This is a genomic window from Paraburkholderia sp. BR14320, assembly GCF_040948665.1.
Taxonomy (GTDB): domain Bacteria; phylum Pseudomonadota; class Gammaproteobacteria; order Burkholderiales; family Burkholderiaceae; genus Paraburkholderia; species Paraburkholderia youngii.
Genome location: NZ_JBFPKG010000050.1, coordinates 1 through 53,051, shown reverse-complemented (window position 1 = coordinate 53,051; position 53,051 = coordinate 1). Strand labels below are relative to the sequence as shown.

Genomic DNA, 53,051 nt, shown 5'->3' with positions numbered 1-53,051 from the left:
TCGGGTCGTCGTGCAGCACCGGGCCGCAATTATTTTCGCCGGGGATGTCGTCGGCGCTCAGCACCGCGATCACGCCGGGCGCGTTTCTGACCGCGTCGAGATCTATCGACACGATCCGCGCATGCGCATGGCGCGACAGGCCGAGCGCCGCGTGCAGCGTGCCGTGCAGCTCGGCGATATCGTCGGTGTAAGTCGCTTCGCCGCTCACGTGCAGCGCGGCGGATTCGTGCGGTAGCGGCACGCCGATCGACGCGTCGTCGCGATGCTCGGCACGCTCACCCGCGCGTTCGATAAAGGCATCGGTGCGGTTCATCACGGCGACTCCTTCGCGACGGTTGCGTCGGGCTCGAACGCGAACGCGTTGACGTCGCACAGCGCGAGCGGCGCGTCGTCGCGCGTTTCGAGGTAGAAGCGCCACAGCAGATTGCGCGCGACCTTCAGCCGATACGCGCTCGACGCGCGCATGTCGGTGAGCGGCTGGTAATCGGCGGCGAGCGCGTCCATCGCGCGGCGGGCCGTCTCATCGTTCCACGCCGCGCCGTCGAGCACGGCTTCGGCATGCGCGGCGCGCTTCGGTGTCGCCGCCATGCCGCCGAACGCGACGCGGGCCGCGCGGATCGTGCCGTCTTGCGCGACGTGCAACGCAAACGCCGCGCACACCGCCGAGATGTCCTGGTCGTAACGCTTCGCCACCTTATAGGTGCGAAACCGCAGTGCGCCGGCCGGACGCGGCACGCGCAGCGCGCTGACGAATTCACCGGCCGCGAGCGCGGTCTTCTGATAGCCGAGGTAGAACGCATCGAGCGGCAGCGTGCGGGTCGTGCGATCGCGGCGCAGCTCGACCTCGGCGCCGAGCGCGAGCAGTGCCGGCATCGAATCGCCGATCGGCGAGCCGTTCGCGACGTTGCCACCGAGCGTGCCCGCATTGCGGATCGGCAGCGATGCGAAGCGGGTCCATAGTTCGGCGAGCTCGGGATAGTCGGCGGTGAGCGCCGCGTACGCGTCTTCGAGCGAGACCGCCGCGCCGATGGTCAGCGTTTGCGCGTCGCGCGCGATCGTTTTCAACTCGGCGACGTTGCCGATGTACAGCAGGTCGCCGAGATCGCGAAACTGCTTGGTGACCCACAAGCCGACGTCGGTGCTGCCCGCGACGATGCGCGCGTCCGGATGCTGCGCGCGCAGCGTCGCGAACGCGTCGGGCGTGAGCGGGGCGTGGAAGGTGGGTGAGCCGAATGTGGCGCCACGGCTGTCGGGCGCGCTGTATTCGAACGTGTCTTTGCGTTGCAGCGTGCGCAGCGTGGCGGCGATCGCATCGCGATCGAGCGAGACGCGCGGATGCTGCGCGTAGTCGAACATCTTCTGCGCGGCATCGATGATCGGCCGGTAGCCGGTGCAGCGGCACAGATTGCCGGACAGCGCGGCGTCGATTTCGTCGCGGGTCGGCAGGCCGGCGCTGGCGGGCTGGTTTTCGTAGAGCGCCCACATCGACATCACGAAGCCGGGCGTGCAGAAGCCGCATTGCGAACCGTGACAGTCGACTAGCGCCTGCTGCACCGGATGCAGCGCGCCGTTCGCGGCGCGCAGGTCTTCGACGGTGAAGAGGGCGCGGCCGTCGAGCGTCGGCAGGAACTGGATGCAGGCGTTGATCGCCTTCAGCGCGAGTTCGCCGCGCGCGTCGAGTTCGCCGATCACGACCGTGCACGCGCCGCAGTCGCCTTCCGCGCAGCCTTCCTTGGTGCCGGTGCAGCGTAAGTCCTCGCGCAGGTGCTGCAGCACGGTGCGCGTCGCCGGAACGCCCGCGACCTCGCGGACGGACCCCTGGTGATAGAAGCGGATGGTTTGCGTTGTCATGGCGAATCGGAAGACAGTGCGGACCGGGCGCGCGTTACGCATGGGGTCGCAAAAGCCGGCCTCGCGCACGTAGATCGCCATCCATACCCGAAGATAGCACTACGCCGGCCCGAAAATATTTCCCGCGTCGCATGAAGCTCATGCGGCGGCGATCATGATCCTGGTACGATTCGCGCGGCAGCGAGAAGTTGCGCGCGCGGGGCGGCGGGCGACCACAATGGTGCGCGATCGGTGAACATCACGCAGAAAAAAACGCCGGACTTCGGTGGCCCGAGCATGGGCGACACGAAGTCCGGCGTCATTGGCAATGCGGATCGGTCGTCAGGACACCCGATGGCGATTGCGCACCAGGCTCAGCATCAGCGCGGCGAACGCGACGATAAACGCGACCCCCGACCACATCGGCAGCGTGAGCCCGAGAATCGGCGGATACGCGGTTTCGCACAGGCCCGCCACCTTGAACACGCTCGGCAGCCAGTGGGCGGGCGGCAGGCTGTCGACGATCGGCTGCAGCGCGTCGAAGCCGCAGCTGAAGCCAGGATTCGCCTGGATATACACGTGGCGCGCGGCGGTGGCGATGCCGGCGAGCGCCGACAGCGCAGCCATCACTTCGAGCAGGCGCACGCCGCGCCAGTTCTTGAAGCGCGCGCCGAGGAACGCGAAGATCGCGATCAGCAGAAAGAAATAGCGCTGGATGATGCACAGCGGGCACGGGTCTTCGCGCAGGCCGAACTGCAGGTACAGCGCACCGCCTACGAGGGCGAGACAGATCAGGCCGAGCAGATTCAGCAGGGTGCGCTCGCGGCGCAGCATCGCGGAGTCGTTAGTCATGGATCTTCGATTGGTCTGGAGACGATAGAGCGGGTGCCGGCGATTCTAGCGCGAACGCCTTTCGCGCCGCTTATCGCCTGACGTTTGCCGCGCTTTAACGGATCGCGTTCAACACCGCCTCGGCCGCGCGGCCGATTGCGAGCAGCGCGTCGTCGGCGTGCGGCGCGCCCGCCAGCATCAGGCCGACCGGCGCGTCGCCGCGCAGATGGCACGGCAGCGACAGCGCGCAGCTATCGAGGAAGTTGAACGCGCTCGGGTTGCGCAGGATCAGCGCGTTAGTGTGGCCGAACGTGTCGTCGTCGTGCAGCAGGTCGGCGAGGCGTGGCGGCACGACCGGCACTGCGGGCGCGACGACCGCATCGAAACGCTGCCACAGCGTGCGCGCGGCTTCGTCGAGCATCGCGGCGCGCTCGGCGAGCAGGTCCAGATAGTCGACCGCGGTGGCCGGCTGTCCTTTCATGATGCGCACGAGCACGCGCGGGTCGTACTGCTCGCGATGCTTGTCGAGCAGCGTGCGATGCCACGCATACGCCTCGATCGGCGAAAAGCCGAAGCGGTTGATTTCCGGCAGGCGGTCGAGCGGGGCGAAGCGTACCTCGCTGACGATCGCGCCAGCCGCCTCCAGATGCTTGAGCGCGGTATCGATCGCGCGCGCGACTTCGGGCTCGACGCCGTCGGTCACGAAATTGGTCAGCACGCCGAGGCGCACGCCTTCGAGCGACCGCGCGGCCGGGATGCGCGGCTCGAGCCCGGCGAGCATCCGGTCGACCAGCGCGCAGCAGGCGACCGATACGCCGATCGGTCCGAACGAATCGAGCGTCGACGACAGCGGCACGCCGCCTTGCTTCGGGATGCGCGCGGCGGTCGGCTTGAAGCCGGTCAGCCCGCACAGCGCGGCCGGAATGCGGATCGAGCCGCCGGTGTCGGTGCCGAGCGCGACCGCGGCCATCCCGTCGGCGACCGACGCCGCCGCGCCCGACGACGAGCCGCCCGAAACCCGCTCGTCGCCCTTCACCCCGCGCCGGTACGGCGACAACGGATGGCCGTAGTGCGGATTCAGTCCGAGCCCGGAAAACGCGAACTCGCTCATGTTGGTGCGCCCGACGATCACCGCGCCGGCCCGCTTCAGCCGCGCAACCGCGACCGCGTCGGCTTTCGCGGGTGGCGCATCGGCGAGCACGACCGAACCCGCGCGGGTCCGCTGGCCTTCGATGTCGAACAGGTCCTTGACCGATACCGGAATCCCGGCGAGCGGCGACAGCACGGTGCCGGCCGCGCGCAGGCGGTCGTGCGCGTCGGCGGCGGCGCGCGCGGCATCGGCGTCGACGTGCATGAAGACGGCGGCGCCCTGGCCGGCAGGATCGGCGATTCGCTCGAGCGCGGTTTCGACGAGCGCACGGCTGGTGGTGCGGCCGGCGGCGAGATCGGCGGCGAGCTGGGCAAGCGGCGGGAACGGGGGGAAGTCAGTGGCCATGATGTCGGTAGAGATCCGGTTGAGCGCGGCTCGGGCGCGTGAGCGGGGCGGTGTCGAGCCAACGGAAAGGTCCGTCCGCATTGTAGAGCAAGGTTTTGCGGCCGAGCGGCCTGCTAGGGCCGGCGCGGCGCGCGAATTCGCCAAAAACATCGCCGGCCCGTTTGTTACACTGCGCCTTCCGAGATTACCGTTTGTAAGGAAAGCGCTCATGCACCATGGCATTGGCTTCATCCAGGATCTGGCCGTCGTGATGGCGCTGGCGGGCGTCGTCACCGTGCTGTTCCATCGCCTGAAGCAGCCGGTGGTGCTCGGCTATATCGTGGCCGGCGTGATCATCGGACCGTACACGCCGCCGTTCCAGCTGATCCATGACGAACAGACGATTCAGACGCTCGGCGAGCTGGGCGTCGTGTTCCTGATGTTTTCGCTGGGCCTCGAATTCAGCCTGCGCAAGCTGTTCAAGGTCGGCGCGACCGCGATCGTCGCCGCGCTGTCCGAGATCGTGCTGATGCTGTGGATCGGCTACGCGATCGGCAATGCATTCGGCTGGAGCCCGATGGATTCGCTGTTCCTCGGCGCAATCCTCGCGATCTCGTCGACGACGATCATCGTGAAGGCACTGTCCGACCTCGGACTTAAACGCGAAAGCTTCGCCCAACTCGTGTTCGGCATTCTGATCGTCGAGGACATTCTCGGCATCGCGATGCTCGTGCTGCTGACCGGCATCGCGCAGACCGGGCAGTTGTCGGCCGGGCTCGCGGCCGTCACGCTCGGCAAGCTGCTGCTGTTCATGACGGTGTCGCTGCTGGTCGGCGTGCTGCTCGTGCCGCGCGCGCTGAACTACGTCGCGCGCACCGGCAGCAGCGAGATGATGCTGGTGTCCGTGCTCGGCTTCTGCTTCGGCTTCTGTCTGCTGGTCGTCAAGCTCGATTACAGCATCGCGCTCGGCGCGTTTCTGATCGGCGCGATCATGGCGGAGTCGCGCCATCTGCATCGGATCGAGCATCTGATCGCGCCGCTGCGCGACGCGTTTTCCGCGATCTTCTTCGTGACGATCGGACTGATGCTGAACCCGGCCGTGATACTCGACTATGGATGGCCGATCGCCGTGATCACGCTCGCGGTGATCGTCGGCAAGATCGTGTCGTGCGGGCTCGGCGCGTTTCTGTCGGGGCAGGACGGGCGCACGTCGATGCGCGTCGGCATGACCGTGTCGCAGATCGGCGAGTTCTCGTTCATCATCGCGACGCTCGGCTTGACGTTGAAGGTGACGAGCGGGTTTCTGTATCCGATCGCGGTCGCCGTGTCGGCGTTGACCACGCTGACGACACCCTATCTGATCCGCGTCGCCGATCCGCTGACGCGTCGCATCGCCAACGCGATGCCCGCCACCTTATCCAACGCGTTCGGCATGTACGGGCAATGGCTGCGCAGTTTGATCGCGGCGCGCGGCGAGCCGACGCTGATCAGCATGACGCGGCGCATCGTATTGCAGATCGCGGTGAATCTCGCGCTCGTCGCGGCGATTTTCCTCGTCGTGTCGTATAGCGCGCCGCATAGCGGCCGGCTGCTCGCGCACTGGCTCGACGAGGAGCCCTTGCAACGCGTCGTGCAGTGGAGTGTCGCGCTGCTGGTGTCGCTGCCGTTCCTCGTGGCCGTGTATCGCAAGACCAAGTCGCTCGCGCTGCTGCTCGCCGAAGTCAGCGTGCAGCAGACTACCGCAGGGCGCTTCACCAGCGCGTTGCGTCACGCGATCGCCGATCTCGTGCCGATTGTGTCGATGATCGGCGTGTTTCTGCTGGTGGCGGCGTTGTCTGGCAGCATCCTGCCGCCGACGGGCCTGCTCGTCGCGGTGCTCGTGTGCGCCGCGCTGCTGCTCACGCTCGTGTGGCGATGGTGCGTGAAGATTCACGCGTCGATGCAGATCGCGTTGCGGGAGACTTTCGACGAGCGGCCAGACCCTTGATTCAGAGGGTTTGTGTAAGGCCTCGCAACAATGTGAGTAATTGTTTGCGGGTTTGCCGGGCCTGCTGCACTGACGGATAATCAGGGCATATTCATTCGTTCGCGCGGAAGGCGCCCGTCCGACAGTCATGAGCGACAAACCCGAAAACGCCGGCACGACCGGCAGTCCACAGCCGAGCTCGCCCGCGCCGAGCGGCACGCCGGCGGCACCGGCCCCCTCGCTTCCTCCGTCGCATGAAGATGCCACCCAGTCGGCCGCCAAAGATACGAGCCCGGCCGCCGAGGAGGCGACCGCGCGGTCGTCGACCGACGATCCGATCAGCGCATCGTCAGTCACTCGCGAAGATCCGCGCACGGCGCGGCTGCGCGACGCGGTGGAGGCACGCAGCGCCGCCGCCGAATCGACCGCGCGCCAGGAAGCCGCGGTGCACGAGCGCGAAGCGCGGCGCGCCGGTAAGCATGCCGGCGGCGCGACCCCGGTGAAACCCGAGCCAGCCGTCAAACCGACGCCAGCCGCCGGCGCGCCCCGAGTGGGTGGCGGCCTCAGCGCCGCGGACGTCGCCACCGACGGCGAAATCGCCACCGAGGAAGCCGCCGCGCCCGCGGCGCGGGCGCCCGGCTCGCCGCCGCCCGGATTCGGCGCGGCACCCGATTTCAGCGCCACCAATCCGCCGCCGCCCAATGCGCTTCCGCCGTCGCCGCCGCGTTATCTGAAGCAGAGCGATTCGGCGTGGAGTGTGTTCGGCCGTATCATCGCGGCGCGCGCGCGGCAGCTGTTCGATCGCGCGGGACAGCGGATCACGCAGCGCACGCTGCGCATCGGCGTGTCGGCGCGCATCTTCCACCCGGAACCGGGCGCGAAGGGCTTGCGCGGCAAGACGCTGCAGTATCTGGAGGAGTCGATCGCGCACTGGGTGATGTCGCGCGACGTGCTGGTGTTCATGATCCCGACCGTCGGTCATCAGGGCATGCTGCACCCGAGCAACATCCGTCTGCGCGACTACGCGAAGCATCTCGACGGCCTGCTGCTGCAAGGCGGCGCCGACGTGTCGCCGCAGACCTATGCGGAAACTGCGACGAGCCACGAATGGCCCGGTGACCGCGTGCGCGACATGTACGAGCTCGAACTGCTGCACGAGTTCGTCGAATCGGGCAAGCCGGTGCTCGGCGTGTGCCGCGGTTGCCAACTGATCAACGTCGCGTTCGGCGGCACGCTGTATCAGGACATCGCGACCGATGTGCCTACCGCGAACGCCCACGTCAACGAGAACTACGATCAGCACCGGCACGGCGTGCATTTTCCCGATGGCTCGACGCTGCTGAACATGTTCCCCGGCCGCCGCGACGCGATCGTCAACTCGATCCACCATCAGGCGGTGAAGACGCTGGGCCGCGATCTGAATATCGAGGCGGTGTCGGCGTCGGACGGCATCATCGAGGCCGTGCGCTATCGGCGCGCGCCGTTCGTGATGGGTGTGCAGTGGCATCCGGAGTTTCATCGCGCGGGCGGGCCGGAGCTGCTCGATTGCACGCCGCTGCTCGATACGTTCCTGCGGGTCGCGCGGGAGACGCGGTTTTAAGCAGGGCGGGTTCGCGTTGGCCCGACGGGGCCATCCCATCCATCTGACGCACTGCCACGCTATGTGGCAGGCGGCGATCATTGCGCGAATTGTTCCGGGATTTCGGTGACGCGTCTCTGCGATATGTGATTCATCCACTCGGTGCTGTCCGCCGGCCGATTGTTCGACACGGTGGAGCGCGGCAGCGTCGCGGCGTCGCGTGAAGACATCATCGCCAAGGTCGTCACATCAGCGTATTCGTCCTCGCCGAACCGGGTTCGAACGCGCGCTTCATGCGATGACTCATTCGCGGCATGGCGATTTACCGAAAGCGGATGCGTTTGTGCGTGAAGCGCACGACGTGCACGATGCGCAGGTGACGAGTGAATCGCATCACGCGGCGTGCGCACATGTCGCGTGGTGGTGCGCTCAGGCAATGCCGCTATGCGCGCGGGGGCGGCGGCCACGTCGACAGGTAATGGTGGAAGCAAAGGCGCCGCTGTGACGGCCTCGGCAATCACCGGCGCATCACGACGCGGCATCAAAGCTTGCGCCGACTTCAGCATGCCAGATGCGATGTGCTGCGGCGGCAGAGGCTGATCGACGATCCACCACACTAGCGCCGCGACACAGCCGATTACCCCGGCACTCGCCGCGACCGTACGTCGATTCCACACTGAGCGCCGCTGCGCGATTCGCGGCGAGCGGGCCTTGAGCGCAATACGCATTGGACCCTGAGGCACCTTCCGTTGCATAGCGGGACGCGCCACCGTCGCCGTATGCGCCGCTTCCGCGGCGTGCTGCGTGGCGTCCGCGACAGGCGCCTCGGCCGGACGTTTCACGCCGCTCAGCGCGCCGTCGATCGACACCCTCTGCCCATACGACAGCAACGGCTGATCCCTGATGCAGACGGTGCGCAGCAGCGCGGCATACAGCGAATCGAATCCGGCTCGCCAGCACTGAGTGTCCGGCAGCAACGCCCAATCGCGGCCGAACGATTCGGACAGTTGATTGAGCGGACGGAGAGGGGGAAGGGCGAATGCGCCTTCGATCGAGGTGAGCGGCGTGCTGGTCATCGGTTTCTTCCGGTGCCTCGTGACAAGGACGACCGGTGAGGCAGTGACGGAATCTGTATGGGACCGATGAAGCCATCGGCGACAGAAAATCGTGCCTCGAAACTACCTTGTCCAACCTTCAGATGACTCCGAAAACGGGGACATCACTGGCTGCACGCACACTCGACTTCGATGCTCAGGGCTTCAACCGGTACACGTAGCGCAGCGCCGTGATATCGACGCCGCCCATATGGTCGGGCTCTGCGCCGACCAACTGCCAGCCGTGCCGCTCGTAAAAGCCGATCGCCGCCGTATTGCCCTCGAGCACGTACAGATATAGCTGGGCCTCGCCTTGCGCGCGGGTCCAGTCAACGGCTGCGTGCATCAGCGTTTTGCCGACGCCAATGCCCTGATAACCGGGCAGTGCATGCAGGTTGTCGAGCAGCACGCCCCATGCGGACTCGGGCTGTCGCTCGACACACACGAAGCCGATCGGCTCGCCGGCCAACTCGGCGATCAGCACGATGCGGCGCTCGCTGCCCGGCGCGCCGAGACGCGCTTCCCAATAGGCGGCGCGCTCGCGCGTGACTTCGCCATCGAGGAACGCGTCGGGCAACAGACCGCGATAGGTCGCCTGCCAGCTGGCGCTGTGGATCGACGCGATCAGCGCGGCGTCCTCGAGCGTGGCGGGGCGCAGGGAAAGAGCAGGGGTGGTTTGCATCGGAGTAGTCAACTGAATGGCCTCGCGCGGACAGTCTACCGCCGCCCGCCGGAGTCGCGCGTAAGCAAACTGTATGCGTTTCGCGTCGACCTTATCAGCAGTAACATTACGTGGCATCGGCCCCGCATCAAGCTCAGCGTTTACCCTCATCCCGGATGAACGCCGTGGGCAGCAGAATGCGGCGCCCCCGGGCGCGCTTCGCAAATCGATAACCGCGTGTCCGCCTGCGGGATCCGCTTGCCAATCGCAGTGGATCGTTCCAACTGCCCGCTCGTCACCGTCCGCGTCGATCCGTGCGACTGGGCGGCGGGCCTCTCCGAGACCGTCATGTCTACCGCGACCCACGCCGCTTCCAAAACCGAAGAATCCAAGGTCAAGACAGTGTTCCGCGTCGTCAGCGGCAACTTTCTTGAGATGTACGACTTCATGGTCTACGGCTATTACGCTTCCGCGATCGCCAAGACCTACTTCCCGAGCGGCAGCGATTTCGCGTCGCTGATGCTGTCGCTGTCCGTGTTCGGCGCGGGCTTCCTGATGCGTCCACTCGGTGCGATCGTGCTCGGCGCCTACATCGACCATCACGGCCGTCGCAAAGGCCTGATCCTCACGCTGAGCCTGATGGCGCTCGGCACGCTGACGGTCGCGACGATACCGGGCTACGCGACCATCGGGCTCGTGGCGCCCGTGCTCGTGCTGTTCGGGCGACTGCTGCAAGGTTTCTCGGCTGGCGCCGAGCTCGGCGGCGTGTCGGTGTATCTGTCGGAGATCGCGACGAAGGGCAACAAGGGCTTTTATTGCTCGTGGCAGTCGGGCAGCCAGCAGGTCGCGGTGGTATTCGCCGCGCTGATCGGCGTGATGCTCAACAAGATTCTGCCCGCCGACCAGATGTTCGCGTGGGGCTGGCGCGTGCCGTTCCTGATCGGCTGTCTGATCGTGCCGTTCCTGTTCATCATCCGCCGCTCGCTGCAGGAGACCGAGGAGTTCGCGGCGCGCAAGCATCGTCCGGGCATGGGCGAGATCCTGAAGTCGATGGCCGCGAACTATTCCGTAGTGCTGGGCGGCATGGGCATGGTCGTCATGACGACCGTGTCGTTTTACATGATCACGGCTTATACGCCGACTTTTGGCAAGGAGGTGCTGAAGCTGACGGCGATCGACGCACTGGTCGTCACCGTCTGCGTCGGTATCTCGAATCTGATCTGGCTGCCGGTGTCCGGCGCGTTGTCGGATCGCATCGGCCGCCGTCCGGTGCTGCTTGCGTTCACGATCCTGACGATCCTCACCGCGTATCCGGCGCTGCAATGGCTCGTCGCCGAACCGTCGTTCGCGCGTCTGTTGGTCGTGCAGCTGTGGCTGTCGTTCCTGTACGGCAGCTACAACGGCGCGATGGTCGTCGCGCTGACCGAAGTGATGCCGGTCGAAGTGCGGACCGCCGGCTTCTCGCTCGCGTACAGTCTCGCGACGACGATCGGCGGCTTCACGCCGGCCATCGCCACGCTGCTGATCCACGTGACCAACAACAAGGCGGCGCCGGGCCTGGTTCTAGGCGTGGCGGCGATCTGCGGTCTGCTCGCGACGCTGTTCCTGTATCGCACGCCGGAGTCGCGCAATCAGTATCGGGCGGCCTGACGGGTTCGCTTCGTGTTCTGAGAACAGAAAACCCCGCGAAAGCGGGGTTTTCTGTTTTTGCTGGCGGCGCGTGGTCCGTCGCTAGCCGTGCCGCAATTCCTTGGCGACCGCCTCGACGACTTGATCCCACGCGCCCGGCCGCGGCTGACGCACCAGCGTCGCGCCCGGATACCACGGGCTGCGCGTGTCGCCGTCGAACCAGCGCCAGTCGGCGGCGAACGGCAGCATCAGCCACAGCGGCTTGCGCAGCGCGCCGGCGAGGTGCGCGATCGACGTGTCGATCGACACCACCGCGTCGAGCCGCTCGACGATCGCCGCGGTATCCGCAAAGTCGCCGATGCGTTGGTCGAAGCGATGGATCGCGGCCGCGCGCGGATGCGCATCGAGCGCGGAGCGTTCGTCGTCGGACAGGTCGGGCTGCAGCACGATCCAGTCGATGCCGTGGAGCGCGAACAGCGGCTCCAGCGCGGCGAGCGGCATCGTGCGGGTTTCGTTGCGCTGGATGCGCCCAGACCAGGCGAGCCCGATCTTGCGCTTCGCCTGACCGCCGAGCGAGCCGCGCCATTTGCGGCGATAGGCCGGCGGCACGCTCAGATAGGGCGTGCGTGCTTCGATCGTGTCGTAGCGCGTGCCGAGCGCGAGCGGCAGGCTCAGCAGCGGAATTTGCAGATCGGCGGCGGGACGCGGCTGGCCCTGCGCGATCAGCGAGACGCGCCATGCCTGCGCGACGGGCGCGAGCAGCGGCACCAGCTGCGGCTGCACTTCGAGCACGACGCGCGCGGCGCGTTGCGTGGCGAGCGGCACGAAGCGCACGAACTGCAGCGTGTCGCCGAAACCCTGTTCGGCATGGATCAGCAGCGTGCACTCGTCGATCGGCTCGCCGTGCCAGCGCGGCAGCGTCTGGATCGCCGGTTGCGCGACGGTTTGCAGCCGCCATTCGTATTCGGGCAGACCGCGCTCGAAGTCGCGCATCGCGAGCCACGCGAGCGCACGGTTCATATGCGCGGACGCGAGGTCGGGGCGCAGCCGCAACGCCTGATCGAGCGCGCGCACCGCGGCAGCGTGCGCGCCGAGCGCCTGGTGCGCGGTGCCGAGCGCGAGCCACGCGAGCGCGAATTGCGGATCGAGCCCGACCGCGCGCTCCAGATACGGCAACGCCTGTTCGGCCCGGCCGAGCGCCGCGAGTGCGTTGCCCATGCCGTAGATCGCGGGCGGCAGGTTCGGCTGCAGCCGCAGCGCCGCTTCGAATGACGCGACTGCCTGCGCATGTCGGCCGGTCGCATCGAACGTGTTCGCGAGGTTGAAGTGCGCGGCGACGAAGCGCGGCTCGGCAGCGAGCGCGGCCTCGAAGCAGGGCACCGCCTCGTGCGGCCGATCGAGCGCGTTCAGCGACATGCCCATGTTGTTCAGCGCGCCCGCGTGACCGGGGCGCAGTTCGAGCGCGCGCCGGAACGACGCGATCGCGTCCGCGTGACGCCCGAGCGCGTGCAGCGCATTGCCGAGATTGTTGTGCGACGACGCGTCGTCCGGCTGCAGGCGCAGCGAGCGTTCGAACGCATCGGCGGCGTCTTCGTGACGGCCCAGCGACGCGTAGGCGTTGCCGAGGTTGTAGTGCGCCATCGGGAACGTCGGTGCGAGCGTCAGCGCGTTGCGGAACTGCTCGATCGCGGCGTCGATCTGGCCGAGCGCCTTCAGCGCATTGCCGAGGTTCAGCTGCAGCGCCGCGTCTTCGGGGCGCAGGTCGACCGCGCGCCTCACGAGCGCCGCGGCTTCGGCGTGCTGGCCCTGCTGGTGGCGCAGCACGCCGAGCAGATGCAGCGCATCGACATGGCTGGGGTCGTGGTCGAGCGTGGCGCGGTAGCCGCGTTCGGCGTCGTCGAGGCGGCCGTCACGATGCGCCGCGAACGCGCGGTCAAATACAGGTTGCATGACGGGGAGGGCATTCGGATCAATCAGACTGGGCCGCATTTTCCCATACTTGCGCAAGGGGCCCCGATTTGCGCGGCTCGCGGGCGCCTCTGGAGCGACGGGGCGTCCCCTCCGCGATTGATGCAGCGCACCGCTGTGCGCGAGAGCGGCGGCGTACACTAGAACGCAATGTTGCCTCCGGAGTTCCGCATGGACGCTGCCGCCTACGACGCGTCGCCGGTGCTGATCGTCGGGGCCGGTCCCACCGGACTTGCCGCAGCGATGAGTCTCGCGCGTGCTCACATCCCCGTGCGTCTGATCGACAAGGCGCCGCAGCCGAACCCTTATTCGCGCGCGATCGGCATTCAGGCACGCACGCTCGAGCTGCTCGAGCAGCATCGGCTGATCGAGCCGTTTCTCGAACTCGGCCATCGCGCGCGCGTCGCGAATCTGTTTTCGAACGGCATGCGGCTTGCGCAGCTGGATTTTGACGCGCTGCACACGCGCTATCCCTATCTGCTGTTTCTCGACCAGTCGGTGACCGAGCGGCTTCTGACCGAGCATCTTGCGACGCTCGGCGTGAAGGTCGAGCGCGGCGTCGAACTGATGGCGTTCATGCAGGGCTCAGCGAGCATTCAGGCGACCTTGCGCCGCGCGGACGGCCGGACGGAAGGCATGCGCCCGTCATATATGATCGCGGCCGACGGCGCGCATAGTTCGATTCGCCATCGCCTCGGGCTGAATTTCGAGGGCAAGACCTTCGAGCAGACCTTCCTGCTCGCCGACCTGCACGCGGAAACCGACTGGCCCGACGACGAATTCCATATCTTCGCGTCGGGCGACGGTCTCGTCGCGCTGTTCCCGATGGGCCACGGCCGTCATCGACTGATCGCCGATCACGCGGTCGAGCCGTCCGGCAGCGCCGCGCCGCCGGCCACACCCGCAGCGCCGTCGCTAGAACAATGCAAGGCGCTGATCGCGCGGCGCGTGCGCGAGCGCGTCGACGTGTCGGATCTCGCGTGGTCGGCGTATTTCCACGTGAACAGCCGGATGGTCGATCGGCTGCGCGTAGGCCGCATCTTCCTCGCCGGCGATGCCGCGCATGTACACAGCCCCGCGGCCGCGCAAGGCATGAATACCGGCATCCAGGAAGCGCTCAATCTCGGCTGGAAGCTCGCGCGCGTGGTCGGCGGCGCGGCGCCGGATCGCCTGCTCGACACGTACCACGCCGAACGGCACCCGATCGAGCGCGAGGTGCTGCGCCAGACCGGGTTCATCACGCAGATGGCCGAGGCCGATCACGGTCCGCTGAAGCTGCTGCGCGAGCGCGTGATGCCGGTACTGGCCGCGCTCGGCCCGCTGCGCGATGCCGCGCGCGCGACGATCAGCGAGCTGTCGATCCAGTACCGGCGCAGTCCGCTCACGCTCGAACGCGTGCTCGACGGCGGCCCGCGCGCGGGCGAGCGCGCGCCGGATGCGCTTGTGCATGTTGTCGACGGTCCGCTCGGGCGCGCGCCGGGCGTCGGCTGCATTTTCGATCTGCACGATCCGGCGTTCTTCTCGCTGTTTCTGCTGGTGCCGCCGCTGCCCGTCGACGGCACGCCGCTCGATCCGGCTGCGAAGCATGCGGCGCCGCCGGACCCGGAGCTGGAAAAGCTCGCCGCCGAGGTCGAGCGGCTGCTGCCGAACGCGGTGCGGATCTGGCGCGTCACCGATACGACCGGCGACGGCGGCCCGGCGCTGTCCGAATCGTATGGGCGCACGCGGCCGTCGTTTTATCTGGTGCGGCCCGACGGCTATATCAGCGCGCGCGGACGCACCGGCTCGGACCTGCACGGTCTCGTACGGCACTGCGAGGCGTGGTTTGCGGTGGGGGGAGAGATCCACGAGCAGGCGACGCTGTGATCAGGGTCGCCTGTTGCGCGGCGCGGGCGCGGCAGCGGATCGCGCCGCCGCGCCACGGTGGGGTAGTTGAGGAAATGGCCTGAGCCTAAGCCGCCGACGCCTGGGCCGGCGTCAACTTCTCGCGATACCTGACGATCGCCTCGCGCGTGAAGTTCGTTAGCGCGATGTCATAGGTGTCCGGCGCTTCGTCGAGCGTTGCGAGCAGCGCGCGCCGCATGCGCGGCTCCCAGAAGCGGCGGATGTGTTCGGCGACGCCGCTCAGCGCTTCCTCGTGGTCGGGCATCGACTCGAAGAAGTCGCCGATCCGGTTCGCCATGTCGATCAGATTCCGATTGTCCATCGCTCGCCTCACTTGCCCGCGGTAACGGCCGCGGCCGAATCGGCCTGCTCGCGCCGCTTGAGCAGTTCGAGCTGTTCGCTACTGAAGCGCGAATAGTCCTTCTGCCATTGCGACGGCTGCTCGACCGGCATCACCTGCACCGCGGTCACCTTGTATTCGGGGCAGTTGGTCGCCCAGTCGGAGCTGTCGGTCGTGATCACGTTCGCGCCCGATTCGGGGAAGTGGAACGTCGTATAGACGACGCCCGGCTGCATCCGCTCCGTCACCTTCGCGCGCAACACGGTCTGCCCCGCGCGCGATTCGATGCCGACCCAGTCGCCGGTCTTGATCCCGCGTTCCTCCGCATCGTCCGGATGCAGTTCGAGCCGGTCTTCGTCATGCCAGAGCGAGTTGTCGGTGCGGCGCGTCTGCGCGCCGACGTTGTACTGCGTCAGGATGCGCCCGGTCGTCAGCAGCAGCGGATACTTGCGCGTGACCTTCTCCGGCGATGCGATGAACTTCGTGATCACGAACCTGCCCTTGCCGCGCACGAAGGTACCGACGTGCATCGTCGGCGTGCCGTCGGGCGCGTCCTCGTTGCACGGCCACTGGATGCTGCCCATTTCGTCGATCTTCTGGAACGACACGCCGTGGAAGGTCGGCGTGAGCCGTGCGATTTCGTCCATGATCTCGGACGGATGCGTGTAGTCCATCTCATAGCCGAGCGCGCGCGACAGCAGCTGCGTGACTTCCCAGTCCGCGTAACCGCCGAGCGGCGGCATCACCTTGCGCACGCGCGAGATGCGGCGCTCGGCGTTGGTGAACGTGCCGTCCTTTTCGAGGAACGACGAGCCCGGCAGCAGCACGTGGGCGTACTTGGCGGTCTCGTTCAGGAAGATGTCCTGCACCACGATGCATTCCATCGACGACAGCGCCGCCGCCACATGATGCGTGTTCGGGTCCGACTGCACGATGTCCTCGCCCTGGCAGTACAGGCCCTTGAAGGTGCCGTGCAGCGCGGCGTCGAACATGTTCGGAATGCGCAGGCCCGGTTCCGGTTGCAGCGTGACGTTCCAGGCGTTTTCGAACTGCGTGCGCACGAGCGGATCGCCGATGTGCCGATAGCCGGGCAGCTCGTGCGGGAACGAGCCCATGTCGCAAGAGCCCTGCACGTTGTTCTGGCCGCGCAGCGGATTCACGCCGACACCTTCGCGGCCGATGTTGCCGGTCGCCATCGCGAGGTTCGCGATGCCGATCACCATCGTCGAGCCTTGCGCGTGTTCGGTGACGCCCAGGCCGTAGTAGATCGCGGCGTTGCCGCCGGTCGCGTAAATGCGGGCGGCTTCGCGTACTTGTTGTGCGGGCACGCCGGTTGCCGCTTCGGTCGCTTCGGGCGAGTTCTCAGGCAGCGCGACGAAATCGCGCCACTGCTCGAACGCGCGCGTTTCGCAGCGCTCGGCGATGAACGCTTCGTCGAGCAGGCCTTCGGTGACGATCACATGCGCGAGCGCGTTGACGATCGCGACGTTGGTGCCGGGCCGCAATTGCAGATGGTGCGACGCCTTCACGTGCGGCGTATCGACGATGTCGATGCGGCGCGGATCGACGACGATCAGCTTCGCGCCCTCGCGCACGCGGCGCTTCAGCCGCGAGCCGAACACCGGGTGGCCGTCGGTCGGATTTGCGCCGATCACCATGATCACGTCGGCCTTATCGACCGATGCGAACGTCTGCGTGCCGGCCGATTCGCCGATCGTCGTCTTCAGGCCGTAGCCGGTCGGCGAATGGCAGACGCGCGCGCAGGTGTCGACGTTGTTGTTGCCGAATGCGGCGCGCACGAGCTTCTGCACGAGGTACGTTTCTTCGTTCGTGCAGCGCGACGACGTGATGCCGCCGATCGAATCGCGCCCATGCTTCGCCTGGATACGGCGGAACTCCGATGCCGCGTAGGAGATTGCTTCGTCCCAGCTGACTTCGCGCCACGGGTCGGTGATCTTCGCGCGGATCATCGGCTTGGTGATGCGGTCCTTGTGCGTCGCGTAGCCCCACGCGAAGCGGCCCTTCACGCACGCATGGCCTTCGTTGGCCTGGCCGTTCTTGTGCGGCACCATCCGCACGACCTGGTTGCCTTTCATCTCGGCCTTGAACGAGCAGCCGACGCCGCAATACGCGCAGGTGGTGACGACCGAGTGCTCAGGCTGGCCGAGCATCACGACGGTCTTTTCCTGAAGGGTCGCGGTCGGGCACGCGGCCACGCACGCGCCGCACGACACGCACTCCGATTCCATGAACGGCTGGTTCTCGCTCGCCGCGACGCGCGATTCGAAGCCGCGTCCGGTGATCGTCAGCGCGAACGTGCCCTGGGTTTCCTCGCACGCGCGCACGCAGCGATTGCAGACGATGCACTTCGACGGGTCGTACGTGAAGTACGGATTCGATTCGTCCTTCTTGTCCTTCAGGTGATTCTCGCCGTCGAAGCCGTAGCGCACTTCGCGCAGGCCGGTCACGCCCGCCATGTCCTGCAGTTCGCAGTCGCCGTTGGCGGGGCAGGTCAGGCAATCGAGCGGATGGTCGGAGATGTACAGTTCCATCACGTTGCGACGCAGCGTCTGCAGACGGTCGGTCTGCGTGCGCACCTTCATGCCGGCTTCGACCGGCGTCGTGCACGAGGCCGGATAGCCGCGCCGTCCTTCGATTTCGACCAGACACAGACGGCATGAGCCGAACGGCTCGAGCGAATCGGTCGCGCACAGCTTCGGCACGTTGACGCCGGCTTCGGCCGCCGCGCGCATCACCGACGTGCCGGCGGGTACGGTCACCGCCTGGCCGTCGATTTCGAGCGTCACGTCGACGTCCGAGTGACGGGCGGGGGTGCCGTAGTCGGTGTCGTCGGCGAATGGGTTGGCGGCGCGTGCCATGGCTTGCGACTTGCACGCGCAGTTGCCTGAGCCGCAGCCGCCCCCCTCGGGGAGTTCCTTCAGGGAGCGGGAGTTGAACTGATCGGACATAGTGAACTCCTGGTGTCAGGCCGCGGCCGCTTTGGTGGCGTGGTCGGCAGTGGGATCGGCGGCGAGACCGAAGTCTTCTGGGAAATGATCGAGCGCGGACAGCACCGGGAACGGCGTCATGCCGCCCATCGCGCACAGCGAACCGGACACCATCGTGTCGCACAGATCGCGCAGCAATTGCACCTGACGCGTCGACGTATCGCCGTTACGGATCCGCGCGATCACCTCGACGCCGCGCGTCGAGCCGATGCGGCACGGTGTGCATTTGCCGCACGATTCGAGCGCGCAGAAGTGCATCGCGTATTGCGCGAGCTCGGCAAGGTTCGACGTGTCGTCATGCACGACGAGACCGCCGTGGCCGATCACCGCGCCGACTGCCGCGTACGCTTCGTAGTCCATCGGGATGTCCCACTGGCTTTCCGGCAAATAGGTGCCGAGCGGACCGCCGACCTGCACCGCGCGCGCCGGCCGGCCACTCGCGGTGCCGCCGCCGAAGTCGTCGAGCAGTTGGCGCAATGTCACGCCGAACGCGAGTTCGACGAGGCCGCCTCGCTTGATGTTGCCGGCCAGTTGGAACGGCAGTGTGCCGCGCGAGCGGCCCATGCCGAAGTCCTTATAGAACGCCGCGCCGCGCGCGAAGATGATCGGCACCGTGGCGAGCGTGATCACGTTGTTGATCACGGTGGGCTGGCCGTAGAGACCCACGAGGGCGGGCACCGGTGGCTTCGCGCGGACGATGCCGCGCTTGCCTTCGAGCGATTCCAGCATCGCGGTTTCTTCGCCGCACACATACGAGCCCGCGCCTTTCGCAACGAACAGCTCGAAGCGCTGCCCGCTCGAAAGCACGCTGTCGCCGAGCCAGCCGGCTGTGCGCGCGCGGGCGATGGCCGCTTCGAGCGTCGCGATCGAGTGCGGGTATTCGCTGCGCACGTAGATATAGCCGACGGTCGCGCCAGTCACGACACCCGCGATGATCATGCCTTCGATCAGCACGTACGGATCGCTTTCCATCACCAGACGATCGGAGAAGGTGCCCGAGTCGCCTTCGTCGGCATTGCAGACGACGTACTTCTGCGCAGCCTTTGCGCCGCGCACCGTGCGCCACTTGATGCCGGCCGGGAAGGCCGCGCCGCCGCGGCCGCGCAGGCCGGATTGGATCAACTCTTCGCAGGCGGCATCGCCGTCGGTTTGCAGCGCGTTGCGTAGGCCTTCGAGGCCGCCGTGCGCGACGTAGTCGTCGATGGACAGCGGGTCGGTGATGCCGATCCGCGCGAAGGTCAGGCGCTGCTGCTTCTTCAGATACGGGATCTCGTCGACCACGCCGACGCGTCGCGCATGCTCGCCGCCATCGACGAAGCCCGCGTCGAACAACGCAGCGACGTCTTCCACGTCGACATTCGCATAGCCGATGCGGCCTTCGGGCGTCGCGACTTCGACCAGCGGTTCGAGCCACAGCAACCCGCGCGAACCGTTGCGGATCAGTTCGATCGCGATGCCGCGGCGCGCGGCTTCGCTGGCGATGGCTTCGGCCAGCGCATCAGCGCCGAGCGCGAGCGCCGACGAATCTCGCGGAACATAGATGCGCGTCATGCCGGCACCTCCACGCGTTTGCTGGCTGCGGCGAGCAGCGCGTCGAATTTCTGTGGCGTAACGCGTGCGTGCAGCGTGCCGTTGAGCATCATCGCCGGCGACAGCGCGCATTGGCCGAGGCAGTACACCGATTCGAGCTCTACCGTTGCGCCATCATGGTGACCGGCGTCGAAGCGGCAACCCGTGTGCGCCTCGATGTGCTGGGCGAGCGCCTCGGTGCCCATGCTGCGGCATGCTTCGGCGCGGCACAGCTGTACCGTGACGGGCGCGGCCGGCGTGGTGCGAAAGTGATGGTAGTAGGTGATGACGCCGTGCACTTCCGCGCGCGACAGGTTCAACGCGCGGGCGAGCGGTCCGACTGCGGCGGGTGGCACAAAGCCGAGTTCGTCCTGGATCGCATGCAGGATCGTCATCAGTGTGCGGCCCGGTTGCGCGTGTCGTTGCACGAGCTGATCCGGCGCCGTGGCGAGAGAATCGTCCAAAGTGGGGGCTCCTCCAAAGCGATATATGCACTTGTTATTCATAATACGTGCACGTATGCTTCGCTTATTCGATGTGGTATAGCCGAAAGATAGGCGGGCCAACCGGCGCGCGCAATAGGAAACAGTCAAACATATATGGTCAGGATCGAATGTCAGGTCGAGCTGGTCGTGAAGGGTGCGGACGGCCGCGAGGCCAGCCTGTCTGACGTGGTGCCGTTACTCGCGCTTGTCGATGAATCTGGCAGCATTGCCCAGGCCGCGGCGCTTAAGGGTTTGTCCTACCGGCACGCGTGGGGTTTGCTGCGCAGCATCGAGGAGCGGCTTGGCGGTCCGCTGATCGCAAAAGAGCGTGGGCGCGGCTCGGTTTTGTCCGACCTCGGACACGCGGTGCTGCGTGGACAACGGCTCTGCGGTGAGCGGCTCGACGGCAATCTGCAGGCGCTCGCGAGCGAAGTGGCGAGCGATCTGAACCGCTGGCTCGCGCCCCCCACCGATAACGTGCGCATCCACGCGTCGCACGGTTATGCGGTGGCCGCGCTCGTGACGGCACTGGTCGCCAACGATCTGCCGGTCGAGATCAAGTACCGCGACGGCGCCGACGCGGTCAGCGCGCTCGCGCGCGGCGAGTGCGATCTGGCGGGCTTTCACCTGCCGCTCGGCGAGTTTCGCGCGGTGTGCGCCGATACCTACCGGCGCTGGCTCGATCCGCAACGCCACGTGCTCGTGCATCTGACCCGGCGCAAGCAAGGACTCTTCATCGGCAAGGGCAACCCCAAGGGAATCGGCGGGCTCGGCGATCTGGCGCGCGACGACATCCGTTTCGTCAACCGCCAGCCGGGCTCGGGTACGCGGATGCTGCTCGATCTTTCGTTGCGACAGATCGGGGTGGACCCGGACCGCGTGAACGGCTATGCGTCGACCGAGCTGACGCACTCCGCGATCGCGGCGTTCGTCGCGAGCGGCATGGCCGACATAGGCTTCGGCGTGCAGCCCGCCGCGCATCATTTCGGGCTCGACTTCATTCCGATCGTCGACGAGGACTATTACTTCGCATGCGACCGCGCGCACCTGTCACGCGCACCGCTCGCGACGGTGATCAATCTGTTGCGCGGCAGCGCGTTTCACCATCGTGTCGAGCAGCTCGCCGGCTACGATCCGTGCGACTGCGGCAGGCTCGTCGATCTGGACGAGGGACTCGGCGGCGCGCTAGCTTAATGGTGGGCGTAAGAGCCCGTAATCAGAAACGCGATGGCGCTCGGCGCCCGCTGCTGCGCGGCAAGCCGGTTTCGGCTACTCTCTTGGCTTCGTATCCGCTCTAACCCCGCGGCAAGCCGCGCCGAACCAACATGAAAGCTCTTTTCCACGCATGTGCCGCCGCTGTCGCGGCTGGTGTGCTCTGTGCCACCGTCTCCGTCGCTTACGCGCAAAACTCGCCTGGCGTGCCGGGCGGCATCCTGAACGATGAATTCCGCCTCAACGAGCATCCGCAGATGCCGTTCGCCGCGTCCGCGCCGTCGGACAAGTATCAGCACGGCAAACGATCGGCAGCGCGCAAGCGCGGTGACATGGGCGATCCAAATGGCTGCAATCTGCAGTGCCCGAAGGACGAATGAGGATCGGCTCGGGCTTCGCTCGAGCTTCGAGGTTTGACACAGCGCCGGCCCTTGGGCCGGCGTTGTGCTTTGTGGCGGATGCGATGGTCGCGCAGTTGCCGGGCGGACCGGATTGTTATGGCCTGGCGATGTGCCAGATGTCCTTGAAACCGTCCCCCTTTACATCGCCTGCCTGCTTGTCAGCCGAGTAGTGATACAGCGGATGGCCCTTGTACGCCCATTGCTGCTTGCCGTCCGCGCTCGGGATTAGTAACCAGTCGCCCGACGGCTTGTCGGTCGGCGTCGCGGTGGCCGCCGGCCAGTTGCTCATGCAGCCGCCGGTGCAGGCGCTGACGCCATGGGTGGTGTCCTTGTCGAACGTGTAGAGCGTCATGCCGTCGGCAGTGACGAAGCGGCCGTCGGACAGTTTTGGCGGGTCGGCGAGGGCGCTGGCGTGCAGCACGGCGAGTCCGAGCGGGGCAAGCAATGCGATGGTCTTGCACATGACGCGGGCTCCTGTTCTGGCGACGCGGTTGACGGGCGACGACGCGCCTCGCGCTACGAGTATAGGCAGCGGCTGTGGATCTGCCGGGTCCTGTTGTGGGTCGCGCACGGTGCCTAAAATAAAAAACCCCGGCAGCGTCAAGCTACCGGGGTTTTTCGGGGCCGTTCGTTGCGAACGTGCCCTTGTGTTTGGTGGAGGCGGCGGGAATCGAACCCGCGTCCAGAAGTCCTCTACGACCAGTTCTACATGTTTAGTTCTGTCTTTTGATTTAACCGCAGCGACGCGGACGAACACGCTGCGCTACGGCGATTCACTAGATTTTCGACCCGAACGTCGTGACGCCGCCAAGGCTTAACTGACGTATATGACCTCTGTCGGTATTGCTACCGGTCTTGCGACACTAGCCCGTCAGTGAACTAGGCAGAGGACGGCGGCCCTTAGGCTGCCAGTGCGAACGTATCGTCGTTTGCAGTTACGTTTTTCCCATTGATTAACGAGGTGACGGGTCCTCGACATGCCCTAGCCGCTTCGCAACCCCTGTCGAAACCAGGTCGCCCCCGCGGTTCGTTGCTCACATATATGAGCCAAACGGGATTTTACAATAGATCGACGGCACGCGTCGCACGCATTGGGTGGCAGGACTTTCTCAGCCAATGTCGCGCAGCAGCGTCTGCAACTCGGCCGTCGACTCCACCACGTGTTGCGCATGCCACCGTGTCGGCGGAATGTCATTGCCGCAATAGCCGTAAGCCGCGGCGACGGTCTTCATGCCGGCGGCAAAACCGGCCTGCACGTCGCGCAGATCGTCGCCGATATAGACGACGCGCTCCGGCGCGATGTCCAGCTCACGCGCCGCGTGCAGCAGCGGCGCGGGGTGCGGTTTCGAATGCGGAGTCGTGTCGCCGCTCACCACGCAGCCGGCGCGCTCCTCGAGCCCGAGTTGCGCGACGAGGGGCTCGGTGAGCCGCGCGACCTTGTTCGTGACGATGCCCCAGCGCACGCCGCGCGCGTCGAGTTCATCGAGCACTTCCGCGATGCCCGGAAAGAGCGTCGTCTCGATGCACAGGTCCGCTTCGTAGTTCGCGAGAAACTCCTCGCGCATCGATGCGAATTCGTGATGATCGGGCCCGATGCCAAACGCGCCGCAGATCAGTCCGCGCGCCCCGGCCGAAGCGAGCGGGCGCAGCTTCTCGAGCGGCACCATCTCGAGTCCCCGGTCGTGGCGCATCTTGTTGACGGCGGCCGCGAGGTCGGGCGCCGTGTCGGCAAGCGTGCCGTCGAGGTCGAAAAGCACGGCGAGGCAAAAGCCGAGCGTGTCGTCGTTGTCTTCGCGTTGCGGCAGGGGAGTCGGGTCGCTCATTGTTCGTTTCGGATACGGCGGATCGGGGCGGTTCTGGCAGGTCAGGCGTCGCGGCGACAGGCGAGCATATAGTTGACGCTCGTGTCGGACGACAGCGCGAAGTGCTTGCTGAGCGGGTTGTACACGATGCCCTTGATGTCGGCCGTACGCAGATCGGCGGCGCGCACGAAGCCGGCGAGTTCCGACGGGCGGATGAAGCGCGCGTAGTCGTGCGTGCCCTTCGGCAGCATGCGCGCGATGTATTCGGCGCCGATCACCGCGAACAGGTACGACTTCACGTTGCGGTTCAGTGTGGAGAAAAACACCCAGCCGCCCGGCTTCACGAGATTCTTGCAGGCCTCGACGATCGCGGCCGGCTTGGGGACGTGCTCGAGCATTTCCATGCAGGTGACCACGTCATAGGTGCCCGGTTCGCGCGCGGCCAGTGCCTCGGCGGCGATTTCTTCGTAATCGACGGTTACACCGCTTTCAAGACTGTGAAGATCGGCGACGCCGAGCGCCTGAGTCGACAGGTCGATGCCCTTCACATGCGCGCCCAAGCCTGCCATCGATTCCGACAGGATGCCGCCGCCGCAACCGATATCGAGCACCTTTTTGCCGGCGAGATGCGCGTGCGCGTCGATCCAGCGCAGGCGAATCGGATTCAGTTCGTGCAGTGGTTTGAATTCGGCGTTCGGGTCCCACCAACGATGCGCGAGGTCGCTGAATTTCTGTAGTTCGTGGGGATCGGCGTTGGTCATGGCGAAGGCTGCCTCGATGAAAGCGGTGAGCGGACGCTCGAGGATAAACTCTGAGTATATAGGGCAAGAGAAAGAGCGGCAAAAGCGCACCAGCGAGCGGCTGCCAATTCGAGCTTCGAGCCGCTCGTAGCGGAGCGGGGTGTTCCTCCGTCGCGCATCAGACCACGTCGCGGCACCCGCACATAAAAAAAGCCCCGCCGAAGCGGGGCTTTCGATACTGCGGTAATTTCCAGCTTACTGCTTCGGCGTACCGACAACTTCGACTTCCACGCGGCGGTCCGGTGCGAGGCAGGCGATGAGTTGCTTGCGGTTCTTCTGGTTGCAACCGGTGGTAACCGGGTTGCGGCGGCCCTTGCCTTCCGTGTAGATACGGTTGGCTTCGACGCCCTTGCTGACCAGGAAGGCCTTCACAGCTTGAGCACGACGCAGCGACAGACGGTCGTTGTAAGCGTCCGAACCGATGCGGTCGGTGTGGCCCGTAGCGACGACGACTTCGAGGTTGATGCCCTGGATCTTCGATGCGAGTTCGCTCAGACGTTCCTTGCCAGCCGGCTTCAGGATTGCCTTGTCGAAGTCGAACAGCGCATCAGCTTGATACGTAATCTTTTCGCTGGAGATAGCCGGGGCCGGAGCGACCGGTGCCGGTGGGGTCGGAGCCTGAGCAACCAGAGCGCCGTCGCACTTGGCGTTAGCCGTTGCGGGCGTCCAGAATGCATCGCGCCAGCAAAGCTCGTTCGTGCCGTTCATCCACACGTATTCGCCAGTACCATTCACCCAGTTGTCGTTGGTAGCTTGTCGCGACGCCGGCACCGACTGCGCCATGGCGGATGCAGCCATAACTGCGGTAGCTGCAATGAACGCGAGCTTTGAAAGTTTATTCATATTTCTCCTCTCGAAATTGAGATTACCGCAGGTTTACTGCGAGCCTGTTGACGGATGACCAGTCATACATTGCTCGAAGTATAACATTGGTGCGGAACAAAAACCGGCTGTGTAGACTTCGAGCAGTGTCTGACTCTTTGTGCGTTGGCATTTTGCCATATCGTTCCCTTCCGACGAAAAAAAAATCTGCCCCCATTCAAATCCCCCTCCAATTGTGGTGCATGAGCAACAAATGTTTTCGTCTGAGCGGTCCGCGGGCTCTGGCTAAGCGGCGAATTGGCCCCACGCAGGAATCGAGCCTGGTGAGCTCGAAATTGTGCGATCGGCGAGGTGTTGGCGGGTGCCCCTCTAATATGTATACGTACCTGCGTCGGGCGCGGATGCGTGGCATGTTAGAATCGCGTGATGCGTTGCGCCTGCAATGCTTACGCGAAGTTGCGGCGAACCCCCGCTTTCGCACGTAAAAGATACGGATAATGGATCAATTCGCCAAAGAGACTCTGCCAATCTCCCTTGAGGAGGAAATGCGCCGTTCGTATCTCGATTACGCGATGAGCGTGATCGTAGGGCGAGCGCTTCCCGATGTCCGCGATGGCCTGAAGCCGGTGCACCGGCGCGTGCTGTACGCGATGCACGAACTGAACAACGACTGGAACCGCGCCTATAAGAAGTCGGCGCGTATCGTCGGCGACGTCATCGGTAAATACCATCCGCACGGCGACACTGCCGTCTACGACACGATCGTACGGATGGCGCAAGACTTCTCGCTGCGCTACATGCTCGTCGACGGCCAGGGGAACTTCGGTTCGGTCGACGGCGACAACGCCGCGGCGATGCGTTACACCGAAATCCGCATGGCGAAGATCGGCCACGAGCTGCTGGCCGACATCGACAAGGAAACGGTCGACTTCGTGCCGAACTACGACGGCAGCGAAAACGAGCCGGCCATCCTGCCTGCGCGCATCCCTAATCTGCTGATCAATGGCTCGTCCGGCATCGCGGTCGGCATGGCGACCAACATCCCGCCGCACAACCTCAACGAAGTCGTCGACGCGTGTCAGCATCTGCTGAAAAACCCGGAAGCGACGATCGACGAGCTGATCGAGATCATCCCCGCACCCGACTTCCCGACCGCCGGCATCATCTACGGCGTGGCCGGCGTGCGCGACGGCTATCGCACCGGTCGCGGCCGCGTCGTGATGCGCGCGCTGACGCACTTCGAGGAAATCGACCGCGGGCAGCGCATGGCGATCATCGTCGACGAATTGCCGTATCAGGTGAACAAGCGCTCGCTGCTCGAGCGTATCGCCGAACTCGTCAACGAGAAGAAGCTCGAAGGCATCTCCGACATCCGCGACGAATCCGACAAGAGCGGCATGCGTGTCGTGATCGAGCTCAAGCGCGGCGAAGTGCCCGAGGTCGTGCTGAACAATCTGTACAAGGCGACCCAGCTTCAGGACACGTTCGGCATGAACATGGTCGCGCTCGTCGACGGTCAGCCGAAGCTCCTGAACCTGAAGGAAATGCTGACGTGCTTCCTGTCGCATCGCCGGGAAGTGCTGACGCGGCGCACCGTCTACGAACTGCGCAAGGCGCGCGAACGTGGCCACGTGCTCGAAGGTCTTGCGGTTGCGCTCGCGAACATCGACGAATTCATCGCGCTCATCAAGGCCGCGCCGACGCCGCCTATCGCCAAGCAGGAACTGATGTCGCGCTCGTGGGATTCGTCGCTCGTGCGCGAAATGCTGTCGCGCGCCGAGGCGGATAACGCGTCGGCGGGCGGTCGCGAAGCATATCGTCCGGAGGGGCTGAACCCTTCGTTCGGCATGCAGGCCGACGGCCTCTACCGCTTGTCCGATACCCAGGCGCAGGAAATCCTGCAGATGCGTCTGCAGCGCCTGACCGGTCTCGAGCAGGACAAGATCATTGGCGAATACCGCGATGTGATGGCGCAGATCGCTGACCTGCTGGACATTCTGGCTCGCCCGGAACGCATTTCGGCGATCATCGTCGACGAACTCACGTCGATCAAGGCCGAATTCGGCGATGCGCGTCGCTCGAAGATCGAGTTGAACGCGACCGAACTGAACACCGAAGACCTGATCACGCCGCAGGAAATGGTCGTGACGATGTCGCACGCGGGCTACGTGAAATCGCAGCCGCTGTCCGAATATCGGGCGCAGAAGCGCGGTGGTCGTGGCAAGCAGGCCACTTCCATGAAGGAAGACGATTGGATCGACACGCTGTTCATCGCCAATACGCACGACCACATCCTGTGCTTCTCGAATCGCGGCCGTGTGTACTGGGTCAAGGTCTACGAGGTGCCGCAGGGCTCGCGCAATTCGCGCGGCCGGCCGATCGTCAATATGTTCCCGCTGCAGGAAGGCGAAAAGATTACGGTCGTGCTGCCGGTCAAGGAGTTCTCGGCCGACAAGTTCGTATTCATGGCGACCGCGCTAGGAACGGTAAAGAAGACGCCGCTCGAGGCATTCAGCCGGCCGCTGCGCAAAGGTATTATTGCGGTCGGTCTCGATGAGGGTGATTACCTGATCGGCGCCGCGATCACCGATGGCCAGCACGACGTAATGCTGTTCTCTGATTCGGGCAAGGCAGTCCGCTTCGACGAAAACGACGTGCGTCCGATGGGTCGCGAGGCGCGCGGCGTGCGCGGCATGCAGCTCGAGGACGGCCAGAACGTGATCGCGTTGCTGGTGGCCGGCGACGAGCAGCAGTCGGTGCTCACCGCAACCGAGAACGGCTTCGGCAAGCGCACCCCGATCACCGAGTACACGCGTCACGGCCGCGGCACGAAGGGCATGATCGCGATCCAGACGTCTGAGCGCAATGGCAGGGTCGTTGCCGCGACGCTCGTGGACTCGGAAGCGCAGATCATGCTCATTACCACGACGGGCGTGCTGATCCGCACGCGCGTGTCGGAAATTCGTGAAATGGGACGCGCAACGCAAGGTGTTACACTCATCAGCCTTGACGAAGGGACCAAGCTGTCCGGTCTGCAACAGGTAGCTGAGGCCGAGGGCGAGTCGGAAAGCGATTCCGACGGCTCCGCTGAAGGTGATAACGGCGGTGAGGGCGGCGGCGCGGCTTGATCCTTGCCAGCGGCTTTCAGTCTCAGTTAATACGTTGAAGCTACGCTCCGGGTCAACGCGTATCGGGCCGGTACGCTTTCCCGTGCGGCGTGCGGTTCAAGTTAATTTCTCTTAGGGAGTAATGATGCAAAAACGATTCAAACAACTGATGTTGCTGGCTGCCATCGTGCCGACCTTCGCCATGGCTCAAGCGCTGCAGAACCAGGCGCCCGCAGCTCCGGCTGCCGCAGCAGCACCGGTTGATCCGGCCAAGCAAGCTGCCATCAAGGACCTGCTCGACGCCATCGACGCGCAGAAGCTGGTTGGCGCAATCGGCAACAGCGCGCAGATGCAGGCCAAGCAGCTCGTTCCGGCAATCCTGTCGGACGCGCTGACCGAGAACAAGACGATGACGGACAAGCAGAAGCAGGCCGCCGTGCCGACGCTGCAGAAGAACGCGGTGCCGAAGCTGGTGGACGCGGCAGGTCAGGTCTTCGCAACCGACGGTTTCCGTCAGGACGCGATGCAAGCTCAGTACGATGCGTACGCGAAGTACTACAGCGTGTCGGAAATCAAGGACCTGACCACGTTCTACAAGAGCCCGACCGGCCGCAAATTCATCCAGGTGCAAGACCAGGTTGGCCGCGACGTCGTGAACGGTCTGATGCAGAAGTACATGCCGGAATCGATCAAGGCAACGCGTGACCAGGCCGACAAGGAAGTCGCATCGGTCAAGCCGGCGGCCAAGTAAGTTCCGCTCGCAGGCCGCGCTAATCAGCCGGCCTGTCGCCGCGCCCGCTGGGCCACCCGGCGTGGCGGGTTGGCGGCGACAATGCGATAATGGTCGTTTGCGCACTGGCGCAGACGGCCATTTTCTTTTTCGGCGAGCCATTTCGCAGTTCTTTTCGCCGATTCCCGCGCGACTTCGTTACTTCGCGCGCGCTTCCAGGACCTCACATGCGCGTTTTTAATTTCTCCGCCGGCCCGGCGGCCATGCCCGAAGAAGTGCTGCGCCAGGCAGCCGACGAGATGCTGAACTGGCAAGGCAGTGGTATGAGCGTGATGGAAATGAGCCATCGCGGCAAGGAATTCATGTCGATCCACGAAGCAGCGCTGACCGATCTGCGCGACTTGCTTCACGTGCCGGCAAGCCACCGGATCCTGTTCCTGCAGGGCGGCGGGCTCGGCGAGAACGCGATCGTGCCGATGAACCTGCTCGGCTCGAAACCGCGGGCGGATTTCGTCGTCACCGGCTCGTGGTCGCAGAAGTCGTTCAAGGAAGCGGAAAAATACGGCAGCGTGCATCTGGCCGCAACCGGCAAGACGGCCGAGGGCTATACCCGCGCGCCGGCGCGTGAGGAATGGCAACTGTCGGACGATCCGGCCTACGTGCACCTGTGCACGAACGAGACCATTCATGGAGTCGAAACCTTCGAGATTCCCGACCTCGGCGATATTCCGCTCGTGGCGGACGCGTCGTCGCATATCCTGTCGCGCCCAATGGACATCGCCAAATACGGCGTGCTGTTCGGCGGCGCGCAGAAGAACATCGGCATGGCGGGCGTGACGGTCGTGATCGTGCGTGAGGACATGCTCGATCGCGCGATGCCGATTTGCCCATCGGCGTTCGAATGGAAGACCGTCGCCGAGAACAACTCGATGTACAACACGCCGCCCACCTATGCGATCTATATCGCCGGGCTCGTGTTCAAGTGGTTGAAGAAGCAGGGCGGCCTCCAGGCGATGGAGGCGCGCAACCTCGAAAAATCGAAGCTGCTATACGACACGATCGACTCGAGCAGCTTCTATCTGAACAAGGTCGAACGTGGCTCGCGCTCGCGGATGAACGTACCGTTCTTCCTCGCCGACGAGTCGCGCAACGAAGATTTCCTGTCCGGCGCGAAAGCGCGGGGATTGGTGCAGCTAAAGGGCCACAAGTCCGTCGGCGGCATGCGGGCGTCGATTTATAACGCCGTCCCGCTCGAAGGCGTCAAAGCGCTTGTCGAATACATGAAGGAATTCGAACAGCGCAGCGCCTGAGTCACACTGACTGGCAGGCGTGCGCATCTTTTCCAGCAGTCACCCGGCAGAGCCGTTTTACGCATGGACGACGAACTGAATACACGACTCAAACCTCTGCGCGATCGCATCGACGCGCTCGACGCGCAGCTGATCGCGCTCCTGAACCAGCGCGCGGCGGTCGCGCTCGAAGTGGGCGAGGTCAAGAAGCATTTCAACGCTCCGGTGTTCCGGCCCGAGCGCGAGATGCAGGTGATCGCGCGCCTGCAGGAAATGAGCGCCGGGCCGCTCGCCGACGAGCACATCAGCGCGATCTGGCGCGAGATCATGGCCGCGAGCCGCGCGCTAGAAAAGAGCATCAAGGCCGCGTACCTCGGGCCGGTCGGCACCTATAGCGAACAGGCGATGCACGAGTACTTCGGTCAGTCGATCGAAGGGTTGCCGTGCCCCTCGATCGATGAAGTATTCCGCTCGGTCGAGGCGGGCGCCGCCGACTACGGCGTCGTGCCGGTCGAGAACTCGACCGAAGGCGCGGTGTCGCGCACGCTGGATCTGCTGCTGCAAACCCAGCTGACCATCGGCGGCGAACTCGCATTGCCGATCCATCACAACCTGCTCACGCAAAACGGGCTCGCTGGCGTCACGCGCGTATGCGCGCATGCGCAGGCGCTCGCGCAGTGCCAGCGCTGGCTGTCCACCAATGCGCCGCATCTCGAGCGCCAGGCGGTGTCGAGTAATGCGGAAGCTGCACGGATGGCGGCCGAAGATCCGGCTGTCGCGGCCATCGCCGGCGATCGCGCCGCGATCCACTACGGCCTGCAGGTCACCAACGCGCTGATCCAGGATGATCCGCACAACCGCACGCGCTTCGTAATGATTGGCAAGGAGCCGACCGGTCCGAGCGGCTACGACCAGACCTCGCTGATCGTGTCGGTCGCGAACGAACCGGGCGCGATGGTCAAGCTGCTCGAGCCGCTCGCTCGCCACGGCGTGTCGATGACGCGTTTCGAATCGCGTCCGGCGCGCGTCGGAACGTGGGAGTACTACTTCTATATCGATGTCGAAGGCCATCGCGACGATCCGGCTGTGGCTGCCGCGCTCGCCGGTCTCGGCGAGAAGGCCGCGTTCCTGAAAATACTCGGCTCGTATCCGCGCGCCCGCTAAGGGCTGGCAGCGCAGTCCGGGCGGCGCCGCGTGCGTTGCCCGAAAGCAGGTTTCACTATCCATCGTCGTTCGGAGATTTTCATGACAGCGTCTTTCGGCCCTTCCTATGTGCGCGCGATCGCGCCGTACATCGCCGGCAAGCCGATTTCGGAAGTGGCCCGCGAGTTCGGTCTCGACGAGGCGAGCATCGTGAAGCTGGCATCGAACGAGAATCCGCTCGGCATGCCGGAATCCGCGCAGCACGCGATGGCGCAGGCGATCGCCGATCTCGGCCGCTATCCGGACTCGAACGGTTTCGAGCTGAAGGCGGCGCTCGCCGCGCGCTACGGCGTGCCGGCTGAGTGGATCACCCTCGGCAACGGCAGCAACGACATCCTCGAACTGGCCGCGCACGCGTTCGTCGAAAAGGGCCAGGCGGTCGTGTTCTCGCAGTATTCGTTCGCGGTCTATGCGCTCGCGACGCAAGGCGTCGGCGCGCGCGCGATCGTCGTGCCGGCGCTGCACTATGGTCACGACCTCGACGCGATGCTCGCCGCAATCGACGACGACACGCGTCTCGTGTTCGTCGCGAATCCGAACAATCCGACCGGCACGTTCGTCGACGGCCCGACGCTTGAGGCGTTTCTCGACAAGGTACCGCGCCACGTGGTCGTCGTGCTCGACGAGGCGTACACCGAGTATCTGTCGGCGGACAAGCGCTACGACTCCATCGACTGGGTGCGCCGCTATCCGAACCTGCTGGTTTCGCGTACGTTCTCGAAGGCGTTCGGGCTTGCGGGCTTGCGCATCGGCTTCGCGATCGCGCAGCCCGGGTTGACCGATTTGCTGAATCGACTGCGTCAACCGTTTAACGTCAATACGCTCGCGCAAGCCGCGGCGATTGCGGCACTGAACGACAGCGCGTTCCTGCAGAAAAGCGCGGCGCTGAACGCCCAGGGCTATACGCTTCTGACGGAGGCGTTCGACAAGCTCGGCCTCGAATACGTGCCGTCCGAAGGCAATTTCGTGCTCGTGCGCGTTGGCAGCGACGACAAAGCCGGTGCCCGGGTGAACCTTGCGCTGCTGAAGCAGGCCGTGATCGTGCGACCGGTCGACAACTACGGCTTGCCGCAGTGGCTGCGCATCACGATCGGCTTGCCGGAGGAAAACGCAGCGTTCCTCGCGGCGCTCGAGAAGACGCTTGCCGAGGCTGACGCAGCGTAAGCCTTGATTCTTGATCCCGCGCGTCGACCGTCAGGAGCGGCGCGCTTAATGTCCGTATTGTGTGAGCGACGTGGCCGCGTTTTCTTTTAACAAGCTGGTGATTTTCGGTGTCGGCCTGATCGGCGGATCGCTCGCGCGCGCGTTGCGTGAACGCGGCGAGGCTGGCGGGGCGCGCACGGTGGTTGGGGTCGGACGGTCGTCGGCTTCGAGCGAAAAGGCGTTGGCGCTCGGGGTGATCGACGGTGCCGCGGCACTCACCGACGACGCCGCGCTGCGCGACGCCCTCGCGGGCGCGGACTTCGTGCTGCTCGCGGCGCCGGTCGCGCAGACCCAGCCGCTGCTCGAGCGCATCGCGCCGCATCTCGACGCCAACACGATCGTCACCGATGCGGGCAGCACCAAATCCGACGTGGTCGCCGCCGCCCGCGCGGCGCTCGGCGCGCGGATAGGCCAGTTCGTGCCGGGCCATCCGATCGCCGGTCGCGAGTCGAGCGGCGTCGATGCGGCGTTGCCCGATCTGTACGTGAACCGCAACGTCGTGCTGTGCCCGCTGCCGGAGAACACGCCGGACACGGTCGAGCGCGTCGCGGCGATGTGGCGCGCCACTGGCGCCTTGGTGCGGGACATGACGCCGCAGCAGCACGATCGCGTGTTCGCGTCGGTCAGTCATTTACCGCACGTGCTGTCGTTCGCGCTCGTCGAGCAGATCCTCAATTCGCCCGACGCTGCGTTGAAGTTCTCGTTCGCGGCGGGCGGTTTTCGCGACTTCACGCGCATCGCTGCGTCGAGTCCGGAGATGTGGCGCGACGTCTGCGTCGCCAATCGCGTAGCGCTGCTCGATGAGCTCGACGCGTACACCGCGGTGCTCGCGCGCCTGCGCACGGCGATCGAAGCCGGCGACGGCGCCGCGCTCGAAGCCGTGTTCGCGCGCTCGCGCGTCGCACGCAGTCAGTGGCAGGAGCAGCGCGCGGCTGGCGTGGCCAGCGGCGACGCGTCGAAATAACCGGAAACTGGACACATCATGGAATTCCTCGATCTCGGACCTTTTTCCCGTGCGTCCGGCACGGTTCGTCTGCCCGGCTCGAAGAGCATCTCGAACCGCGTGCTGCTGCTCGCTGCGCTCGCCGAAGGCGAGACGACGATCACGAACCTGCTCGACTCCGACGACACCCGCGTGATGCTCGACGCGCTCGAAAAGCTCGGCGTACGTTTGAAGCGCGACGGCGACACCTGCGTCGTGACCGGCACGCGCGGCGCGTTCACCGCGCGTACGGCCGACCTGTTCCTCGGCAACGCGGGCACGGCAGTGCGCCCGCTGACCGCGGCGCTCGCCGTGAACGGCGGCGACTACCGGATTCACGGCGTGCCACGCATGCACGAACGGCCGATCGGCGATCTCGTCGACGGCCTGCGCCAGATCGGCGCGAAGGTCGACTACGAGCAGAACGAAGGCTATCCGCCGCTGCGCATCCGTCCCGCCCAGATCACGGCCGACGCGCCGATCCGCGTGCGCGGCGACGTGTCGAGCCAGTTCCTGACCTCGCTGCTGATGACGCTGCCGCTGCTGCGCACCGCGAGCGGCGTCACCACCGTGCAGGTCGACGGCGAACTGATCTCGAAGCCGTACATCGAGATCACGATCAAGCTGATGGCGCGCTTCGGCATCGAGGTCGAGCGCCACGGCTGGCACCAGTTCATGGTGCCGGCGGGGCAGCGGTATCAGTCGCCCGGCACGATCATGGTGGAAGGGGATGCGTCGTCGGCGTCGTATTTCCTCGCCGCGGGCGCGCTCGGCGGTGGGCCGCTAAGAGTGGAAGGCGTGGGCCGCGCGAGCATCCAGGGCGACGTCGGATTTGCCGATGCGCTGATCAAGATGGGCGCGAACCTGCAGATGGGCGACGACTGGATCGAAGTGCGTGGCGTCGGCAACGACCACGGCAAGCTCGATCCGATCGACATGGACTTTAACCTGATCCCCGATGCCGCGATGACGATCGCGGTCGCCGCGCTGTTCGCGGACGGCACGAGCACGCTGCGCAACATCGCGAGCTGGCGCGTGAAGGAAACCGACCGCATCGCCGCAATGGCGACCGAGCTGCGCAAAGTCGGTGCGAAGGTGCAGGAAGGCGAAGATTTCCTCGTCGTCACGCCGCCCAAAAAGCTGATCCCGAATGCCGCGATCGACACCTACGACGACCACCGCATGGCGATGTGCTTCTCGCTCGTGAGCCTGGGCGGCGTGCCGATCCGCATCAACGACCCGAAGTGCGTCGGCAAAACATTCCCCGATTATTTCCAGCGCTTCACCGCGCTCACACAACCCTGATGCAACCCGGATTTGCGTGCAATCCCCGATGTGCGACATTTTTAGATGAAACCGACCCGTCCCTTTCACCAGACGCCCGTCATTGCGATCGACGGCCCTAGCGCCTCCGGCAAAGGCACAGTGGCCGCGATGGTGGCCGCCAACCTCGGCTTTCACCTGCTCGACAGCGGCGCGCTGTATCGGCTCGCTGCGCTCGCGAGCCTGCGCTATGGCATTGCAGCGGACGACGTCGACGCACTTGTCAAACTGATCGACGACCTCCACATCACGTTTCGCGAGGGGCTCGCGCAGCTGGACGGGGTCGATGTATCGACGGAAATCCGCGCCGAGGATGTGGGCAGCCGCGCCTCGGCAATCGCCGTGCACGCGCCGGTGCGAACCGCGCTGGTGGCGCGCCAGCGGGCGTTTCGCAAGGAACCGGGGCTGGTCGCCGACGGCCGCGACATGGGCACTGTGATCTTCCAGGACGCCGCGCTGAAGGTGTTCATGACCGCGAGCGTCGAGGCCCGCGCGATGCGCCGGCATAAGCAATTGATCCAAAAAGGATTTTCTGCTAATATAGATGACTTGCTCCGGGATTTGCGTGAGCGCGACGAGCGTGACAGTCAGCGCGCAGCCGCGCCGCTCAAGCCCGCGGCGGATGCAAAGCTGCTTGATACCTCCGCATTGTCGGTCGACCAGGCGGTCGAGCAGGTGGTGCAATGGTATGAAGCGCTGGTCCCACATGCGTAACTGAAAACGGTCGCGCAAAAGTGGCCAGCAGCGGCAGTCCCGTTGTTGGTAGGTGCCTCGCGATGGTCGCGAAGCGTTGTTTTTAACCCTTTAACCCCGCGTGGCGTTCGCGTATTTGCCGCAGTTGCTGACCGATCCGGTGAGCCAGGCGTTGCGAAGACCATGCAAACTCTGATTTTTATGTCCGACCTGCAAACCTCTACCCCGAATACCGAATCTTTTGCGGCTCTGTTCGAAGAGTCGCTGACCAAGCAGGACATGCGCGCTGGCGAAGTGATCTCCGCCGAAGTCGTGCGTGTCGACCACAACTTCGTGGTCGTGAACGCTGGTCTGAAGTCCGAAGCCTACATCCCGCTCGAAGAGTTCCTGAACGACGCGGGCGAGGTAGAAGTGCAGGCGGGCGACTTCGTTTCCGTCGCGATCGACGCGCTGGAGAACGGCTATGGCGACACCATCCTGTCGCGTGACAAGGCGAAGCGTCTGGCTTCGTGGCTGTCGCTGGAAAAGGCGCTGGACAACAACGAACTCGTGACCGGCACGATTACGGGCAAGGTCAAGGGCGGTATGACTGTGATGGTCAACGGCATCCGCGCGTTCCTGCCGGGTTCGCTGGTTGATACGCGTCCCGTCAAGGACACGACCCCGTACGAAGGCAAGACCCTCGAATTCCGCGTCATCAAGCTCGACCGCAAGCGTAACAACGTCGTGCTGTCGCGCCGCGCTGTCATTGAGGCAACGCAAGGCGAAGAGCGCGCGAAGCTGCTCGAAACGCTGAAGGAAGGCGCGATCGTCGAAGGCGTGGTCAAGAACATCACCGACTACGGCGCGTTCGTGGACCTCGGCGGTATCGACGGCCTGCTGCACATCACCGACATCGCATGGCGTCGCGTGCGTCACCCGAGCGAAGTTCTGTCGGTTGGCCAGGAAGTCACCGCGAAGATCCTCAAGTTCGACCAGGAAAAGAACCGCGTTTCGCTCGGTATCAAGCAACTGGGCGACGATCCGTGGGAAGGCATCTCGCGCCGTTACCCGTCGGGCACGCGTCTGTTCGGTAAGGTCACCAACATCACCGACTACGGCGCATTCGTCGAAGTGGAATCGGGCATCGAAGGCCTCGTTCACGTGTCGGAAATGGACTGGACCAACAAGAACGTTGCTCCGTCGAAGGTGGTCCAGCTGGGCGACGAAGTCGAAGTCATGGTTCTCGAAATCGACGAAGACCGCCGCCGTATCAGCCTCGGCATGAAGCAGTGCAAGCCGAACCCGTGGGACGACTTCAGCCGCAACTTCAAGAAGGGCGACAAGATCAGCGGCGCCATCAAGTCGATCACCGACTTCGGCGTGTTCATCGGTCTGCCGGGCGGCATCGACGGTCTGGTTCACCTGTCGGATCTGTCGTGGAGCGAAACCGGCGAGGAAGCCGTTCGCAAGTACAAGAAGGGCGACGAAGTGGAAGCGATCGTTCTCGGCATCGACGTCGAGAAGGAACGTATTTCGCTGGGTATCAAGCAGCTCGAAGGCGACCCGTTCAGCAACTACGTTGCAATGAACGACAAGGGTTCGGTCGTCGACGGTACCGTCAAGTCGGTCGACGCGAAGGGTGCTGTTGTCCAGCTGTCGGGTGAAGTCGAAGGCTACCTGCGTGCTTCGGAAATCGCCCAAGACCGCGTGGAAGACGCTCGCAACGTGCTGAAGGAAGGCGACAAGGTCAACGCGATGATCATCAACATCGATCGCAAGTCGCGCGGCATCAACCTGTCGATCAAGGCGAAGGATTCGGCTGAGCAGCAGGAAGCCATCCGCGGTCTCGCTGCTTCGGATTCGAGCGCAGCTGCTACCGGCACGACGAACCTCGGCGCGCTGCTGAAGGCCAAGCTCGACGGCCAGAACCAGTAAGCCTGAGAGGTCTGCTGCAGTATGACCAAATCGGAATTGGTCGCCCAGCTGGCTACGCGATTTCCGCAACTTGTTCTCAAGGATGCGGATTTCGCGGTGAAGACGATGCTTGATGCGATGTCGGAGGCGCTCGCCAAAGGTCATCGCATCGAAATTCGTGGCTTCGGCAGCTTCGGCCTCAACCGCCGTCCCTCCCGCGTCGGACGCAATCCGAAGTCGGGCGAGAAGGTGCTGGTACCGGAGAAGTACGTACCGCACTTCAAGCCGGGCAAGGAATTGCGCGAGCGGGTGGATCGTCGCGCGGGCGAGCCGCTGAAGGCCGAGGAGCCGGATGACGACCTTTAATGACTCCGCTGTGTGTCTTGCAGCGTGGCATAGCTAGCGTCAGCGGCCAAAGCCAGTAGGCAAAAGACCAGGAAAAGCGCCTTCGGGCGCTTTTTTTTCGTCCATCATTTGAGAAGTGGCGCCTTCCGCTGCGGCCTTTTGCATTTCGCGAATTGCCCGTAAGTCCTGCATCCCGTCACTTGCTGCCCAGCCGCAAGGGCATCCATTACAATACGGGTCACTTCGGCGCGGGCAACACCGTGGCGCGACGCGTCATCAAGCCGGCGTCCCCCCGCAACTGCCGTGAAGAGATCTACTCATGAAATTTATCGTCTGGCTGCTACGTGTGCTGGTGTTCGTGCTGCTGCTCGTGCTCGCGCTCTCCAACACGCAACCCGCTACGCTGAATTTCCTCGCCGGCTACGTCTGGTCGGCGCCTCTGATTCTGATCGGCCTCGCGTTTTTCGTGATCGGCTTGCTCGCGGGGCTCGTGTCGGCGATGCCGGCCGTCGTGCGTCTGCGCATGGAGAACGGCCGGCTCAGGCGGGAATTGCGCGTGGCGCGCGAAACTCCCGCCGTGGTAGAGCAGCCGCCGATGCCGCCGCTAATCTGAGCTGTCTTGCGCCGCGCGGCTCTGAACGCGGCTTTTCGTTTTCGCTTTTCCGCACATTTGCATTAATCGCATGGATCTAGACTTCTGGTGGCTGCTGGTCATACCCGTCGCGTTCGCGTTCGGCTGGATGGCGGCGCGCTACGACCTCAAGACGCTGCTGTCCGAAAGCGCCAACCTGCCGCGGTCGTATTTTCGCGGTCTGAACTTTCTGCTCAACGAGCAGCCCGACCAGGCGATCGACGCATTCATCGAAGTCGTCAAGCTCGACCCTGAAACCGTCGAATTGCATTTCGCGCTCGGCAATCTGTTCCGTCGGCGCGGTGAAACTGACCGCGCGATTCGCGTGCATCAAAATCTGCTGAGCCGCGCGGACCTGCCGGTCAACGAGCGCGATCACGCGCTGTACGAACTCGGCCAGGACTTCCTGAAAGCGGGTCTGCTCGACCGTGCCGAAGAAACTTTCCGCTCGCTGCAGGCGGGCGATTACGCACTGGGTGCTCAACGCGCGCTGTTGACGATCTACGAGATCGAGAAGGACTGGGTCAAGTCGATCGATACTGCGCGGCACCTCGAAACGATGGGCGCACCGTCGCTCGACAAGGAAATCGCACAGTTCCACTGCGAACTTGCGCAGGAAGCGCTGCAGCAGAAGAAGCCGGACGAAGCGCGTCATCAGCTCAGCCTCGCGCTGCAGGCGAGCCCGACCAACGTGCGTGCGACGATCCTGTTCGGCGATGTCGACGCGGCCGGCGGCGCGCCGGAAGCGGCGATCGGGCAATGGCGCCGCGTGGAGGAGCAGAACCCCGCGTATCTTCCGCTCGTCGCCGAGAAGATCATGAAGGCGTATGAAGCGCTCGGCCGCGCGCACGAGGGCGCCGATCTGCTAACCACGTGGGTCGATCGTCATCCGAGCAACGATCTGCTCGACGTTGCGTATCAGCACGTCGCGTCGCTGCGCGGCGCCGATGCTGCGCATGCGCTCGCCCGCACGCAGATGCAGAAGTCGCCGAATCTGGCCGGCATGACGCGTCTGCTCGAAGCGCAGCAGGCCGTTGCCGAAGAGCCGCGACGCAGCGAGCTCGAACTGATGCGCACACTGATCCGCCAGCGCACCAAAAATCTGCCACGCTATACGTGCCAGAATTGTGGTTTCAGGGCCCGGCTTTTCTACTGGCAGTGCCCGGGATGCAGCGGTTGGGAAACCTATGCGCCGCGCCGCGTCGAGCCGATTGCCGCGTCGAACTGACGCCGCACGGGCGGCTGTGGCCGCGTCGGCGTTGATTGCCGCGCAAGCGCCCCGCGAATTTCGCAACGAGTTTATCGCCGGCCTCATGAGCGGCATTCATCACCGGAACCATCTACCGGACAGCGTATGAAAATCACCATTATCGGCACCGGCTATGTGGGCCTTGTCACCGGCGCGTGTCTCGCCGAAATCGGCAACGACGTCTTCTGTCTCGACGTCGATCAGCGCAAGATCGACATCCTCAACAAAGGCGGCGTGCCGATTCACGAACCGGGCTTGCAGGAGATGATCGCCCGCACGCGCGCGGCCGGCCGCATCACGTTCTCGACCGATGTCGCGGCGAGCGTCGCGCACGGCGACGTGCAGTTCATCGCGGTCGGCACGCCGCCCGACGAAGACGGCTCCGCCGACCTGCAATACGTGCTGGAAGCCGCACGCAACATCGGCCGCACGATGAACGGCTTCAAGGTGATCGTCGACAAATCGACGGTGCCGGTCGGCACCGCACAACGCGTGCGCGCCGTGATCAACGAAGAACTCGCGAAGCGCGGGCTCGCCGGCAGCGCGCAGCATCGCTTCTCGGTCGTGTCGAACCCCGAGTTCCTGAAGGAAGGGGCGGCCGTCGACGACTTCATGCGCCCCGACCGTATCGTGATCGGTATCGACGAAGACGAAGCGGGCGCACGCGCGCGCGAAATGATGAAGCGTCTGTACGCGCCGTTCAACCGCAATCACGAACGCACGCTGTACATGGACGTGCGCTCGGCCGAGTTCACCAAGTACGCGGCCAACGCGATGCTCGCCACGCGCATCTCGTTCATGAACGAGATGTCGAATCTCGCCGACAAGGTCGGCGCCGACATCGAGGCGGTGCGCCGCGGCATCGGTTCCGATCCGCGCATCGGCTATCACTTCCTGTACGCGGGCTGCGGCTACGGCGGCTCCTGCTTCCCGAAGGACGTGCAGGCGCTGATCCGCACCGCGAGCGAGAGCGGCCACAACTTGCGCATTCTCGAGGCGGTCGAGGAAGTGAACGACCAGCAGAAGGACGTGCTCGTGAACAAGATCGCCGCAAAGCTCGGCGAGGATCTGAGCGGCCGCACGTTCGCGGTGTGGGGCCTCGCGTTCAAGCCGAATACGGACGACATGCGCGAGGCGCCGAGCCGTCGCGTGATCGGCGAGCTGCTCGCGCGCGGCGCGAACGTGCGCGCGTACGATCCGGTCGCCGTGACCGAGGCGCAGCGCGTCTTCGCGATGGATCTGCATGCGGCGCCCGAGCAACTCGCACGTCTCACGTTCACGAACACTCAGGACGAAACGCTGACCGGCGCCGACGCGCTCGTCATCGTGACCGAATGGAAGGAGTTCAAGAGTCCTGATTTCGGGCACCTGAAATCGGTGCTGAAGACACCGCTGATTTTCGACGGCCGCAATCTATACGAGCCGGACGCGATGATCGAGCTCGGGATCGACTACCACGCTATTGGACGCCCCTATGCCCAACCCTCTGACCTTCCGGCCGATGCCTGAGGCCATGCCCGCGGCGCCCGCGTCCACCACGGCGCAGAAGCTCACGGTCGTGCCGCGCGGGCAGCTCAACGCGGCGCGCGTGCTGGTGGTCGGCGACGTGATGCTCGACCGATACTGGTTCGGCGACGTCAACCGCATCTCTCCGGAGGCACCCGTGCCGGTCGTGCACGTGCAGCGCCAGGAAGATCGCTTGGGCGGCGCGGCGAACGTCGCGCGCAACGCGGTCGCGCTCGGCGCGCAAGCGGGTCTGCTGTGCGTGGTCGGTCACGACGAACCCGGCGAGCGCATCGTGCAGCTGCTCGACGAAAGCGGCGTGACGCCGCATCTCGAACGCGATCCGGCCTTGCTGACGACGATCAAGCTGCGCGTGCTGTCGCGTCAGCAGCAATTGCTGCGCGTCGATTTCGAAAACTCGCCGGCGCATGAAGTGCTGCTCGCTGGGCTTGCGCGTTTCGACGAGCTGCTGCCGTCGCACGACGTGATCCTGATGTCCGACTACGCGAAGGGCGGCCTCACGCACGTCACGCAAATGATCGCGAAGGCGCACGCGGCTGGCAAACCGGTGCTCGTCGATCCGAAGGGCGACGACTGGGAGCGCTATCGCGGCGCGACGCTGATCACGCCGAATCGCGCGGAATTGCGCGAGGTCGTCGGACAATGGAAGTCCGAGGAAGACCTGATCGCGCGCGTCACGAAGCTGCGTGCCGAACTCCAGTTCAAGGCGCTGCTGCTGACGCGCTCAGAGGAGGGCATGACACTCTTCGCCGACGATGGCATCCTGCACGCGTCGGCCGTTGCACGCGAAGTGTATGATGTCTCGGGCGCGGGCGACACCGTGATCGCGACGCTTGCCGCGATGCTCGGCGCGGGTCTTTCGCTGGTCGACGCGGTCGGACTCGCGAATCGCGCGGCCGGCATCGTGGTCGGCAAACTGGGCACCGCCACCGTCGACTACGACGAACTCTTCTCCTGATGCAGCCCGCGGGGCGCCGTCGTCCGACGGACCAGCGAACCCCGCGCGGCGTTGACTGAACGAAGCTCACTACAAAGCTCACTACGGCAGGATCATCATGACCGTCATCGTCACCGGCGCGGCCGGTTTTATCGGCAGCAATCTCGTGAAGGCGCTCAACGAGCGCGGCGAACGACGCATCATCGCGGTCGACAACCTCACGCGCGCGGACAAGTTCAGGAATCTGGTCGACTGCGAAATCGACGACTATCTCGACAAAACCGAATTCGTCGAGCGCTTCAGGCGCGGCGACTTCGGCAAAGTGCGCGCGATCTTCCACGAAGGCGCCTGCTCGGACACGATGGAAACCGACGGCCGCTACATGATGGACAACAACTACCGCTATAGCCGCGACGTGCTCGACATCTGCCTCGCGCAGGACGTCCAGTTCCTGTATGCGTCGTCGGCAGCGACGTATGGCGGTTCGAGCCGCTTCGTCGAGGAGCGCGAGGTCGAGCAGCCGCTCAACGTGTACGGTTATTCGAAGTTCCTGTTCGACCAGGTGATTCGCCGCGTGCTGCCCACGGCCAAAAGCCAGATCGTGGGCTTCCGCTATTTCAACGTGTACGGTCCGCGCGAAACGCATAAGGCGCGCATGGCATCGGTCGCGTTTCACAACTTCAACCAGTTCCGCGCCGAGGGCAAGGTCAAGCTGTTCGGCGAATACAACGGCTATGCGGCCGGTGAGCAGACACGCGATTTCATCTCCGTCGAAGACGTCGTCAAGGTCAATCTGTTCTTCTTCGATCATCCGGAAAAGTCCGGCATTTTCAATCTCGGCACCGGCCGCGCACAGCCGTTCAACGACATCGCGAGCACCGTGGTCAACACGCTGCGCGCGCTGAACAACGAGCCGGCGCTGTCGCTCGCGGATCAGGTGCAACGCGGGCTGATCGAATACATTCCGTTCCCCGACGCGCTGCGCGGCAAGTATCAGTGCTTCACGCAGGCCGATCAGTCGAAGCTGCGCGCGGCCGGCTACGACGCGCCGTTTCTGAGCGTTCAGGAAGGTGTCGATCGTTACGTGCGTTGGCTGTTCGGCCAGGTGTAATTAGTACGCCGTCCTCTTTAAACTGGAATCTCCTGGCCGGTGATGGTCGCCGGCCAGTGGCAACAGGGAGATTCCAATATGTTTCGAAAAGTACTGGTTACCGCGGCGATGCTCGCCGCTTTCGGCCACGCGTATGCGGCGGTCGACGTCAACACGGCTAACGAAGACGCGCTGCGCGGCATCAAGGGCATCGGTCCGGCAAAAGCCAAAGCGATCGTCGACGAACGTAATGCGCACGGCCCGTTCAAGGACGCGGCCGATCTCGGCAAGCGCGTCAAGGGCATGGGCGGGCACACCATCGAGCGCCTGCAGGCGGAGGGTCTCGCTGTCGGACCGGCTGGCGCGGCTGCTAGCACGCAGGTTGCGGCAGCTGCAGCGGGCAAGGAGCCGGCCGCTGCGGCCGCGCCCGCCGCCGCGCAGAAGGGCGCCGCCGCAGTGGCGGTGAAGAAGTAAGCGGCCGCGAGCCTTGCGCGTGCGATGCTGACGAGCGGCTTGCGGCGCGCAGGGTCCGCGAACATCCCATTGCTTCGATTTGCACACATCACGTCCCGCGGCTCGCAGCCGCGGGCTTTTTGCGCAGCAAGCGGCATGCATCCATGCGGACAGAAGGGCTGCAGGGCAGCGCCGGAGATCGTGGTTTAGAATCGATGGATTAAAGACACTCTTTCGCGCATCGATCGCTAGACCCCATATGGCATACAAAACGATTGAAGACACGGTCGGCAACACGCCGCTCGTACAACTCGTCCGGCTTCCAGACGACGAGATCCGCAGCCGCAACAATGTGATCCTCGCGAAGCTCGAGGGCAACAATCCGGCGGGTTCGGTGAAGGACCGTCCGGCATTGTCGATGATCAAGAAGGCCGAGGCGCGCGGGCGCATCAAGCCGGGCGACAAGCTGATCGAATCGACCAGCGGCAATACCGGCATTGCACTCGCAATGGCAGCGGCGGTCCGCGGCTACAAGATGGTGCTCATCATGCCGGAAGATCTGTCGGTGGAGCGCCGTCAGAGCATGGCCGCCTACGGTGCGGAAATCATTCTGACGCCGGTCAAAGGCGGCATGGAGTACGCGCGCGATCTCGCGGAGCAGATGCAGCGCGAAGGCAAGGGCATCATCCTCGATCAGTTCGCGAACCCGGACAATCCGGCTTCTCACATCGAAGGCACCGGCCCGGAAATCTGGCGTGACACGGAAGGACGCATCACGCACTTCGTGTCGTCGATGGGCACGACCGGCACGATCATGGGCGTATCCACGTATCTGAAAACGCAGAATCAGCAGATCGAAATCATCGGCGCGCAGCCGGAAGAGGGCTCGCGTATTCCGGGTATTCGCAAGTGGCCGGAAGCGTATCTGCCGAAAATCTTCGACCGTAGCCGCGTCGACCGTGTGGAGAATGTCAGCCAATCCGCGGCCGAGGCAATGGCGCGCCGCCTGGCATCGGTCGAAGGCATCTTTGCGGGCATTTCGTCGGGTGGTGCGTGCGAAGTCGCACTTCGCATCGCGCGTCAGGTCGAGAACGCGACCATCGTTTTCATCGTCTGCGATCGCGGCGACCGGTATCTGTCCACGGGGGTATTTCCCGCGTAAGCGGGTCGGCGGGCGCCTTCGGGTGCGCACGAGCCAATAAAAAGCGCCGGTCGAGCCGGCGCTTCTTTTGCGTCTTTCAACGCGAGGTGCACACGGCGACTCGCGGTGCCACTCACTGCGAATTCGAGTTCGACTGATCCGCCCCACCTTGCGACGCGCCGCCATTGTTGGCCGCTTTCGCGGCATTCGCCGTGTCGATCGCTTCCATCTGCGCCTTGACCTTCTGACCGAGCTGATACACCGCGAGCGCATAGAAGAAGCTGCGGTTGTAGCGGGTGAGCACGTAGAAGTTCTTCAGGCCGAGCACGAACTCGGTGCCGCGCCCCGGCGTCGGCAGATCGACCACCGTGACCGGCGTACCCGCTTCGGAAGCAATGTCGACGTTCGGCTCGTTCAGCACGAGGCCGGCGCGCAGCAACTGGTCGAGCGGCCAGTGCGGCTCCGGCTGCCCAGTGGCCGCCGCCTGCGCGACACCGAGGCTGCCCGCGTCCGAGCCGATTCGCCATACCACCGGCCGGCCGCTTTCCCAGCCGTTCTGGCGCAGATAGTTCGCGACGCTGCCGATCGCGTCGGCATCACTCGTGCGCAGATCGATGTGCTTGTTGCCCTCGTAGTCGACCGCGTACTGGACGATGCTGCTCGGCAGGAACTGCGGAATGCCGATCGCGCCCGTGTACGAGCCGAGCACCGTGTTCGGGTCGATCTGCGCATCGCGCGTCCACACCAGGTAGTCTTCGAGATTCTTGCGGAAGGTCGCCTGGCGGTCCGCCCGATTCGCGGTGTTCGGATAGTCGAAGCTCAGCGTGGTCAGCGCATCGAGCACGCGGAAATTACCCATGTAGCGCCCGTAGATCGTCTCGACGCCGATGATGCCGACGACCATCTCCGGCGGCACGCCGAACTCCTGATACGCGCGCTGCAGCGTGGCCCGGTTCTCGCGCCAGAACTGCACGCCGGCGTTGATGCGCACCGGGTCGAGGAAGCGCGCCTGATACGAGCGCCAGTTCTTGACCGACGGAGTCAGCGACGGCGTGACCAGCTTCACCGCGGTCGCCGAGTAGCTGACGCTGTCGAACAACGCGTGCAGCGACGCTTCGTCGAAATCGTAGCGCGCGACCATCTCGTTGATGAACGCATCGACGTTCGCGTTGTTCGCATAGCGCTGCGGAATGATCTCTTCCTCAAACGTTTGCCCTTGCGGTACCGGCTGTTGCGGCTGGCTCTGCGCGAGCTGCACCGAGGCTTTGCGCGCGGCGCTTTGTGCGCTCGCGGGATTTGCTGCGATAAACATGCACGATGCGACGGTCAGTGAGGCGGCGAGGGTGTTGAGGCGAAGCCGGTTGCGTGGGGATCCTGCGGACAGAGCAAGCTTGACGGTCATGGTGAGCAGTGAGCGCGATGCGTGAAAGGCTGGAAGCAGTCGGAAAGCGGCAGGAACGAAACGGCGAATAACGGGTCGGGGAAGTATACCCGACGGCTCCCGCAAAACCGTGCTGAATCGGCGACAGCGGCGTCGTGTGGTAACTTGACGAATGTAGGCGCGCGGGGGCGCGCGCCGCTCGACGGAGACACGCCGCGCGCGCAGTTGATGCGCCGCGCCGTAGAAGAGACGCACAACACGAACTATGGCAACAGGTTTCTATTCCCACCCCGACTGTCTGCTGCACGACATGGGACAGTGGCATCCCGAGTGCCCCGCGCGGCTGCAGGCGATCGAGGATCAGCTGATCGCGAGCCGCATCGACGCGTTGATCGAGCGCGAGCCGGCGCCGCTCGTCGACGAGGCCGCGCTGCTGCGCGTGCACACGCAGGCGCACGTCGACTACATCCGCGGTCGCTCGCCGCTCGAGGGCGTCGCCGAAATCGATCCCGACACGACGATGAATCCGCACACGTTGCGGGCCGCGTTGCGCGCGGCGGGCGCGGCGGTCGCCGCCACCGACGCGGTGATCGAAGGCCGCTACGACAACGCGTTCTGCAGCGTGCGCCCGCCCGGCCATCACGCGGAGCCGGCGCGCGCGATGGGCTTCTGCTTCTTCAACAACGTCGCGATCGCCGCCCGCCACGCGCTCGACGTGCATGGTCTCGCGCGGGTCGCCATCATCGACTTCGACGTGCATCACGGCAACGGTACCGAGGCCGCATTCGCGGGCGACCCGCGCGTGCTGATGTGCAGCATCTTTCAGCACCCGTTCTATCCGTTCACCGGCGCCGACAATCAGGCGTCCAACATGTGCAACGTGCCGATGCCGGCACGCTCGAACGGCATGGCCGTGCGCGAAGCGGTCCATATGCTGTGGTTGCCGCGCCTGCACGAGTTCAGGCCGGAGATGCTGTTCATCTCGGCCGGCTTCGACGCGCATCGCGAGGACGACCTCGGCAACATGGGCCTCGTCGAAGACGATTACGCGTGGATTACGGGCCAGGTGTGCGAGATCGCGCGGCGCTATGCGCGCGGGCGCATCGTCAGTTGTCTCGAGGGCGGCTACAACCTGTCGGCGCTCGGGCGCAGCGTGGTCGCGCACGTGCGCTCGCTCGCCGAGATCTGAGCCATGAAAGTCAACCCCGTCAATAGCGGCGACGCGTCGCTGGTCACGATCGAACGCGACGCGTATCAGGTACCGGGCGTCGTGCGCGTAACGATGAACCGGCCCGATGCGTTCAACGCGCTGTCCGAAGCGCTGCTCGAAGAGCTTCAGCAGACGCTGACCGACATCGCGAAGACCGATGCTCGCGTGGTCGTGATCGCCGGCGCGGGCCGCGCGTTCTGCGCGGGGCACGATCTGAAGGAAATGCGCGCGGCGCCGTCGCTCGCGTACTACCAGCAGCTGTTCGCGCGCTGCACGAAGCTAATGCTGACCATCCAGCGTATGCCGCAGCCGGTGATCGCGCGCGTGCACGGCATCGCGACCGCGGCCGGCTGCCAGCTCGTCGCCATGTGCGATCTCGCGGTCGCCGCCGATACCGCGCGCTTCGCCGTTTCGGGCGTGAACCTCGGATTATTCTGTGCGACACCATCGGTGCCGCTGTCGCGCAACCTGTCGCGCAAGGCCGCGCTCGAAATGCTGCTGACCGGCGATTTCATCGACGCTGCCGAAGCCCGCAAGCAGGGGCTCCTGAACCGCGTCGCCCCAGCCGATGCGCTCGACGACGAAGTCGCGCGGCTCGCCGCGAGCATCTGCGCGAAGCCGGTCGAAGCGGTCAGCGCGGGCAAGGGCCTGTTCTACCGCCAGCTCGAAATGGGCATCGAGGCCGCGTACCAGCTCGCCGGGCAGACGATGGCCTGCAACATGATGGACGACTCGGCGCTCGAAGGCGTGCAGGCTTTCATCGACAAACGCGCGCCGGAATGGAAGCGCTAGCCGACGGCTAGCCGGCGCCGCATCTTTTCAACTTCGTCCCACCGACCGTCTTTCGATCCAATCGACCAACGCCGCGATCACCCGATCGCGGTCGAGGTCGTTCATCGTCTCGTGATAGCTGCCCTCGTGCAGCGTGAGCGTCTTGTCAGGCGAGCCCGCGTGCTCGCCGAACGCGCGGCTGCCGTCGGGCTCGGTCAATTTGTCTTCGGTGCCATGAAACACGAGCAGCGGCATGCGCAGCCCCGCGCGGCCACGTTCGATGCGCGCCATCGCGAGCAGCAGCTCGGCGCCCGTGCGCGCCGGAATCGCGTCGTGATGCACGAGCGGATCGTTGAGATTGGCTTTGACCACCGGCTGAAGGCGCGACAGCAGCGCCGGGTCGATCTTCATCGCCGGGAAGCCCGGATAGACGCGGCTGATCACCTGGCTCAGCGCGAGCATCCATTTCGGCACGTCGCGCCCCGGCGCAAGCGCGGGGCTCGACAGGATCAGACCACTCAGGCGCCGCCCGCTCGCGTCGAGACGTTCGATCGCGTACAGCGCGGCCACCGCGCCACCCATGCTGTGACCCATCAGGAATAGCGGCGCGCAGCTTTGCGCGGCGGCGTCGAGCAGCGCCTGCGCATCGAGCAGGTAGTCGTCGAAGCGTTTCACATAAACGCGCCTGCCGGGCGCGTGGCCGTGGCCGCGCAGATCGATCGCGACGAGTTCGATGCCCGCCGCGTTGAGCCGGTCCGCTACGGCCGCGTAACGGCCGGCATGCTCGGCGAGACCGTGCAGCAGCGCGACCGTCGCCCGTATCGGCCCGTTCGGCTGCCAGCGATACAGTGGCAACTCGATGCCATCGCCGGTCGTGACCGACGCGCGCTGCGGCGCGTCTTTATTAAGACTGCCGGCGCTCGCGCGCACGGTGTGGCTCGGGGAAGTCTGCATGGCGGCAGCCTGTGCGGAAGGGGGTGGCCCGATCATAGTCGCAGCGGCGCGATGCGCGCGAGCTTTGTGCATAACACGCGGCTCTAATGCCCTGTGGTTATGAAAAGATCGGAATTGATTATTAAACGGTATGTCGCCGCTGCTGTAGAATGTCAACCTTAAATCCCAATAAAAGAAACGGCGGCCGCTTGTCGGGAGCACGACGCTCGCCGGCAGCCTCCGCCGTTTTCGTTTGTCCATGATCGAAATACGCAATGTTTCCCAGCGGTTCGCCGGACCCCGGGGCTGGGTCGAGGCGCTGCACAACGTCAATCTGACAATTCCGGCGGGCGAGGTGTTCGGCATCATCGGCCGCAGCGGCGCCGGCAAGAGCACGCTCGTGCGCACGATCAACCTGCTGACGCGCCCATCCGAGGGCAACATCCTCGTCAACGGCCGCGATCTGACGACGCTGCCCGCCGCGCAACTGCGCGACGCGCGTCGCGAGATCGGCATGATCTTCCAGCACTTCAATCTGTTGTCGTCGCGCACCGTGTACGAGAACGTCGCGCTGCCGCTCGAACTGGCCGGCCTGAAGCGCGACGAAATCGAGGCGAACGTGCTGCCGCTGCTCGAGCTCGTCGGTCTGTCGGCGCAGAAAGACCGCTATCCGGCGCAGATCAGCGGCGGGCAGAAGCAGCGTGTGGGTATCGCGCGGGCGCTCGCGAGCAAGCCGAAGGTGCTGCTGTCGGACGAGGCGACCTCCGCTCTCGATCCCGAAACCACGCGCGCCATTCTTGATCTGCTGAAGCGCATCAACCGCGAACTGAACCTGACGGTCGTGCTGATCACTCACCAGATGGACGTGATCAAGCAGGTCTGCGATCGCGTCGCGGTGCTCGACGCGGGCCGCGTCGTCGAACAGGGCAAGGTGATCGAGGTGTTCCTGCAACCGCACCACGAAGTCACGCGCGCGCTGATCGGCGACGTGATTGCGCAAGATTTGCCGCCCGCCATGAAGGCGCGCGTCGCACAGCGCCTGAAGACCGGCAGCGGCCATCTGCTGCGCCTCGCGTTCACCGGTTCGGGCGTCGATCAGCCAATCCTGTCGGAGACGATTCGCCGCTACGAACTCGACTTCAATATCCTGCACGGCCAGATCGATGAAATCCAGGGGCAGGCGTTCGGCTCGCTCGCGGTTCTGGCGGGCGGCGATCCGGCCAAGGTCGCGCAGGCGATCACGTTTCTGCGCGAGCAGGGTGTCGTAGTGGAGGAGCTCTCGCATGTTGAGTGAAATGTTCGATATGTTCGTCCAGTCGTTCTGGGAGACGCTGATCATGGTCGGCATTTCCGGACTGATTGGCGCCGTGGTTGGCGTTCCGCTCGGCGTGCTGCTGTATCTGACCGACCGCCAGGGCGTGCTCGAAAACGTCGCGGTGAATCGCGTGATGGGCGTGATCGTCAATGCGGTGCGCTCCACACCGTTCATCATCCTGCTGGTCGCGGTGATTCCGTTTACGCGGCTCGTCGTCGGGTCGTCGATCGGCACCGCGGCCGCGATCGTGCCGCTGACGATCGCCGCGGCGCCGTTCATCGCGCGTCTGGTCGAGACGGCGCTGCGCGAGGTCGATCGCGGGCTCATCGAGGCGGCCCAGGCGATGGGTGCGACCACCAGCCAGATCGTCTTCAAGGTGCTGCTGCCGGAATCGCTGCCGGGCGTAGTCGCTGGCTTGACGATCACGTTCGTATCGCTGGTCGGCTATTCGGCGATGGCGGGCGCGATCGGCGGCGGTGGTCTTGGCGACCTCGGCATCCGCTACGGCTATCAGCGCTTCCTGCCGGAAGTGATGCTCGCGGTCGTGCTGATCCTGATCGTGTTCGTGCAACTGGTGCAGTCGTTTGGGGATTGGCTCGTGCGTCGTTTGAGCCATAAATAAACAAGGGCGTTCGGAAGCCCGCTAATAGAGATTCGGAAAAGGTCCATCATGCAACGTCGCTTCATTCTCAAGCTGGCTGCCGCGCTCGGCGCGGCAACGCTTTTCGCCACCACCGCGGCGCATGCCGACGACACGATCAAGGTCGGCGTCACCGGCGGCCCGCACGCGCAGATCATGGACGTCGTGAAGACGGTCGCCGCGAAGAACGGCCTCACCATCAAGATCGTCGAATTTTCCGATTACGTGCAGCCGAACGCGGCGCTCGCGAGCGGCGATCTGGACGCGAACAGCTATCAGCACGACCCGTACTTGCAGGCGCAGGTGAAGGACCGTGGCTACAAGCTGATCCGTATCGCCGATACGGTCACGTTCCCGATGGGCATCTACTCGAAGAAGGTGAAGTCGCTCGCCGAACTGCAGCCGGGCGCGAAGATCGCCGTGCCGAACGACCCGACCAACGGCGGCCGCGCGCTTCTGTTGCTGCAGAAGCAGGGCTTGCTGAAGCTGCGCGCCGATGCCGGCCTGAAGGCGACGCCGCTCGACATCGTCGACAATCCGAAGAGGCTGAAGATCGTCGAGCTCGATGCGGCGCAGATTCCGCGTTCGCTGGGCGACGTCGATGCCGCCGCGATCAACACCAACTTCGCGATGGAAGCAGGCCTCAAGCCGAAGCAGGACGCGATCGCCATCGAAGACCCCAAGGGTCCGTACGTGAACGTGATCGCGATTCGCGAAGCGGACAAGAACAAGCCGTGGGTCGCGAAGCTCGTCGCGGCGTACCACTCGCCGGAAGTGAAGCAGTTCGTCGACAGCAAATTCGGCGGCTCGGTGATCACTTCCTGGTGATGCGATGGTCCACGGACCTGGCAGAACACGACGGCAATGCGAAATTAGAGGTCGGAGTCGGAACCCGGGGTTGTCTCCCGGGTTTTTTAGAGATTAAAATAGAACGATCGTTCGATATTGTCGTCAAGCCGCGGAGGAGCGATATCCTTCCGCAAAGCGCCCGCGACACGGCTGCCATGAGGGCAGTCGCTATAATGTTTGTCGGGTTGACGTATTCGTAACTTTGGAGCGTGTGCATGAAAATTCTGGTGCCAGTGAAAAGAGTGGTCGACTACAACGTGAAGGTCCGCGTGAAATCGGACGGCACGGGCGTCGATATTGCGAACGTGAAAATGTCGATGAATCCGTTCGACGAAATCGCGGTTGAAGAAGCCGTGCGTCTGAAGGAAGCGGGCGTCGCGACCGAGGTGATCGCCGTCTCGGCCGGTGTGACGCAGTCGCAGGAAACGCTGCGCACCGCGCTCGCAATCGGCGCGGACCGCGCGATCCTGATCGAATCGAACGAAGACCTGCAGCCGCTGGCCGTTGCCAAGCTGCTCAAGGCGCTGGTCGACAAGGAACAGCCGCAGCTGGTAATCCTCGGCAAACAGGCCATCGACGACGACTCGAATCAGACCGGCCAGATGCTCGCCGCGCTCGCGAACCTGCCGCAGGCGACGTTCGCGTCGAAGGTGGTCGTGGCGGACGGCAAGGCAACGGTGTCGCGCGAAGTGGATGGCGGCGCGGAAACGCTGTCGCTGACGCTGCCGGCCGTGGTCACGACCGATCTGCGCCTGAACGAGCCGCGCTACGTGACGCTGCCGAACATCATGAAGGCCAAGA

General features: G+C 64.9%; 45 protein-coding genes, 1 other RNA gene and 1 pseudogene. 29 read left to right on the top strand and 18 right to left on the bottom strand.

All coding sequences use genetic code 11. The features are described from left to right. From AB3X89_RS31770 to AB3X89_RS31755, 4 genes and pseudogenes are all read right to left on the bottom strand, one after another. Window positions 1-313, bottom strand: a pseudogene (locus AB3X89_RS31770) (xanthine dehydrogenase molybdopterin binding subunit); the annotation flags it as partial. Beyond that, window positions 313-1,851, bottom strand: a complete 1,539-nt coding sequence (gene xdhA / locus AB3X89_RS31765; RefSeq protein WP_368586801.1) for a xanthine dehydrogenase small subunit — start codon at window positions 1,849-1,851, stop codon at window positions 313-315. The pseudogene AB3X89_RS31770 and the gene xdhA, both read right to left, overlap by 1 nt. 321 nt (window positions 1,852-2,172) lie before the next feature. Then, window positions 2,173-2,682, bottom strand: coding sequence for a disulfide bond formation protein B (locus tag AB3X89_RS31760; RefSeq protein ID WP_368586800.1), 510 nt, complete (start codon window positions 2,680-2,682; stop codon window positions 2,173-2,175). Between the two features lie 94 nt (window positions 2,683-2,776). Then, window positions 2,777-4,156 carry an amidase gene (locus tag AB3X89_RS31755; protein ID WP_368586799.1) on the bottom strand — a complete coding sequence of 460 codons (1,380 nt, stop codon included), beginning with the start codon at window positions 4,154-4,156 and terminating at the stop codon, window positions 2,777-2,779. A 208-nt stretch (window positions 4,157-4,364) separates the two neighbouring features. Between AB3X89_RS31755 and AB3X89_RS31750 the strand changes: the two genes are divergently transcribed. After that, window positions 4,365-6,122 carry a cation:proton antiporter gene (locus AB3X89_RS31750; protein ID WP_368586798.1) on the top strand — a complete coding sequence of 586 codons (1,758 nt, stop codon included), beginning with the start codon at window positions 4,365-4,367 and terminating at the stop codon, window positions 6,120-6,122. Window positions 6,123-6,249: 127 nt separating this feature from the next. Beyond that, entirely contained in the window at window positions 6,250-7,701 is a 1,452-nt protein-coding gene (locus AB3X89_RS31745) for a gamma-glutamyl-gamma-aminobutyrate hydrolase family protein (RefSeq protein WP_368586797.1), read from the top strand. A gap of 77 nt (window positions 7,702-7,778) precedes the next feature. Here AB3X89_RS31745 and AB3X89_RS31740 read toward each other — a convergent pair whose 3' ends face one another. Beyond that, window positions 7,779-8,756: a hypothetical protein gene (locus AB3X89_RS31740; protein WP_368586796.1), complete on the bottom strand. Its 978-nt coding sequence runs from the start codon at window positions 8,754-8,756 to the stop codon at window positions 7,779-7,781. 175 nt (window positions 8,757-8,931) lie between these two features. Next, the gene (locus tag AB3X89_RS31735; RefSeq protein WP_368586795.1) at window positions 8,932-9,456 is read right to left on the bottom strand and encodes an N-acetyltransferase family protein; all 525 of its coding nucleotides are present in this window, start codon (window positions 9,454-9,456) and stop codon (window positions 8,932-8,934) included. A 327-nt stretch (window positions 9,457-9,783) separates the two neighbouring features. Between AB3X89_RS31735 and AB3X89_RS31730 the strand changes: the two genes are divergently transcribed. Continuing rightward, the gene (locus AB3X89_RS31730; RefSeq protein ID WP_368586794.1) at window positions 9,784-11,085 is read left to right on the top strand and encodes an MFS transporter; all 1,302 of its coding nucleotides are present in this window, start codon (window positions 9,784-9,786) and stop codon (window positions 11,083-11,085) included. 81 nt (window positions 11,086-11,166) lie between these two features. Here AB3X89_RS31730 and AB3X89_RS31725 read toward each other — a convergent pair whose 3' ends face one another. After that, the gene (locus AB3X89_RS31725; protein ID WP_368586793.1) at window positions 11,167-13,014 is read right to left on the bottom strand and encodes a tetratricopeptide repeat protein; all 1,848 of its coding nucleotides are present in this window, start codon (window positions 13,012-13,014) and stop codon (window positions 11,167-11,169) included. A gap of 189 nt (window positions 13,015-13,203) precedes the next feature. On the opposite strand from AB3X89_RS31725, the gene AB3X89_RS31720 reads away from it, so the two are divergent. Then, window positions 13,204-14,898, top strand: a complete 1,695-nt coding sequence (locus tag AB3X89_RS31720) for an FAD-dependent monooxygenase (RefSeq protein WP_368586792.1) — start codon at window positions 13,204-13,206, stop codon at window positions 14,896-14,898. Between the two features lie 85 nt (window positions 14,899-14,983). Here the strand turns inward: AB3X89_RS31720 and AB3X89_RS31715 are convergent, their stop codons facing one another. Genes AB3X89_RS31715 through AB3X89_RS31700 form a run of 4 tightly spaced genes read right to left on the bottom strand, consistent with a single transcriptional unit; the run spans window position 14,984 to window position 20,297 of the window. Beyond that, on the bottom strand, window positions 14,984-15,238 hold the full coding sequence (locus AB3X89_RS31715; RefSeq protein ID WP_368586791.1) for a formate dehydrogenase subunit delta: 255 nt from the start codon (window positions 15,236-15,238) through the stop codon (window positions 14,984-14,986). 8 nt (window positions 15,239-15,246) lie between these two features. After that, window positions 15,247-18,225: a formate dehydrogenase subunit alpha gene (gene fdhF, locus AB3X89_RS31710; RefSeq protein ID WP_368586790.1), complete on the bottom strand. Its 2,979-nt coding sequence runs from the start codon at window positions 18,223-18,225 to the stop codon at window positions 15,247-15,249. A gap of 15 nt (window positions 18,226-18,240) precedes the next feature. Continuing rightward, window positions 18,241-19,815 (bottom strand): formate dehydrogenase beta subunit, encoded by a 1,575-nt coding sequence (locus tag AB3X89_RS31705; protein ID WP_368586789.1) that lies wholly within the window; start codon window positions 19,813-19,815, stop codon window positions 18,241-18,243. Next, window positions 19,812-20,297 carry an NAD(P)H-dependent oxidoreductase subunit E gene (locus AB3X89_RS31700; protein WP_368586788.1) on the bottom strand — a complete coding sequence of 162 codons (486 nt, stop codon included), beginning with the start codon at window positions 20,295-20,297 and terminating at the stop codon, window positions 19,812-19,814. The genes AB3X89_RS31705 and AB3X89_RS31700 overlap by 4 nt, the downstream gene beginning before the upstream one ends. Before the next feature lie 135 nt (window positions 20,298-20,432). On the opposite strand from AB3X89_RS31700, the gene AB3X89_RS31695 reads away from it, so the two are divergent. Both AB3X89_RS31695 and AB3X89_RS31690 read left to right on the top strand, forming a co-directional pair. Beyond that, entirely contained in the window at window positions 20,433-21,512 is a 1,080-nt protein-coding gene (locus AB3X89_RS31695; protein WP_368586787.1) for a substrate-binding domain-containing protein, read from the top strand. Between the two features lie 131 nt (window positions 21,513-21,643). Continuing rightward, window positions 21,644-21,910: a hypothetical protein gene (locus AB3X89_RS31690; RefSeq protein ID WP_368586786.1), complete on the top strand. Its 267-nt coding sequence runs from the start codon at window positions 21,644-21,646 to the stop codon at window positions 21,908-21,910. A gap of 115 nt (window positions 21,911-22,025) precedes the next feature. On the opposite strand, the gene AB3X89_RS31685 is transcribed toward AB3X89_RS31690, so the two are convergent. From AB3X89_RS31685 to ompA, 5 genes are all read right to left on the bottom strand, one after another. Then, window positions 22,026-22,394 (bottom strand): hypothetical protein, encoded by a 369-nt coding sequence (locus tag AB3X89_RS31685; protein ID WP_368586785.1) that lies wholly within the window; start codon window positions 22,392-22,394, stop codon window positions 22,026-22,028. A gap of 189 nt (window positions 22,395-22,583) precedes the next feature. Beyond that, window positions 22,584-22,953: a transfer-messenger RNA gene (gene ssrA / locus AB3X89_RS31680) on the bottom strand. Window positions 22,954-23,040: 87 nt separating this feature from the next. After that, window positions 23,041-23,754: a phosphoglycolate phosphatase gene (gph, locus tag AB3X89_RS31675; protein WP_184011034.1), complete on the bottom strand. Its 714-nt coding sequence runs from the start codon at window positions 23,752-23,754 to the stop codon at window positions 23,041-23,043. A 41-nt stretch (window positions 23,755-23,795) separates the two neighbouring features. Next, a complete protein-coding gene (ubiG, locus tag AB3X89_RS31670; protein WP_368586784.1) occupies window positions 23,796-24,494 on the bottom strand; it encodes a bifunctional 2-polyprenyl-6-hydroxyphenol methylase/3-demethylubiquinol 3-O-methyltransferase UbiG in 699 nt (232 codons plus the stop codon). Window positions 24,495-24,728: 234 nt separating this feature from the next. Further along, complete coding sequence (ompA, locus tag AB3X89_RS31665) at window positions 24,729-25,376, bottom strand: outer membrane protein OmpA (protein WP_026228725.1); 648 nt, start codon at window positions 25,374-25,376, stop codon at window positions 24,729-24,731. Window positions 25,377-25,852: 476 nt separating this feature from the next. Between ompA and gyrA the strand changes: the two genes are divergently transcribed. The 17 genes from gyrA (at window position 25,853) to cysM (ending at window position 45,172) form a co-directional block, all read left to right on the top strand. Continuing rightward, complete coding sequence (gene gyrA, locus AB3X89_RS31660; protein WP_368586783.1) at window positions 25,853-28,483, top strand: DNA gyrase subunit A; 2,631 nt, start codon at window positions 25,853-25,855, stop codon at window positions 28,481-28,483. A 124-nt stretch (window positions 28,484-28,607) separates the two neighbouring features. Then, entirely contained in the window at window positions 28,608-29,213 is a 606-nt protein-coding gene (locus AB3X89_RS31655; RefSeq protein WP_176105377.1) for a DUF2059 domain-containing protein, read from the top strand. 206 nt (window positions 29,214-29,419) lie between these two features. Then, window positions 29,420-30,502, top strand: a complete 1,083-nt coding sequence (gene serC / locus AB3X89_RS31650) for a 3-phosphoserine/phosphohydroxythreonine transaminase (protein WP_368586782.1) — start codon at window positions 29,420-29,422, stop codon at window positions 30,500-30,502. Window positions 30,503-30,565: 63 nt separating this feature from the next. Further along, window positions 30,566-31,645 (top strand): prephenate dehydratase, encoded by a 1,080-nt coding sequence (pheA, locus tag AB3X89_RS31645; protein WP_368586781.1) that lies wholly within the window; start codon window positions 30,566-30,568, stop codon window positions 31,643-31,645. Between the two features lie 81 nt (window positions 31,646-31,726). Further along, complete coding sequence (hisC, locus tag AB3X89_RS31640) at window positions 31,727-32,848, top strand: histidinol-phosphate transaminase (RefSeq protein WP_368586780.1); 1,122 nt, start codon at window positions 31,727-31,729, stop codon at window positions 32,846-32,848. Between the two features lie 61 nt (window positions 32,849-32,909). Then, entirely contained in the window at window positions 32,910-33,851 is a 942-nt protein-coding gene (locus AB3X89_RS31635) for a prephenate dehydrogenase (RefSeq protein ID WP_368586779.1), read from the top strand. A gap of 18 nt (window positions 33,852-33,869) precedes the next feature. Further along, window positions 33,870-35,174: a 3-phosphoshikimate 1-carboxyvinyltransferase gene (gene aroA, locus AB3X89_RS31630; RefSeq protein ID WP_368586778.1), complete on the top strand. Its 1,305-nt coding sequence runs from the start codon at window positions 33,870-33,872 to the stop codon at window positions 35,172-35,174. A gap of 45 nt (window positions 35,175-35,219) precedes the next feature. After that, entirely contained in the window at window positions 35,220-35,906 is a 687-nt protein-coding gene (gene cmk, locus AB3X89_RS31625; RefSeq protein ID WP_368586777.1) for a (d)CMP kinase, read from the top strand. A gap of 162 nt (window positions 35,907-36,068) precedes the next feature. Further along, window positions 36,069-37,802, top strand: a complete 1,734-nt coding sequence (rpsA, locus tag AB3X89_RS31620) for a 30S ribosomal protein S1 (protein WP_008921410.1) — start codon at window positions 36,069-36,071, stop codon at window positions 37,800-37,802. A gap of 21 nt (window positions 37,803-37,823) precedes the next feature. Continuing rightward, a complete protein-coding gene (locus AB3X89_RS31615; protein WP_006050255.1) occupies window positions 37,824-38,147 on the top strand; it encodes an integration host factor subunit beta in 324 nt (107 codons plus the stop codon). 298 nt (window positions 38,148-38,445) lie between these two features. Beyond that, the gene (locus AB3X89_RS31610) at window positions 38,446-38,739 is read left to right on the top strand and encodes a lipopolysaccharide assembly LapA domain-containing protein (protein WP_368586776.1); all 294 of its coding nucleotides are present in this window, start codon (window positions 38,446-38,448) and stop codon (window positions 38,737-38,739) included. A gap of 70 nt (window positions 38,740-38,809) precedes the next feature. Then, window positions 38,810-39,985 carry a lipopolysaccharide assembly protein LapB gene (gene lapB, locus AB3X89_RS31605; protein ID WP_368586775.1) on the top strand — a complete coding sequence of 392 codons (1,176 nt, stop codon included), beginning with the start codon at window positions 38,810-38,812 and terminating at the stop codon, window positions 39,983-39,985. A gap of 126 nt (window positions 39,986-40,111) precedes the next feature. After that, on the top strand, window positions 40,112-41,515 hold the full coding sequence (locus AB3X89_RS31600) for a UDP-glucose/GDP-mannose dehydrogenase family protein (protein ID WP_368586774.1): 1,404 nt from the start codon (window positions 40,112-40,114) through the stop codon (window positions 41,513-41,515). Next, a complete protein-coding gene (gene rfaE1, locus AB3X89_RS31595) occupies window positions 41,481-42,488 on the top strand; it encodes a D-glycero-beta-D-manno-heptose-7-phosphate kinase (protein WP_368586773.1) in 1,008 nt (335 codons plus the stop codon). Before AB3X89_RS31600 ends, rfaE1 begins: the two co-directional genes overlap by 35 nt. Before the next feature lie 97 nt (window positions 42,489-42,585). Continuing rightward, a complete protein-coding gene (gene rfaD / locus AB3X89_RS31590; protein ID WP_368586772.1) occupies window positions 42,586-43,578 on the top strand; it encodes an ADP-glyceromanno-heptose 6-epimerase in 993 nt (330 codons plus the stop codon). Window positions 43,579-43,656: 78 nt separating this feature from the next. Beyond that, complete coding sequence (locus AB3X89_RS31585; protein WP_026228728.1) at window positions 43,657-44,031, top strand: helix-hairpin-helix domain-containing protein; 375 nt, start codon at window positions 43,657-43,659, stop codon at window positions 44,029-44,031. A gap of 238 nt (window positions 44,032-44,269) precedes the next feature. Further along, window positions 44,270-45,172 (top strand): cysteine synthase CysM, encoded by a 903-nt coding sequence (cysM, locus tag AB3X89_RS31580; RefSeq protein WP_368586771.1) that lies wholly within the window; start codon window positions 44,270-44,272, stop codon window positions 45,170-45,172. 112 nt (window positions 45,173-45,284) lie between these two features. Here cysM and mltB read toward each other — a convergent pair whose 3' ends face one another. Next, a complete protein-coding gene (mltB, locus tag AB3X89_RS31575) occupies window positions 45,285-46,463 on the bottom strand; it encodes a lytic murein transglycosylase B (protein ID WP_368586770.1) in 1,179 nt (392 codons plus the stop codon). Between the two features lie 334 nt (window positions 46,464-46,797). Between mltB and AB3X89_RS31570 the strand changes: the two genes are divergently transcribed. Further along, entirely contained in the window at window positions 46,798-47,721 is a 924-nt protein-coding gene (locus AB3X89_RS31570; protein WP_368586769.1) for a histone deacetylase family protein, read from the top strand. A gap of 3 nt (window positions 47,722-47,724) precedes the next feature. Further along, a complete protein-coding gene (locus AB3X89_RS31565; RefSeq protein WP_368586768.1) occupies window positions 47,725-48,534 on the top strand; it encodes an enoyl-CoA hydratase in 810 nt (269 codons plus the stop codon). A 27-nt stretch (window positions 48,535-48,561) separates the two neighbouring features. Here the strand turns inward: AB3X89_RS31565 and AB3X89_RS31560 are convergent, their stop codons facing one another. After that, window positions 48,562-49,467, bottom strand: coding sequence for a lysophospholipase (locus AB3X89_RS31560; protein WP_368586767.1), 906 nt, complete (start codon window positions 49,465-49,467; stop codon window positions 48,562-48,564). Between the two features lie 238 nt (window positions 49,468-49,705). Between AB3X89_RS31560 and AB3X89_RS31555 the strand changes: the two genes are divergently transcribed. The 4 genes from AB3X89_RS31555 to AB3X89_RS31540 form a co-directional block, all read left to right on the top strand. Then, complete coding sequence (locus tag AB3X89_RS31555) at window positions 49,706-50,740, top strand: methionine ABC transporter ATP-binding protein (protein ID WP_368586766.1); 1,035 nt, start codon at window positions 49,706-49,708, stop codon at window positions 50,738-50,740. Then, a complete protein-coding gene (locus AB3X89_RS31550; protein ID WP_008924321.1) occupies window positions 50,730-51,383 on the top strand; it encodes a methionine ABC transporter permease in 654 nt (217 codons plus the stop codon). The genes AB3X89_RS31555 and AB3X89_RS31550 overlap by 11 nt, the downstream gene beginning before the upstream one ends. 48 nt (window positions 51,384-51,431) lie before the next feature. Then, a complete protein-coding gene (locus AB3X89_RS31545) occupies window positions 51,432-52,229 on the top strand; it encodes a MetQ/NlpA family ABC transporter substrate-binding protein (protein ID WP_368586765.1) in 798 nt (265 codons plus the stop codon). Between the two features lie 236 nt (window positions 52,230-52,465). Continuing rightward, on the top strand, window positions 52,466-53,051 hold a 586-nt coding region (locus AB3X89_RS31540; protein WP_368586764.1), incomplete at its 3' end, for an electron transfer flavoprotein subunit beta/FixA family protein.

What these genes read in the sequence shown, in the direction of transcription:
- xdhA (WP_368586801.1), bottom strand. Translation starts at nt 1,851, where the DNA reads ATGACAACGCAAACCATCCGCTTCTATCACCAGGGGTCCGTCCGCGAG.
- AB3X89_RS31760 (WP_368586800.1), bottom strand. Translation starts at nt 2,682, where the DNA reads ATGACTAACGACTCCGCGATGCTGCGCCGCGAGCGCACCCTGCTGAAT.
- AB3X89_RS31755 (WP_368586799.1), bottom strand. Translation starts at nt 4,156, where the DNA reads ATGGCCACTGACTTCCCCCCGTTCCCGCCGCTTGCCCAGCTCGCCGCC.
- AB3X89_RS31750 (WP_368586798.1), top strand. Translation starts at nt 4,365, where the DNA reads ATGCACCATGGCATTGGCTTCATCCAGGATCTGGCCGTCGTGATGGCG.
- AB3X89_RS31745 (WP_368586797.1), top strand. Translation starts at nt 6,250, where the DNA reads ATGAGCGACAAACCCGAAAACGCCGGCACGACCGGCAGTCCACAGCCG.
- AB3X89_RS31740 (WP_368586796.1), bottom strand. Translation starts at nt 8,756, where the DNA reads ATGACCAGCACGCCGCTCACCTCGATCGAAGGCGCATTCGCCCTTCCC.
- AB3X89_RS31735 (WP_368586795.1), bottom strand. Translation starts at nt 9,456, where the DNA reads ATGCAAACCACCCCTGCTCTTTCCCTGCGCCCCGCCACGCTCGAGGAC.
- AB3X89_RS31730 (WP_368586794.1), top strand. Translation starts at nt 9,784, where the DNA reads ATGTCTACCGCGACCCACGCCGCTTCCAAAACCGAAGAATCCAAGGTC.
- AB3X89_RS31725 (WP_368586793.1), bottom strand. Translation starts at nt 13,014, where the DNA reads ATGCAACCTGTATTTGACCGCGCGTTCGCGGCGCATCGTGACGGCCGC.
- AB3X89_RS31720 (WP_368586792.1), top strand. Translation starts at nt 13,204, where the DNA reads ATGGACGCTGCCGCCTACGACGCGTCGCCGGTGCTGATCGTCGGGGCC.
- AB3X89_RS31715 (WP_368586791.1), bottom strand. Translation starts at nt 15,238, where the DNA reads ATGGACAATCGGAATCTGATCGACATGGCGAACCGGATCGGCGACTTC.
- fdhF (WP_368586790.1), bottom strand. Translation starts at nt 18,225, where the DNA reads ATGTCCGATCAGTTCAACTCCCGCTCCCTGAAGGAACTCCCCGAGGGG.
- AB3X89_RS31705 (WP_368586789.1), bottom strand. Translation starts at nt 19,815, where the DNA reads ATGACGCGCATCTATGTTCCGCGAGATTCGTCGGCGCTCGCGCTCGGC.
- AB3X89_RS31695 (WP_368586787.1), top strand. Translation starts at nt 20,433, where the DNA reads ATGGTCAGGATCGAATGTCAGGTCGAGCTGGTCGTGAAGGGTGCGGAC.
- AB3X89_RS31690 (WP_368586786.1), top strand. Translation starts at nt 21,644, where the DNA reads ATGAAAGCTCTTTTCCACGCATGTGCCGCCGCTGTCGCGGCTGGTGTG.
- AB3X89_RS31685 (WP_368586785.1), bottom strand. Translation starts at nt 22,394, where the DNA reads ATGTGCAAGACCATCGCATTGCTTGCCCCGCTCGGACTCGCCGTGCTG.
- gph (WP_184011034.1), bottom strand. Translation starts at nt 23,754, where the DNA reads ATGAGCGACCCGACTCCCCTGCCGCAACGCGAAGACAACGACGACACG.
- ubiG (WP_368586784.1), bottom strand. Translation starts at nt 24,494, where the DNA reads ATGACCAACGCCGATCCCCACGAACTACAGAAATTCAGCGACCTCGCG.
- ompA (WP_026228725.1), bottom strand. Translation starts at nt 25,376, where the DNA reads ATGAATAAACTTTCAAAGCTCGCGTTCATTGCAGCTACCGCAGTTATG.
- gyrA (WP_368586783.1), top strand. Translation starts at nt 25,853, where the DNA reads ATGGATCAATTCGCCAAAGAGACTCTGCCAATCTCCCTTGAGGAGGAA.
- AB3X89_RS31655 (WP_176105377.1), top strand. Translation starts at nt 28,608, where the DNA reads ATGCAAAAACGATTCAAACAACTGATGTTGCTGGCTGCCATCGTGCCG.
- serC (WP_368586782.1), top strand. Translation starts at nt 29,420, where the DNA reads ATGCGCGTTTTTAATTTCTCCGCCGGCCCGGCGGCCATGCCCGAAGAA.
- pheA (WP_368586781.1), top strand. Translation starts at nt 30,566, where the DNA reads ATGGACGACGAACTGAATACACGACTCAAACCTCTGCGCGATCGCATC.
- hisC (WP_368586780.1), top strand. Translation starts at nt 31,727, where the DNA reads ATGACAGCGTCTTTCGGCCCTTCCTATGTGCGCGCGATCGCGCCGTAC.
- aroA (WP_368586778.1), top strand. Translation starts at nt 33,870, where the DNA reads ATGGAATTCCTCGATCTCGGACCTTTTTCCCGTGCGTCCGGCACGGTT.
- cmk (WP_368586777.1), top strand. Translation starts at nt 35,220, where the DNA reads ATGAAACCGACCCGTCCCTTTCACCAGACGCCCGTCATTGCGATCGAC.
- rpsA (WP_008921410.1), top strand. Translation starts at nt 36,069, where the DNA reads ATGCAAACTCTGATTTTTATGTCCGACCTGCAAACCTCTACCCCGAAT.
- AB3X89_RS31615 (WP_006050255.1), top strand. Translation starts at nt 37,824, where the DNA reads ATGACCAAATCGGAATTGGTCGCCCAGCTGGCTACGCGATTTCCGCAA.
- AB3X89_RS31610 (WP_368586776.1), top strand. Translation starts at nt 38,446, where the DNA reads ATGAAATTTATCGTCTGGCTGCTACGTGTGCTGGTGTTCGTGCTGCTG.
- lapB (WP_368586775.1), top strand. Translation starts at nt 38,810, where the DNA reads ATGGATCTAGACTTCTGGTGGCTGCTGGTCATACCCGTCGCGTTCGCG.
- AB3X89_RS31600 (WP_368586774.1), top strand. Translation starts at nt 40,112, where the DNA reads ATGAAAATCACCATTATCGGCACCGGCTATGTGGGCCTTGTCACCGGC.
- rfaE1 (WP_368586773.1), top strand. Translation starts at nt 41,481, where the DNA reads ATGCCCAACCCTCTGACCTTCCGGCCGATGCCTGAGGCCATGCCCGCG.
- rfaD (WP_368586772.1), top strand. Translation starts at nt 42,586, where the DNA reads ATGACCGTCATCGTCACCGGCGCGGCCGGTTTTATCGGCAGCAATCTC.
- AB3X89_RS31585 (WP_026228728.1), top strand. Translation starts at nt 43,657, where the DNA reads ATGTTTCGAAAAGTACTGGTTACCGCGGCGATGCTCGCCGCTTTCGGC.
- cysM (WP_368586771.1), top strand. Translation starts at nt 44,270, where the DNA reads ATGGCATACAAAACGATTGAAGACACGGTCGGCAACACGCCGCTCGTA.
- mltB (WP_368586770.1), bottom strand. Translation starts at nt 46,463, where the DNA reads ATGTTTATCGCAGCAAATCCCGCGAGCGCACAAAGCGCCGCGCGCAAA.
- AB3X89_RS31570 (WP_368586769.1), top strand. Translation starts at nt 46,798, where the DNA reads ATGGCAACAGGTTTCTATTCCCACCCCGACTGTCTGCTGCACGACATG.
- AB3X89_RS31565 (WP_368586768.1), top strand. Translation starts at nt 47,725, where the DNA reads ATGAAAGTCAACCCCGTCAATAGCGGCGACGCGTCGCTGGTCACGATC.
- AB3X89_RS31560 (WP_368586767.1), bottom strand. Translation starts at nt 49,467, where the DNA reads ATGCAGACTTCCCCGAGCCACACCGTGCGCGCGAGCGCCGGCAGTCTT.
- AB3X89_RS31555 (WP_368586766.1), top strand. Translation starts at nt 49,706, where the DNA reads ATGATCGAAATACGCAATGTTTCCCAGCGGTTCGCCGGACCCCGGGGC.
- AB3X89_RS31550 (WP_008924321.1), top strand. Translation starts at nt 50,730, where the DNA reads ATGTTGAGTGAAATGTTCGATATGTTCGTCCAGTCGTTCTGGGAGACG.
- AB3X89_RS31545 (WP_368586765.1), top strand. Translation starts at nt 51,432, where the DNA reads ATGCAACGTCGCTTCATTCTCAAGCTGGCTGCCGCGCTCGGCGCGGCA.